Raw genomic sequence first — 57016 nt, 5'->3', positions numbered from 1 at the left:
AATAGCCACACAGAAAACAAGGGCGAATATTCATGTTCACCCCGCACAGGACCACGCTCATGAAATCTGCATTGCGCCACCTTGCCTGGGCGCTTCCGGCCCTGGCCCTGCTGGCCGGCTGCAACGGCGGCGAAAACGCCAAGCCCGAACCCCACGCCATCGCCACCTACGCCCCGGCCACCTGGAAAGACCTGCCCGCGGTCAGCGACGACGACCTGCTGGCCGGCTTCAACGCCTGGCGCAACGGCTGCGAGAAACTCAAGCGTGATCCGGTGTGGGCCCCTACCTGTGAAGCGGCCGGCACGGCGACGGCCAGCGCCGTGCAGGTGCGCACCTTCCTCGAACAGAACCTGCAGGTGTATGGCCTGCGCTCGGCCGAAAACAACGCCAACGGCCTGATTACCGGCTACTACGAGCCGGTCTACCCGGGCAGCCTGCAACGCACCGATGCGGCCCAGGTGCCGGTGTATGGCGTGCCTGAGGACATGATCGTGGTGGACCTGGCCAGCGTGTACCCCGAGCTCAAGGGCAAGCGCCTGCGCGGGCGCCTCGAAGGCCGCGTGCTCAAGCCCTACGACACCGCCCAGGTCATCAACCGCGACGGCGCCAAGGCGCCGGTTCTGGCCTGGCTGACCGACCCGATGGACCTGCAGTTCCTGCAAATCCAGGGCTCCGGCCGGGTGCAGCTGGACGACGGGCGCCAGTTGCGCTTGGGCTACGCCGACCAGAACGGCCACCCGTACCGGCCGATCGGCCGCTGGCTGGTGGAGCAGGGTCAGCTGAAAAAAGAAGAGGTGACCATGGGCAGCATCCACAGCTGGGCCCAGGCCAACCCGCAACGGGTGCCGGAGCTGCTGGCGAGCAACCCCAGCTACGTGTTCTTCAGTACCCGCCCGGACAGCAACGAAGGCCCGCGCGGCTCGCTCAACGTGCCCCTGACCGCAGGCTACAGCGTGGCCATCGACCGCAAGGTGATCCCGCTGGGCAGCCTGTTGTGGCTGTCCACCACCCGCCCTGACGGCAGCCCGGTGGTACGCCCGGTAGGCGCACAGGACACCGGCGGCGCCATCACCGGCGAAGTGCGCGCGGACCTGTTCTGGGGCACCGGGCCCGAAGCCGGCGAGTTGGCGGGCAACATGAAGCAGCAGGGGCAGATCTGGATGTTGTGGCCCAAGGGTGTAGCGCTGCCCGAGGTGCCGAAGGTGCCCTGATCGGCACTGGATTGTTCGCGGGTGAATCGCAGCGGCGAACCGCCGCTCCCACAGGGATTGTCGATAGTTGTGGGAGCGGGTTCACCCGCGAAGAAAGTCACTCGGTCTCAGACCGACACGACAAAAAACGCCACGATCAAGGCCAACCCGGCGAACCACACGATCGAGCGCAGCGCCGCCCAATCGGCCAGGTAGCAGATGATGTAGAGCAACCGGCTCGTGATGTACATCACGCCCAGCACATCCTGGGTCACCTGCTCGGCGTTGCCGACGATATCCGCCACCAGCACCGCCGCGGCGAACGCCGGGAATGCCTCATAGCCGTTCTGCTGAGCGGCATGGGCCCGTCGCGGCAGGCCGGACAGCGTGTCGAGGAAGGCGCGCGGATCATGGTTGTCACGCAAGCCGAAGCGCCCGCTGCTCACTTTCGCGATCAGCGCGCACAGCGGCGGTAGAACCAGGGCAATCAGGATGCACCACAGGGCTACGGTCATGGACAGGACTCCTTGTTCAAAAATGATCGGTCAGAGCTTCATCACCAGCATGCCCGCCAGCACCAGCCCGCAAGCTAGGAGTCTCGGCCCGCCAAAAGGTTCTTTGAGGTAGCGCATGCCCAGCAGCACCACGAGGATCACGCTGAGCTCGCGCAACGCCGCCGCCTCGGCCACCGACCCCAGGCGCATGGCCCACAGCACCAGGGCATAGCTCAACAGCACGCACACCCCCACCGCTAGGCCCAGGCGCCACTGGGTGCGCCAGAACAGCATGAAGGGTGCACGCCGGGCAACGCCGGCCAGCAACGGAAAAGGCCAGGCGCTGAGCAGGGTCAGCCACACCAGGTAATCCAACGGCTTGCCCCACAGGCGCACAGCCTGGCCGTCGAACCAGGTGTAGCAGCCAATGCACAGGCCGATCAGCGCCACCACCGGCAGCATCGACCAGGGCAACCGGTCGCCGCCGCCGCCCTGCCACAGCAGGCAGGCCATGCCACAGGGGATCAGCAGGATGCCGATGATCTGCTGCTGGCTGAGCGACTCACCGGCGAACGCCAGGGTCAGCCCCAGCACCACCAGCGGCGACAGCCCGCGCATCAGAGGGTAGACCAGGCCCAGGTCACCGACCCGGTAGGCCTTGATCAGCAGCACGCGATACAGCTGCTCGGCCAGCGCCGAAGCCAGCAACCAAGGCCAGATCTCGCCCGGCGGAAAATCGACGAAGGCCACGGCCAGCAGCGCGAACACCAGTGCCACCAGGTCCATGCTGGCGATCACCAGCAGGCGCTCGCCGCTGAATTTGATGAGGGTGTTCCAGGTGGCGTGCAGCAGGGCTGCGATCAGAACGAGGGAGGTTGCCAGCACGCCTTTGCATCCTTGTCTTGGTTTTGTGTCGATCACTATATAGCGACGCGCCTGCACAGGCCTCATCGCCGGCAAACCGGCTCCACACATCTACTGCACGTTAGCTGTAGGAGCGGCCTTGTGTCGCGAAAGGGCCGCAGCGCGGCCCCAGGATTTCAGCGTGAACGCAGGAATCGCCGGGGCTGCTCTGCAGCCCTTTCGCGACACAAGGCCGCTCCTACAGTGGACGTGCAAGCCCGTTTAATCGGAGCCGGCTTGCCGGCGATGAGGCCTGTGCAAGTCACCCAAGACAGCTGCCCCACAGCTAACACCGCAGGGCCATAACAGGAACCATTTCTACGAATCTGGTCATAAGGTGTGTCCCGAGCGCCGTGCCAGATCATCCAAGAACTGCCCGAGCCATTCGGGTAACGACTTGGAAGCCACTGTCACAGGATTCAGGATGCTTGAATTAGTTGCCGCGTTTATCTGCCTCACCACCCTCCTCACCTATGTGAACTACCGCTTCATCGGCCTGCCACCCGCCATCGGCGTGATGGTCACGGCGCTGCTGTTCTCCCTGATGCTCCAGGGCCTGAGCCTGATCGGCTTCCCCGGCCTTGAAGAACGCGTCGAGGGGCTGATGAACCAGATCGACTTCAACGACCTGCTGATGCACTGGATGCTGGCGTTCCTGCTGTTTGCCGGCGCCCTGCACGTCAACCTTGCCGACCTGCGCAGCTACCGCTGGCCGATCGGCCTGCTGGCCACCGTCGGCGTGCTGATCGCCACCGTGGTGATCGGCTACCTGGCGCACTGGGTGTTCGGCCTGTTCGGCTGGAACGTGCCACTGATCTACTGCCTGCTGTTCGGCGCGCTGATCTCGCCGACCGACCCGATCGCCGTACTCGGCGCATTGCGTACCGCCAACGCGTCGAAACCGCTGAAGACCACCATCGTCGGCGAATCGCTGTTCAACGACGGCACCGCGGTGGTGGTGTTCACCGTACTGTTGGGCATCATCCAGCTGGGCGAGACGCCGAGCGTTGCCGACACGGCCCTGCTGTTCGCCCGTGAAGCGATTGGCGGCGTGGTCTTCGGCGGCCTGATCGGCTATGCCACCTACCGCATGATCAAGAGCGTCGAGCAGTACCAGGTCGAGGTGATGCTGACCCTGGCGCTGGTGATCGGCGGCTCGGCGATGTGCTACGAACTGCACGTCTCGGCGCCGATCGCCATGGTGGTGGCCGGCCTGATCATCGGCAACCTGGGGCGCAACCTGGCGATGAACGACATGACCCGCCGTTACATGGACGGGTTCTGGGAATTGATCGACGACATGCTCAACGCCCTGCTGTTCGCCCTGATCGGCCTGGAGCTGTTGCTGCTGCCGTTCAACTGGCTGCACCTGGCGGCGGGCGGCGTGCTGGCGGTGGCGGTGCTGGCCTCGCGCCTGCTGACCGTGGCGCCGGCGATCCTGCTGCTGCGCCGCTGGCGCACGGTGCCGCAGGGCACCATTCGAGTGCTGACCTGGGGTGGTTTGCGCGGGGGCGTTTCGGTGGCGTTGGCGCTGTCGTTGCCAATGGGTGAAGAGCGCGACCTGCTGCTGTCGATCACCTACATCGTGGTGCTGTCGTCGATCCTGATCCAAGGCCTGACGGTCGGCAAGGTGGTGAAGGGCGTGAGCCAGCAAGCCTGATACATCGTGTTGGCCTCTTAGCGGGTAAACCCGCTCCCACAGGTGTCGTGAGAGCCTGTGGGAGCGGGTTTACCCGCGAAGAGGCCAACGCAGACCTTACTCTACGGCGCTGTCCGGGAACTGGTCCTGGATGTACTTGATCTCGGTGCGCCCGTGCGGTGCCGGCTGGCCATCTTCACCCAGGTTGACGAAGACCATCTTGTCCACGGTCAGGATCGCCTTGCGGCTGATCTTGTTGCGCACTTCGCACTTGAGGGTGATGGAGGTGCGGCCAAACTCGGTGGCGGTGATGCCCAGTTCGATGATGTCGCCCTGGCGCGAGGCGCTGACAAAGTTGATTTCGGAAATGTACTTGGTCACCACGCGCTGGTTACCCAGCTGGACGATGGCGTAGATCGCCGCTTCCTCGTCGATCCAGCGCAGCAGGCTGCCGCCGAACAGCGTGCCGTTGGGATTGAGGTCTTCGGGTTTTACCCATTTGCGGGTGTGAAAGTTCATCGTGACTCCTGACCTGCCAGTTAGACGTGCGGTAATGATGGCAGACCGGCGAGTCACGCTCCATTTACCATCGACTATCGTCGCGATTAATCGACAGAAAGTCTTGGGTGTGTCACACACGCACGGCTATAATCGCTGCCGATCAAAATGGCCCCCCGCAGCGGTGGCCATCCCGCCACCCGACCGAGGGGCGCTGCAGCAGGTTCGTCCTGTCAGGCTCGGTTGGGGCGTTGTCCGCCAAGCGGACGCTCAACGCACAACGGCGCCCATTCGCACACTACGAATGGAGGCTCTTCATGAGCGCTGTAAACACGCCTGCCGGCTTTGCCGATTTCAAAGTCGCCGACATCTCCCTGGCTGCCTGGGGCCGTCGCGAAACCATCATCGCCGAGTCGGAAATGCCTGCTCTGATGGGCCTGCGTCGCAAGTACCTGGCCGAGCAACCGCTCAAGGGTGCGAAAATCCTGGGCTGCATCCACATGACCATCCAGACCGCCGTGCTGATCGAAACCCTGGTTGCCCTGGGTGCCGAAGTGCGCTGGTCGTCCTGCAACATCTTCTCGACTCAAGACCAGGCCGCCGCTTCGATCGCTGCCGCCGGTATCCCGGTATTCGCCTGGAAAGGTGAAACCGAGGAAGAGTACGAGTGGTGCCTGGAGCAGACCATCCTGAAAGATGGCCAGCCATGGGACGCCAACATGATCCTCGACGACGGCGGCGACCTGACCGAACTGCTGCACAAGAAATACCCAGCCGTTCTGGACCGCGTCCACGGCGTGACCGAAGAAACCACCACCGGCGTTCACCGCCTGCTGGACATGCTGGCCAAGGGCGAGCTGAAAGTCCCGGCGATCAACGTCAACGACTCGGTCACCAAGAGCAAGAACGACAACAAGTACGGCTGCCGTCACAGCCTGAACGACGCCATCAAGCGTGGTACCGACCACCTGCTGTCGGGCAAGCAAGCCCTGGTGATCGGTTACGGTGACGTGGGCAAGGGCTCGGCCCAGTCCCTGCGTCAGGAAGGCATGATCGTCAAGGTCTCCGAAGTCGACCCGATCTGCGCCATGCAGGCCTGCATGGACGGTTTCGAGCTGGTCTCGCCGTTCATCGACGGTATCAACAACGGTACCGAAGCCAGCATCGACAAGGCCCTGCTGGGCAAGATCGACCTGATCGTCACCACCACCGGTAACGTCAACGTCTGCGATGCCAACATGCTCAAGGCCCTGAAGAAGCGCGCCGTGGTGTGCAACATCGGCCACTTCGACAACGAAATCGACACCGCCTTCATGCGCAAGAACTGGGCGTGGGAAGAGGTCAAGCCGCAGGTGCACAAGATCCACCGCACCGGCGCTGGCGACTTCGACCCGCAGAACGACGACTACCTGATCCTGCTGGCCGAAGGCCGCCTGGTGAACCTGGGTAACGCCACCGGTCACCCAAGCCGCATCATGGACGGTTCGTTCGCCAACCAGGTACTGGCCCAGATCTTCCTGTTCGAGCAGAAGTACGCCGACCTGTCGGCCGAGAAGAAAGCCGAGCGCCTGACCGTCGAAGTACTACCGAAGAAACTCGACGAAGAAGTGGCCCTGGAAATGGTCCGCGGCTTCGGCGGCGTGGTCACTAAACTGACCAAGCAGCAAGCCGACTACATCGGTGTGACCGTCGAAGGTCCGTTCAAGCCGCACGCCTACCGCTACTAAGCGGCAAGCTTGAAGCTGCAAGCGACAAGCAAAGGCAGACCGTGCCGTTGCCGCTTGCAGCTTTCGCATCAAAGATCTTGAACGACGCCCAAGCCAGATCGGCCATCACCGGTCTGGCTTTTACTTGCAGCCTGCCGCTTGAAGCTTGCTGCTTGAGGAACGAGTGATGTCACAAGAACGCCGCTACAGTTTCGAGTTCTTCCCCACCAAGACCGATGCTGGCCACGAAAAGCTGATGGGCGTCGCCCGCCAGTTGGCCAGCTACAACCCGGACTTCTTCTCCTGCACCTACGGTGCCGGGGGCTCCACCCGCGACCGCACGCTCAACACCGTGCTGCAGCTGGAAAGCGAAGTGAAGGTGCCCGCCGCCCCGCACCTGTCGTGCGTGGGTGACAGCAAGGACGACCTGCGTTCGTTGCTGGCCGAATACCAGGCCGCAGGCATCAAGCGCATCGTTGCCCTGCGTGGCGACTTGCCTTCGGGCATGGGCATGGCCAGCGGCGAGCTGCGTTACGCCAGCGACCTGGTCGAGTTCATCCGCCAGGAAACCGGCGATCATTTCCACCTGGAAGTGGCCGCGTACCCGGAGATGCACCCACAGGCGCGCAACTTCGAGAACGATCTGGCCAATTTCGTGCACAAGGTCAAGGCCGGTGCCGACAGCGCCATCACCCAGTACTTCTTCAACGCCGACAGCTACTTCTACTTTGTCGAGCGCGTACAGAAGCTGGGCGTGGACATCCCGGTGGTGCCCGGCATCATGCCGATCACCAACTACAGCAAGCTGGCGCGCTTCTCCGAAGCCTGCGGCGCCGAGATCCCGCGCTGGATCCGCAAGCAGCTGGAAGCCTATGCCGACGACACCGCCAGCATCCAGGCCTTCGGTGAAGAAGTGATCACCCGCATGTGCGAACAACTGCTGCAAGGCGGCGCACCGGGCCTGCACTTCTACACCCTGAACCAGGCCGAACCGAGCCTGGCGATATGGAACAACCTGAAGCTGCCGCGCTGAAAATCGTCGCCATGAAGAAGGCTTTGGCTTAGGCTAAAGCCTTCTTCACTTTTGCCTCGCGATAGGTTAACGGCCCGTATGCAGCACCCAGTCTCCGCCAATCCTCAGCTCGTCTACCTGGCATTCGGCCCGGCCACCTATCACCAGGAAGCCTGTTTCAGCATCGTCAGCGCCCTCGCGCACCTGCGCAGCACGCCCGGCGAAGCCATCGACATCCAGGTCTACACCGACAACCTCGAACCCTATCGCCAACTGCCGGTAACCGCCCACCTGCTGGACGAAGCCACCCGCAAGGCCTGGAACCAGCCCCACGGCTATCACTTTCGCAGCAAGCACGTACTGATCCGCCAGATCCTCGAACAGCACCCGCTGGCGGTACTCATCGACACCGATACCTTCTTCCGCGCCTCGCCCATGCAGCTGTTCCGCCGCGTCGTGCCCGGCACGCTGTTGTGCAACGCCATCGGCGGGCGTTTTGGCGACAACCCGCACTGCGTGCTGCACCAGGCCCTGGCAGGCATCCTCGCGGAGCGCGGCCTGGCCGATGAGCAGATGCCACTGCTCAACTCCGGCGTGATCGGCCTGAACGCCTGCGACGCGGCGCTGCTCGACCAGTCCATCGCCATGATGGACGAGTTCCACCCGCTCGCCCCGAAAGCCTACACCCTCGAGGAATTCTGCCTGGCGGTGGCGGCCTATCGCACGCTCAAGGTCAGCGAGTGTACCGACGTCATCCATCACTACTGGAGCCGCAAGGCCCAGTTCCGCGCCAAGATCCAGGCCTGGCTGCGCAAGCACGGTGAAGCCATGCTGAGCGAAGCGGCTCTGGCCGACGTGCCACTGGTCAACGACCAACTGCCACGGCCACCCTCCCTACACCGCTTGGGCTACAAGGCGTTGACCTACATACTCCCCGGCCAGCATCGGCAGTTCGCCCGCGAACTGCTGTACGGCTGCTATCCGTATGCCAACGAATTCGACCGCGCCTGCGCCTCGGCCTGGTGGGACAAGGCCCTGGAAAACCTCAGCCAGCGTCATGGCCGGCCCGACCCGGAGCAACTGCTGCGCTGCCTGCGCCATCCAGGCCTGCGCCTGTCACTGGGCAGCCGACGCAGCGAAGTCGAATCCCACCTGCTGAATCAGCACCAAGGCTGATCGGCATGCCGGGCACGCCATCGCGGACTAGCCAGCCTTGACCCTGCCCCGCGCCCTGCTCAGCCTGTTACGCCCCTTGAGCCTGTTGCTGCTTGCCTGCCTGAGCCCACTGGCCCACAGCGAACGCCTGCGCATCGTCAGCGACGACTGGGCGCCCTACCTCTATCAGGAGAACGGCCAGCCCAGGGGCATCGACTATGAAGTGACCAACGAAGTGTTCAAGCGCCTGGGGGTCGATGTGCAATGGGAGTTCATGCCCTGGAAGCGCTGCCTGGCGATGATCCAGCAAGGCCTGGCCGACGGCGTGATGGACATCTTCCGGGTCGACTCGCGCCAGGCCTACATGGTTTACCCGGACGAACCGATGTCCGACGTCGAGTTCGTCCTGTACCAGGCCCGTACCCGCCGCCATGCCGTGCAGGCACTCGAAGACCTCGCAGGCCTGACCGTGGGCACCTCACCGGGTTACGCCTATAGCGATGCTTTCAACGAGTCCACGCTGTTTCGCCGCGAATCGGCGCCCAGCCACGAAGCCAACTTCGGCAAGCTGGCGCTGGGGCGCATCGACCTGCTGATCACCGACCGCAAGGTCGGGCGCTACCTGAGCCGCAGGCTCGGGCTTGACCAGCAGGTCGAAGCGCTGCCACTGGTGATCGCCCGCCAGACCCAATACCTGGGCCTGGCCCGCAAGCCGGGCCGCGAACAACTGGCCCAGGCGTTTTCCGATGAGCTGCGACGCTTCAAGCAGGAGCCCGGCTACGCCGCCATCAATGCGCGCTATATCGGCGAAGACGCTATTCCTTTCGCCGTTGAGCAGCAGGAACGCAGCACACGCTGATTGCTCTGTTATACTCGGGCCTTCCCGCCCGGCTCACGCCCGGACGCTCGGCCTCACTGCAGGCATCTCGAGCAGCGGCGCAGCACACACAGTGCCCACCCGCCACCTCCAGGATGCACAGTAAAGGCCCAGCTGGACCGGACGCGATCGCATCCCTCAGATGCCCGTCGCGCCAGGCAGAACACCCCATAGGGCCTAGCCCCCACGAGAACAGGATTGCCCATGTCCTTTGCTTCCCTCGGTCTCTCCGAGGCACTTGTCCGCGCTATCGAAGCTGCGGGCTATACCCAGCCCACTCCAGTGCAACAGCGGGCCATTCCCGCCGTGTTGCAAGGCCGCGACCTGATGGTTGCCGCCCAGACAGGTACAGGTAAAACCGGCGGCTTCGCGCTCCCTATTCTCGAGCGCCTGTTCCCGGGTGGCCACCCCGACAAATCGCAGCGCCACGGCCCACGCCAGCCGCGCGTGCTGGTGCTGACCCCGACCCGTGAGCTGGCCGCGCAAGTGCATGACAGCTTCAAGGTCTATGCCCGTGACCTGAACTTCATCAGCGCCTGCATCTTCGGCGGCGTCGGCATGAATCCGCAGGTCCAGGCGATGGCCAAGGGCGTCGACGTGCTGGTGGCCTGCCCTGGCCGCCTGCTCGACCTGGCCGGCCAGGGCAGCGTCGACCTGTCCCACGTCGAGATCCTGGTGCTGGACGAAGCAGACCGCATGCTCGACATGGGCTTCATCCACGATGTGAAGAAAGTGCTGGCGCGCCTGCCGGCCAAGCGCCAGAACCTGCTGTTCTCGGCCACCTTCTCCAAAGACATCACCGACCTGGCCGACAAGCTGCTGCACAACCCCGAGCGCATCGAAGTCACGCCGCCGAACACCACCGTCGAGCGTATCGAGCAGCGCGTCTACCGCCTGCCCGCCAGCCACAAGCGCGCGCTGCTGGCACACCTGATCACCCTCGGTGCCTGGGAGCAGGTGCTGGTGTTCACCCGCACCAAGCACGGCGCCAACCGCCTGGCCGAGTACCTTGAAAAGCACGGCCTGACCGCCGCCGCGATCCACGGCAACAAGAGCCAGAACGCGCGCACCAAGGCGCTGGCCGACTTCAAGGCCAACACCGTGCGCGTGCTGGTGGCCACCGATATCGCCGCCCGCGGCCTGGACATCGACCAGTTGCCCCACGTAGTCAACTTCGAGCTGCCCAACGTCGAGGAAGACTACGTTCACCGCATTGGCCGTACGGGTCGTGCCGGCCGTTCCGGCGAAGCCATTTCGATGGTCGCCCCGGATGAAGAGAAGCTGCTCAAGAGCATCGAGCGCGTCACCAAGCAGAAGATCCCGGATGGCGACTGGATGGGCTTCGATGCTTCGCAAGTCGAGGCAGAGAAACCAGAGGTGCGCGAGCGCCAGCCAAACGCCGGGCGCGGTGGCCGCAACCAGCAGGCTCGTGGCGATGCCAAGAAAGAAGGCAGCGGCGGGCGCAAGGACAAAGGCAAGGATCAAGGCAAGAGCAAGCCGGCAGCCGAGAAGTCGGCAGACAAGGACAAGGCCGACGACAAGCCGCAGCAGGGCCGCCAGCGTAAACCTCGCGATGGCAAACCTCGCCAGCAGCAAGGCGGCCAAGGCCAGAAAGCTGCGCAACCGATGCCGGCCAACCGTGATCCCGAAGAGTTCCTGGACGACGACATCGACAACTTCGGTAACCGTGCCGACTACGTCAGCCCCTACCAGAACGCCAAGAACCAGGGCCGCAACCGTCGCCCGGGTGGTACTGGCGGTCAGGGCCAAGGTCAGCGTAGCGGTGCCGGCGGTCAGGCTCAGGGGCAAAGTCGCGGCAATGGCCAGCAGCGCCAGGGCCAGGGGCAGAACCAGGGCTCGGGCGAAAAACGCGCCCGTAACGGTGGCGGCAGCAATGGCGGCGCCCGTCGCGACAACAACGGTGGCCGTAACCGCCGTGACGATTCGGCCCGCCAAGAACCGGCCGTGCGCAATCCGCGCGATTCGCAGCCGGCACCGGTGATCATCCGCAAGGAATCCAAGCTTGATCGTTACCCAACGCCCGAGCAGCTGGACGACCTGCCAAGCCGCCCACGCGGCGAGCGCCCGGCGCTGCTGACCCGCAAGGGTTAACAAGCGATCGCGGGGCAAGCCCGCTCCTACAAAGCCAGGCTGGCTGTTGTGGGAGCGGGCTTGCCCCGCGATGAGGCCAAAAATGAAAACGCCGCCCAATGGGCGGCGTTTTCGTTACCGAGGCAAATTACTTCTGCTTCACGCCTTCGACACTGATGTCCAGGTCGAGGGTCTGGGAAGTCGGTCCCGGGCCCTTGATGCCGAAGTCATTCAGGTTGAGGGTGGTGGTGGCGTTGAAGCCCGCACGCTCGCCGCCCCACGGGTCCTTGCCCTCACCGTTGAAGGTGGCCTTGAAGGTCACCGGCTTGGTCACGCCGTGCATGGTCAGGTCGCCGGTCACGTCGGCGGTCTTTTCACCGGTGGACTTGACGCTGGTGGAAACGAACTTGGCTTCTGGGTACTTCTTCACATCCAGGAAGTCTTTGCTGGCGATGTGCTTGTCACGCTCGGCGTGGTTGGACCACAGGCTGGCGGTTTTCAGATCGACGTTGATCTTGCTGGCCTCGGGCTTGGCGCTGTCCCAGGTGAAGTTACCGTCGAAGTCCTTGAAGGTGCCGTGGATGAAGCTGTAGCCCAGGTGGCTGATTTTCCAGTCGACGAACGCGTGCTGGCCTTCCTTGTCGATCTTGTATTCAGCGGCCATGGCCTGGCCGGCGGAGAACAGAGCGGTACCGAGCGCCAGAGCGGCAAAAGTCTTTTTCAACATCCTTACTTCCTTCCTTTGCAATTGAGGTTGAGAGTCAAGCTTTGCGGCCCAGCATACGAGTCAGGGTCGCGTCACGGTCGATGAAATGGTGCTTGAGTGCCGCCAGTGCGTGGAGCACGGCAAAGATCACCAGGCCCCAGGCCAGCCACAAATGGATGACCCCTGCAGTATCGGCCTGGTCAGGCAGGTCGCTGATCAATGCCGGCACCTCGAACAGTTCGAACACCGGGATGCCGACGCCGTCGGCAGTGGAGATCAGGTAACCGGCGATCATCACCGCGAACAGCCCCAGGTACAGCGCCAGGTGCCCAAGTTTGGCGGCGAGGCGTGTCACCTTGCCGTGGTTGGCCGGTGCCGGCGGCGGTGGGCTGACGAAACGCCAGATCACACGCAGCAGCATCACTGCCAGCAGCACCAGGCCAATGCTCTTGTGCAGGTCCGGCCCGGACTTGCGCCACGGGTCGTAGTAATCCAGACCGACCATCCACAGCCCCAGGCCGAACAACCCGAAGACCGCCAGCGCCACACCCCAGTGCAGGATGATGCTGACCAGGCCATAGCGAGAAGATGAGTTGCGCAGTTGCATGTTGGCGTATTTCCCCGTGAAAGCTGTGCACAAGACTAGCGGGTAACGTATCGAATAAAAGCGGAAAAACTTGCTTCGGATGATCGAGAAATCCGATAACAATTTTGTAAGCTTGCCATTAAGGAAACGTTAACGATAGCCGTTCCTACAGGTACTGCACTGTATGTCCTGCGCGAACTTCCTGTAGGAGCGGCCTTGTGCCGCGAAAGGGCCGCAAAGCGGCCCCAGCATTACCACATGGATTGCAGGGGGCTGCTGCGCAGCCCTTTCGCGGCACAAGGCCGCTCCTACAGTGCACGTGCAAACCCGTTAAGTGGGGCTAGTCAGCCTTGGCCTGGCTGTTCACCACGGCCTTTTTCGCGGGCTCGCTCTTGGCCGTGGCTTTCTTCACTGGCGCAGGCTTGGCAGCAGGTTTGTGCGCCTGCTTGGCTGCCGGCTTCTGCGCAGCAGGCTTGGCCGGCGCAGCTTTGGCAGGGACGGCCTTGACCGGCTCTTCCTTGGCCACCACGGCAGGGGCTGCCGGAGCCTGCGCTGGGGCCGGGGCCGGCGCCACCTCTTCCACCTTGGCGACCGGCGCGGCCTTGACCTCTGGCTTGTCGCCACCGCCGAACAGACGCGAGAAGAACCCTGGCTTGTCTTGCTTGGCCTCTTCAACCTTCACCGGCTCTGGCTTGGCAGGCGCCTTCTCGGCCTTGTCGGACGAGCCGCCGAACAGGTTGGAGAAGAACCCGCCCTTGTCCTTGGCCGCCGCTGCCGCCACGGTACCTGCCGCTGCGGTGGCCGCGACCGCTTTGACCGGGTCGAACGACTTGCCCGCCGCCAGGTCCTGCACTTGGCCGGCGGCGCGCTGGCCACTGCGCAGGGCGCCTTCAAGGGTGCCCGGGTACAGCGCGTCGGTGTGCTCGCCGGCAAAAGTGATGCGTTGCACCGGGCGCTCCCACAGGCGCCAGTACTTGCTGATCTGGCCGGGGCCGAAGGCCAGGTAGGCGCCACCCATGCCAGCGTCGGTGCTGTAGCGGCGCACCTCGTAGCCGGTGAAGGCACCACGGGCCTGCGGATAGAACGCATGCAGGCGGATCAGCACCTGATCGACCATCTGCTTGTCGCCGAACGCCTGCAGCAGGCGGGCATTGTCACCGGACAGGTTGATCACCACGTTGGCGCCACCCTTGAGCGCCGGCTCGATCCACAGCATGCCCAGGCCGGTGTTGCTGAAGATTTCACCCGACATGCGCGCGCGGCTTTCCCAGACCGGGCTCTTGAACTTGAGCATCAGCTGGTCGCGCCAGCCGTAATTGGTGCCCTTGAGCGCGGCCAGGTGCTGGTTGTCCAGGCCTGGGGTCATCTGGATCTTGGCCAGCGCACGCAGCGGCACGGCCATGACCAGGTAATCGGCCTGGTAGCCGACCGAGCCGACCTTGACCGTCACGCCGTCCTTGTCCTGCACGATGGCAGTGACCGGCGAGCTGGTCTTGATGGTCTTGAGCTGCTTGACGAAGGCCTGGGCCAGCACCGGGCTGCCACCGGGCAGGCGCGCGGCGCGCAGGTCGCGGTCGCTGACATTGCGGTACACACGGCTCTGCTGGGCGAAATACAGCAAGGACAGGCGCGACGGTTCGTCGTAGCGGGTGCGGATCTGCTGGTTCACCAGCTGACGCGCGGTCGCTGGCAGTTGCAGCTTGTCGAGCCAGGTAGAGACGTTGATCTGGTCGAGGGCGAACAGGGTGCTGTTGGCCGCCGGGTTCAGTGGGTCTTCGATCGAGCGTGCCAGGTCGTCCAGGGTCTTCTCATAGCGCTTGAGCGCCTCGGCCGTGGCCGGCTGCTTGGTGGCCAGGTCGGTGGCGCTGAAATACTCGCCGTCGATCAGGTAGCCAGGGGTACGGACAAACTCCGGCGCGGGCAAGGTACCGACCTTGAAGCGCTCCAGGTACTGGTTGAGCACCGGCTGGGTCTTGTTGTTGCCGATCCACTCGCTGGTGGCCAGGCCCGAACGCCCGCCCATGCCCGCCTTGGCCTCCAGCAGGGTGACCTGCCAGCCCTTGCTCTGCAGCTCATAGGCGGCCGTCAGGCCCGCCAGGCCGCCACCGACGACGATTGCCGTCTTGTCCTTGGCCAGCGCGCCAGCGCTGGACACACCAATCAATACCAACGCGCACAGGCGCACCCAAGCAGCAGCCATGTCGGCGAACTCCGGTTCAGAAATCACTGAGAAAAAAGGGGAGGAATACCCCAGGGAAAGTAGCGCTAAGAATACGTCAGGTCCGCACACCCTGCCAGTTGGTCGCAGCAAGTGCTTTTAGCGGCTGGAATTTTTGTCTGAAGCCGCCCCGTAGCAATGCATCCGGCGGTTGTCCCGCCTGCCCGCTTTGCTTAGGCTTACGCGGTCAAGCCACGCCGCCAAGCCAGGAGAAGTGCCCATGGGCCTCAACGATCAGTGGATGCAACGCGACCTCAAGGTCCTGTGGCACCCCTGCACCCAGATGAAAGACCACGAGCAGCTGCCGCTGATCCCGATCAAGCGCGGCGAAGGCGTATGGCTCGAGGACTTCGAGGGCAAGCGCTACCTGGACGCGGTCAGCTCCTGGTGGGTCAACGTGTTCGGCCACGCCAACCCACGCATCAACCAGCGCATCAAGGACCAGGTCGACCAGCTCGAACACGTGATCCTGGCCGGCTTCAGCCATCAGCCGGTGATCGAGCTGTCCGAGCGCCTGGTGGCCATGACCCCGGCTGGCCTGGACCGGGTGTTCTACGCCGACAACGGCTCGTCGTGCATCGAAGTGGCGCTGAAGATGAGCTTCCACTACTGGCAGAACACCGGCAAACCTGCGAAAAAGCGCTTCGTTACCCTGACCAACAGCTACCACGGCGAGACCATCGCCGCGATGTCGGTGGGTGACGTGCCGCTGTTCACCGAAACCTACAAGGCGCTGCTGCTGGACACCATCAAGGTGCCCAGCCCGGACTGCTACCTGCGCCCCGAGGGCATGGGCTGGGAAGAACACTCGCGCAACATGTTCGCCGCCATGGAGCAGACCCTGGCCGAGCACCACGCGACCATCGCCGCCGTGATCGTCGAGCCGCTGATCCAGGGCGCTGGCGGCATGCGCATGTACCACCCGGTCTACCTCAAGCTGCTGCGCGAAGCCTGCGACCGCTACGACGTGCACCTGATCCACGACGAGATCGCCGTGGGCTTTGGCCGCACCGGCACGATGTTCGCCTGCCAACAGGCCGGCATCCGCCCGGACTTCCTGTGCCTGTCCAAGGCGCTGACCGGCGGCTACCTGCCGCTGGCCGCCTGCCTGACCACCGACAAGGTCTACCAGGCCTTCTATGACGACTACCCGACCCTGCGCGCGTTCCTCCACTCGCACAGCTACACCGGCAACCCGCTGGCCTGTGCCGCCGCCCTGGCGACCCTGGACATCTTCGAGCAGGACAACGTGATCGAGGCCAACAAGGCCCTGTCGGCACGCATGGCCAGTGCCACCGCGCACCTGGCCGACCATGCCCACGTCGCCGAGATCCGCCAGACCGGCATGGCCCTGGCCATCGAGATGGTTCAGGACAAGGCCAGCAAGGCCGCCTACCCCTGGCAGGAGCGTCGCGGCCTGAAGGTGTTCGAGCATGCCCTGACCCGTGGCGCGCTGTTGCGCCCGCTGGGCAGCGTGGTGTATTTCCTGCCGCCTTACGTGATCACCCCGGAGCAGATCGACTTCCTCGCCGAAGTGGCCAGCGAAGGTATCGACATTGCCACCCGCGACAGCGTCAGTGTGGCGGTACCGGCCAACTTCCACCCCGACTTCCGCGATCCGGGCTAACCAGCAGCATCGCCGCATACCCTGTGGGAGCGGGTTTACCCGCGAATACGATGGTGGCCGCGCCGCCGAATTCGCGGGTAAACCCGCTCCCACAGGGTCTATGACAACCTTTTCCCGAGCTGAACCATGAGACTCTCCCGCTTCTTCATCGACGCCCCCCTGGCCCTCGGCGAGCACGACCTGCCCGAAGCCCAGGCCCACTACATCGGCCGCGTGCTGCGCATGGCTGCCGGCGACGCCGTGCAGTTGTTCGACGGCAGCGGCCAGGAATACCTTGGCCAACTGCTCGAGGTCGGCAAGAAAAGCGTGCGCGTCAGCCTCGACCAGGCCCTCCCCGGCCAGGCCGAATCGCCACTGCACATCCACCTCGGCCAGGGCCTGTCCCGGGGCGAGCGCATGGACTGGGCCATCCAGAAAGCCACCGAACTGGGCGCCAACGAAATCACCCCGATCGTCAGCGAACGCTGCGAAGTACGCCTGAAGGACGAGCGCGCCGACAAACGCCTGGCCCACTGGCGCCAGGTGGCCATCAGCGCCTGCGAGCAGTGCGGCCGCTCGACCCTGCCGGTGATCCACCCGCCGCTCACCCTGGCCGAATGGCTCAAGGCCTGCGAGGCCGACCTCAAGCTGGTGCTGCACCCGGTGGCCGAGCCGTTGACCAGCCACCCCAAGCCCGCACGCCTGGCCTTCCTGATCGGCCCCGAAGGCGGCCTGAGCGATGCCGAAGTCGAGCAGGCCAAGGCCGCCGGCTACCAAGCCGCCCGCCTCGGCCCGCGGGTGCTGCGCACCGAGACCGCGCCAGTGGTGGCGCTGTCGGTGGCGCAACAGCTGTGGGGCGACTTCTAACTCACGTAGAAGAACACCGCGACGAAGTGCATCAGGCTGCCGGCGATGACGAACAGGTGCCAGATGCCGTGCCAGTGCCGGAACCGGCTGTCGAAGGCGAAGAACAGGATGCCGACGGTGTAGAACACACCGCCGGCCGCCAGCCAGGTGAAGCCGGCGGTACCCAGGCTGTACAGCAACGGCTTGACCGCCACCAGCACGATCCAGCCCATCACCGCGTAGATGACGATCGACAGGATGCGCGCCTCCGAGCGCGGCTTGATCTCCTGCAGCATGCCGATCAGCGCCAACCCCCAGACCACCCCGAACAGGCTCCAGCCCCAGGGCCCGCGCAGGCTGACCAGGCAGAACGGTGTGTAGCTGCCGGCGATCAGCAGGTAGATCGACAGATGGTCGAGCTTGCGCATGACCTGCTTCGCCCTGCCGCGGGTGCTGTGATAGAGGGTGGAGATGCTGTAGAGCAGCAGCAGCGTGAAGCCGTAGATGGAGAAGCTGACGATCTTCCAGGGATCGCCCTGCAGGCCCGCGACGACGATCAGCCACACCGCGCCGATGCAGGCCAATACCGCGCCGACCAGGTGGGTCCAGGCATTGAAACGTTCACCGTAATACATGCAAGCACAGACCTCCGAGGGCCAGCAGGGTTCCTGACGGCCTCATCGCGGGGCAAGCCAACTCCCACGGTTTGCTCTCGAGCGTGGGAGCGGGCTTGCCCCGCGATAGGGCCGGGACTGCCTACATCCTAACCAAGGCCAGGTTGCAGTTGCGCGTCACGCACCATCCGTTCCAGCGCCGCCAGATCCGGCACCCGTGCCACCTGCTCGCCCACCTGCACCGCCGCCAGCTCCAGCGCGGCCAGCGGCACATCCACGTAATTGAGCTGGCTGTCGAGCTTGCACGAACGCGGAATGCCCTGCAGCAGCAGCGCCAGGTAACGCAGCCCGGTATCGCCCAGGGCATTGAGCACGACGATCCGCGCCCGCTCACCGCACGGGGTGTGCCCACCGCAGGCGGCCTCGAAACCGACCAGCGGCAAGCGCTGCTGGCGCCAGTCGACCCAGCCCAGGTGCCAGCCGGGCTCGCCCGGCTCACAGGCGATGGCGCGGTGGCCGATCAATTCGGCCCCCGCCACGTTCGGCAGCACCAGGGCACGGTCGCCCAGGGGCAGCAACAGCCCGGTCAGGCTGCTGCGCTGCCCGGCGATATGGTCAAGCATGGTGCTGGCTCCAGTAGGCGATGCTCTGCAACAGGACCGACTCCTGGTACGGCTTGCCAAGGTACTCGTTGACGCCGATGGCCATGGCCCGCTCACGGTGCTTCTGCCCCGTGCGCGAGGTAATCATGATGATCGGCAGTTGCTTGAGGCGCTCGTCACGGCGGATGCGCGTAGCCACTTCGAAGCCGTCCATGCGCGGCATCTCGATATCCAGCAACAGCACATCCGGGCGGTGCTCTTCGAGCAGGGCCATGGCATCGACACCGTCCTTGGCGGTCAGCACGCTCATGCCGTGGCGCTCCAGCAGGCGGCTGGTGACCTTGCGCACGGTCACCGAGTCATCCACCACCATCACCAGCAACGCCCGGCGGGGTGCAGGCCCGGTCAGCGCGCGCTGGCCGTCGCCGGCACCCGGCAGGCGCGCCAGGCGCCGTTGCTGGCCGCGCAACTGGCCCAGCAGATCGAGAATCAGCACCACCCGGCCATCGCCGAGCAGCGTCGCACCCGACAGCCCCGGCACGGCCGCGAACTGCGGCCCGAGGCTCTTGACCACGATTTCGCGGCTGGGCGACAGGCTGTCGACCTGGATGGCGAACGACTGCTCCTGGGAATGGGTGAGCAGCACCGGCAGCGGCACACTCTGGCCCAGCAGCCCGGGCTGGCCACCGCCCTGCACCAGCTCGCCGAGATAGCGCAGGGCGTAGTCGTGGCCGGCGTAGGTGTAGCGCGGCGGGTCGAGGCGGTAGCAGGCCTCGAGCTCTGCGGCCGGCACCCGCACGATCCCTTCGATGGTATTGAGCGGGATGGCGTACTGCTCGTCGCCCAGGTGCACCATCAGCGCCCGGTTCACCGACACGGTGAACGGCAGGCGGATGAGAAAACGCGCGCCCTTGCCCGGGCTGGACTCGATGCTCATCGAACCGCCCAGCTGCTTGACCTCTTCATGGACCACGTCCATGCCCAGGCCGCGCCCGGAAATCTGGGTGATCTTTTCGGCCGTGGAGAACCCGGGGCGCAGGATGAATTGCAGGATCTCGTGGTCGCTCAAGCGCGCCTGGGGGTCGAGCAGGCCGCGCTTGATCGCCTTGTTGCGCACCGCTTCCAGCGGCACCCCGGCGCCGTCGTCGCTCATTTCGATGACGATGTCGGCGCCTTCATGCAGCAGGTTGAGGTGGATGGTGCCCTGCTCCGGCTTGCCGGCGGCCAGGCGTGCCTCGCGGCCTTCCAGGCCGTGGTCGACGGCGTTGCGCAGCATGTGCTCCAGCGGCGCCACCATGCGCTCCAGCACACTGCGGTCGAGCTCGCCCTCGGCGTTGCCGACCACCAGCTCGACCTGCTTGCCCAGCTCGCTGGCCACCTGCCGCACCACCCGCTGCAAGCGCGGTACCAGGCGTTCGAACGGCACCATCAGGGTGGCGGTCAGGCCTTCCTGCAACTGGCTGTTGACCCGCGCCTGCTGCTGCAGAAGGCTGTGGGTTTCCTGCGAGCGCTGCAGCAGGGTCTCTTTCAGGTCGAGCAGGTCCGACGCCGATTCGAACAGGGCCCGCGACAGCTGCTGCAGCTGCGAGTGGCGGTCCATTTCCAGCGGGTCGAAATCGTCGTAGGCGTCGCCCTCGAACTGCTGGCGACTGGAGATCCGCCCCTGGGTTTCGATGTCCAGGCGCAGCAGCTGGTCGCGCATGCGCTCCAGCGTGGTCTCCATTTCGTTGAGGGCGAACTGCGCATCGTTGACCTGCTGTTCGATGCGCCCGCGGATCACCGTGTGCTCGCCGGCCAGGTTGCCCAGGTCGTCGAGCAGCTCGGCATCGACCTTGATCATGTCCCCGGCCCGCTCCGGCGCGGCGGCCGGCAGCTCGGCGGGCGTGGCCTCGACCTGCGGCGCTGCGGCGGCACTGTCGGTCAGCGCGGCGCTGGAGAAGTTGCGGATGTAGTCGATCAGCGCCGTGGCGGCATGCAGCGGCTGGCCCAGGCGCACGGCATCGAGCATGTGGGCCAGGCGGTCGTGGCAGTTCTGCAGCAGGCTGAACAAGGCCGGCGTCGGCGGCAGCCTGCCTGCGGCCAGCAACTCGTAAAGGAATTCCAGTTCGTGGGCCAGGTCGCCAATGGCGGCGATCTCGACCATCCGCGCGCCGCCCTTGAGGGTGTGCAGGTCACGCAGCAGGTTCTCCACCTCGACCGTGCTACGCGGGTCGGCCTGCCAGCGATCCAGGGCATCGGCGGCGCTCTCGACGATGTCGGAGCTCTCTTCGAGGAAGACTTCCAGCAGCTCCTTGTCGCCTGCGGCCTGGGCCTGCTCTTCGGGCGTGCCGGGCAGCTCGGCCGGGCTGGGCGGCGGCGCGGTCTGGCGAAACTCGCGCAGCTCGCCCAGCAGCGTCACTGCCGAGACCGGAGCCTCGCCCTGGCGCAGGCTGTGCAGCATCTCGGCCAGCGCCGCATGGCTGCGCCGCAGCAAGTCGAAAAGCGCTGCGCTGGCCCCCAGGCGACGGTCCACCAGCCCTTCGTAAAGCAGCGCCAACTCCTGGGCGAGCACTTCCACCGCGCCGATCGCGGCCATCTGCGCCCCGCCCTTGAGGGTCAGTGCATCATGCTGCAGCGAAGACAGCACCGTGACGTTGCCCGGCTCGCCTTGCCACTGCTGCAGGGCCTGGTTGGCGCTGTCGAGGATGTCCCCGGCCTCCTCCAGGAACAGCTCGACCAAGGCTGGCGCCGGCAGCGGCGTCACCCCCTCGGCGCCGACCACGCCCATCACCGACGGGTCGAGCGCATCGTCGAGCAACCCGCGCAAGGCCGCCAGGCACTCGGGGCGCGCATTCAGGTCCTGCCCGGCGGCGATCTCGTCGAGCATATCGAGCAGCACTTCATGAGCCTGGCCGGCGACTTCGAAGAACCTCGGCGTGGCCGCCAGGCTGCCCTCTTCCACCGCGCCATACAGGTCGAGCAAGCCTTCGCAGATTTCATCCACCTGCCACAGCTCGGCCTGGTGAGCCGCATGGCTGAGGCTGGTCATGGCATCCAGCAAAGGGTCCAGCGCCTGGCGCAGCGCCGGCTGTTGCTGCCAGTGCGCCAGTTGCGCCTCGGCGTCGAGCAAGGTGTCCATGCCTGCGGCCAGGAAAGCGGCGATCAACTGTGGGTCGCGACGGCTGCGCCGCACCTGGTGGGGGTCGCTGTGCAACTGCGCCAGGCGTGCATCGACGGTTTGACCGACCTGTTCGATCAGCGCGGCGGCACCGGTGATCGGCGCCAGCGGCGTGCTGCCCAGTTGTGCCAGGCCCAGGTGGAACAGGGCCCGGGCCGCTTCCAGCAGTTCGATTTCCACCAGCAGCAGGGGCAGTTCGTGGCCCTTGTACTCACGCACCAGGCGGTCGAGCGCGGTGGCAAGCTCGGCCACCGGCATCACCCCGGCCATGGCCGCGCTGCCCTTGAGCGTGTGCAGTGCGCGCTGCAGGCCGTCGCTGACCGGCGTGCCTTCGGCGTTGGCCGTGTGCAGGAAGGCATCGAGGCCGGCCAGATGGCCCTGGGCTTCGTTGCGGAAGATCTCCAGCAGCTGCGGGTCGAGCCCGTCGATGCTGGCGCCGGGCGCCGCGTCGTTGAGCGCCAGCGCATGCAGGTGGGCGGCCAGTTGTTCGATCTCGGCGCTGGCCGGCAACTGGCTGGCGGCGAAATCGGCCAGCAAGTCGGGCAGGCGCACGAACACCTGCTGCAGCGCGACCAGCCCCTCGGCGCTGAGCGCGATACGCCCCTCCAGCACCCGGTTGAGCAGGTGCTCGGCGCCCCATGCCAGCTCCGCCACGGCCTCGGCATGGACCATGCGCCCACTGCCCTTGAGGGTATGCAAGGCACGGCGCACTTCGATCAATGCATCGCGCAGGTTGTTGTCGGCGCGCCAGCGTAGCCAGTGACGTTCGATTTCCGGCAACAGCTCGCCGGCTTCTTCGAGGAATACGTCGCGCAGCTCGTCATCGATGCCATCCACGGCCCGGCCGCTGCTGGCCGACGGCTCCAGCGCCTGGCACTGCACACCCAGTGCAGCCAGGCTGGCGCGGGCCATCTCGATGAAGGGTTGCGCATCGGCCAACGGGTCGGCCACGCGCCATTGCAGGTATGCCTCGGCGGCGCACAGCGCGTCGGCCAGGTGCGCCAGCTCGTCGGGCAGTGGCTCGTCCTCCAGGTGCACCAGCCAGCCCTGCACATAACCGGCGGCGCCGGCGAACACCTCGGCGGCGGCCGGCAGCATCAGCATCGCCAGGGCGCCGCGCACCTGCTGCAACAGCCCCGGCAGGGCTTGCAGGCGTTGGCGCGACCAGTCCGACTCAAGGCAGTCGCCAATCAGGTCCTTGGCCTGCTGCAAGACGTTGAGCGACTCGTGGAGTACCAACTGGCGGATCTCGGCCAGGTCCGAGCCGGGCAGGCTGCCGGGCTGGCTTTCTTCCAGCGGGCCGACCATGCCGTTGAGCGTCGCTTCCACATACAGCAGCGCCCCGGCCACATCCATCAGCACCGCTTCATTCACGCTGTCGTCCTGCTCCACCAGGGCCTGCAACGCCAGCACCTGGTCGATGATCACCCGCCGTGGCTGCTGGAAGCCCAGCACCGCCAGGGTATCGGCGACGTGGCGCAGCGGTGCGAGCAAGGCTTGCAGCGGCGCCCGTGGCGGCCGCTCGTCACTGACCAGGGGGTCGAGCTGGTCCTTGATGCGCATCAGGTCGTCGCACAGGGCCGAGACCACCGAACGCAGGGCATCGCGCCCGGCGCCGGCCTGCATGTGCTCGCGCCAGTTGCCCAGCGACAGGTCGAGGTTGGCCAGGTCTTCGGCACCGGCCAGGCGCGTGCCGAGCTCACCCAGCAGGCTGCCCTGGGCCAGTGCCTCGGCGCCTCGGCAGGCCCGCAGCTGGTTGAGCAGCGGCATCACCACCAGCGGCAGGTCGTGGCGCGCCCCGCGCAGCCGGTCGAGGTACGGCGGCAGTTGCTCCAGGCCCCGGAACAGTGCGCCCAGGCATTCGCCGCGGGGGCTGACCTGGCCCTCGGCCATGGCCCGCCCAAGCAGCTCCAGCTCTTCGGCCAGGCGCGTGGCGCCGGGCAATTCGAGCATGCGCAGGCAACCGTGCACCTGGTGCAGGTTGTCGACGAAGAAGATCAGGTTCGACAGGTCGTCCGGCGCCCCGGTGAAATGTTCCAGGGCCTGGCGCGCCTGGCCCAGGCAATCGAGGATGGGCGCCTTGGTCCAGGCCAGGGCGACCGTGTCGTGCCGTTCGCTGCTCGCCACCACCGACGTCATGGACTGCTCCATCAGCGGCGCTCGGCCGCGGCCGGCAGGGTGAAGCCCGACACCGAGCGGCGCATTTCACTGGCCATGCGTGCCAGGTGGCGGATGCTGTCAGCGGTGGCGCCGGAACCGGCGGAGGTCTGCGCGGTGATCTGCTGGATCACCGCCATGGTGTGGGAGATCTGCCCGGCGGACGAGGTTTGCAGCTGGGCGGCGTCGGAGATGCTGTGGATAAGTTCGGCCAGGGTCTGCGATACCCCTTCGATCTCGGCCAGCGCCACCCCGGCGTCCTGCGCCAGGCGTGCGCCGCGCACCACTTCGGCGGTGGTCTGCTCCATGGAAATCACCGCCTCGTTGGTGTCGGCCTGGATGGTGCGCACCAGCGCCTCGATCTGCCGGGTGGCCGACGACGAACGTTCGGCCAGGCGTTGCACTTCGTCGGCGACCACGGCAAAGCCGCGCCCGGCCTCGCCGGCCAGCGAGGCCTGGATCGCCGCGTTGAGGGCGAGGATGTTGGTCTGGTCGGCAATGTCGTCGATCAGGCTGACGATGTCGCCGATTTCCTGGGACGACTCACCCAGGCGCTTGATCCGCTTGGCGGTGTCCTGGATCTGCTCACGGATGTTGTCCATGCCGTTGATGGTGTTGTGCACCACCTCGTTGCCCTTGTTGGCGATGGCGACCGAACGCTCGGCCACCTTGGCCGACTCGTAGGCGTGGGCCGATACCCGGTCGATCGACTCGACCATGTCGCCCACCGCCTCGGAGGCCTCGCTGATCTGCGCGGCCTGGTGCTCGGAGGCCTTGGCCAACTGGCGCGCGGTGTTCTGGGTGTCCTGCACGGCGGCGGCGACCTGCTCGGCGCTGTGGTTGATGGTGGCGACCAGGTCGCGCAGCTGGTCGACCGAGTAGTTGATCGAGTCGGCGATGGCGCCGGTGAAGTCTTCGGTGACCGCCACCGTGACGGTGAGGTCGCCGTCGGCCAGCTCTTCGATTTCGTCGAGCAGGCGCATGATCGCCTGCTGGTTGCGTTCGTTCTTCTCGGCGGTTTCGCGCAGCTGGCGGTGGGTGGCGCGCACCATCACCAGGCCGATGAGGATGATCGAGGCCAGCGCCAGCAGGCCCAGCACGTAGCCGCCGACGGTGTCGAGGGTGCGCCCGCTGGCCAGGTTTTCGAAGCCGTTGGCCAGGTGCGAGGCCTCGTCGAGCAGGGTTTGCGAGAGGCTGAAGATGTTGCCGGCGGCTTCGCGCACACGGAACAGCTCGGGCGATGTTTCGAGAATTTCGTCCACCGAGCCGGCAACGAACTGGAACAGCTCGGCAATTTCAGCCAGGCGCGCGCGGGCATCGGCGTCTTCGACCCGGGTCACCTGGATCGCCGGGTTGCCGGCGAGCATGCCTTCGAGCACCTGGCCGAAACGGCTGGCGTCGCGGCCGAAGGTGTCGGCGGCCTGCACCGAGCTGTCGTCGCCGGCCAGCACGGTGTTGACCGAGCCGAGAATGCGCTCGGCCAGCAACAGCTGGCGCTGGGCCACCGCCACCTGGCTGGCCGGGGCACCGCTTTGCAGCAGGATCTCCACCACCTTTTCGTACTCGACCTGCAACTGCGGCACGGTCTCGGCCAGGGTGGCCGCCACCTGGTGCAGCGACAGCACGGTCTGTTCGCTGGCCAGGATGGTGTCGGTGTTCTTGCGCAGGTTTTCCCAGTCCTGGCGCACCGCGTCCATTTCGTCGCGCACGGTGGCCGGGGCGGCGGGCAGGCCGGTGGCCTTGTCGCCCTCGCGCAGGTAGCTCCAGCGCCGCTCGAAATCGTTGCGCGCATCACTGAGCAGGCGGAACGCCAGGGCCTTGCCGGCTGCCGCCTCGGTGGCGTTCTTGGCGATGCGCTGGGACAGCACGCGCAGTTCGCCGGCATGCCCGATGTACTGCTTGTCGTGGTTGGCCTGGGTGTTGAGGTAGGCGAAGTTGGCGAACAGCAGCACGATCGACAGGATCAGCACCACGAACAGCACGGTGATCTGCGCGCTGCTGCGCGGGCGCTGGGCCACGGCGGCGGGGGAAACGGAGGGGCCAGGCTTGTTCACGTCGAAAGTCCTCTACAACGCCACATCGAGAAAGCCCGGCGCCTGGGCCAGGGCGAACGGGCTGAAGATCGCCCAGTTGCGCTCACGGGGGAAATGCCCCTGCACGAAGGGTGCGGCGGCGCGAATCAAAGGCTGCGGCGGCGACAGTTCGAGGCTGCTCAGGGCGAAGTGCTGCAGGCCCACCACCTCGTCCACCAGCAGCCCGGCGAACAGCTCTTCGTGGTCCAGCACCAGCACCCGCCGCTGCTTGCCCGCCGCCGCAGGGCCTAAGCCGAAGAACGCGCTCAGGTCCATCACCGGCAACAGCCGCCCACGCAGGTTGGCCACCCCGCATACCCAGGGCTGTACCCCCGGCACCCGGCTGCTGCGCGGCTCACGCAGCACTTCGGCAATTTCACCCATGGGCGCGACGAACCATTGCCCGGCAATGCGAAAGCCGATGCCGCTCCACTGCTGCAGGCGGGTGTCCTGGAGCGGCTGGTCGGCCACCAGCAGGCGGCAACGCCGATCGATGTCCAGCAGCAGCTCGAAGGCGGTCAGTGCCGCGCCCTGAGGGCGAGTGGTCAAGCGCCGAGCACCTCGACCAGCTTGGCGATCAACGCGTCCTCTTCCACAGGCTTGGTCAGGAAGTCGCGGGCGCCCTGGCGCGTGGCCCAGATGCGGTCGGTTTCCTGGTCCTTGGTGGTGACCACGATCACCGGGATGGCGCTGGTTTCCGGGTCTTTGCTCAGCTGGCGGGTGGCCTGGAAACCGTTCATGCCGGGCATGACGATGTCCATCAGCACCGCATCGGGCTTCTCCTGGCGGGCCAGGGCCACGCCGTCGGCGCCGTTGCTGGCCTTGAGCACCTGGTGGCCGTGTTTTTCCAGCCACTCGGTCAAGCGGTACATCTCGGTCGGCGAATCGTCGACAATCAGAACTCGGGCCATGCTGTTTCCCCATGAGGAACGTGAGACGCCGCCTTCAACTGGGCGGCGTCAGGGTGCGATTGGGTCCTGCGCGGCGAAACCGGGCACATGGGCGCGGATTGCGTCGAGCAGTTCTTCCTTGCTGAAAGGTTTGGTCAGGAACTGGTCGGAGCCGACCACCCGGCCGCGGGCCTTGTCGAACAGGCCGTCGCGGGAAGAAAGCAGGATCACCGGGGTGTCCTTGTAGGCGCTGTTGTGCTTGATCAGTGCGCAGGTCTGGTAGCCGTCCAGGCGTGGCATGAGCACATCGACGAAGATGATCCGCGGCTTGTGGTCGATGATCTTGGCGAGGGCGTCGAAACCATCGCTGGCGGTGATCACCTCGCAGCCCGCCTCGCCGAGCAACATCTGGGCAGTGCGGCGGATCGTGCGCGAATCGTCGATCACCATCACCTTCAGGGGTTGTTCCATAAATTGCGCCACATTGAATGAGCGGTAAGCTGCACGCTTCAAACGACAAGAAAAAGCAGATCGCTGCGCAGCGCCTCTGTCTTGTAGCTTATAGCTTGCGGCCTGAAGCTGGATCGAGCCTTTTTAGCACACTCCGCAGGGCCATTCCATCTGCCCGCCCCCTTGACCGGGCGCGCGCCCGGCGCCACCCTGAGCCACTTTTTCGTGCCATCGCGGCCACTCGCCGCCAAGAGGAATTACCCCATGAGCGTTCGCCTCGGGATTGTCATGGACCCTATCGCGTCCATCTCCTATAAAAAGGACAGCTCGCTGGCCATGCTGCTGGCCGCCCAGGAGCGTGGCTGGAGCCTGTTCTACATGGAACAGCGCGACCTGTATCAGGGCGAAGGCAAAGCCCGCGCGCGGATGCGCCCGCTGAAGGTGTTTGCCGACCCGGCGCGCTGGTTCGAGCTGGGCGACGAGCAGGACAGCCTGCTCAGCGAGCTGGACGTGATCCTGATGCGCAAGGACCCGCCGTTCGACATGGAGTTCGTCTACAGCACCTACCTGCTGGAGCAGGCCGAGGCCGACGGCGTGCTGGTGGTCAACCGCCCGCAGAGCCTGCGCGACTGCAACGAGAAGCTGTTCGCCACGCTGTTCCCGCAGTGCACGCCGCCGACCCTGGTCAGCCGCCGTCCGGACATCATCCGTGAGTTCGCCGCCAAGCACGGCGACGTGATCCTCAAGCCGCTGGACGGCATGGGCGGCACCTCGATCTTCCGCCACCGGGTCGGCGACCCGAACCTGTCGGTGATCCTCGAAACCCTGACCGCCCTGGGCGCCCAGCAGATCATGGCCCAGGCCTACCTGCCGGCGATCAAGGACGGCGACAAGCGCATCCTGATGATCGACGGCGAGCCGGTGGACTACTGCCTGGCGCGCATCCCGGCCAGCGGCGAGACCCGCGGCAACCTGGCCGCCGGTGGCCGTGGCGAAGCCCGCCCGCTGAGCGACCGCGATCGCTGGATCGCCGCCCAGGTTGGCCCAACCCTGCGCGAGAAGGGCCTGCTGTTCGTCGGCCTGGACGTGATCGGCGAACATCTCACCGAGATCAACGTCACCAGCCCGACCTGCATCCGCGAGATCGACGCCGCGTTCAACACCAATATCGGCGGCAAGCTGATGGATGCCATTGATCGCAAGCTGCAAGCGCGCTGACCGAGGACAGGTGGCAACACCGCCCAGTGGGGTATGATGCGCAGCCGCAAGCTTCAAGCTGCAAGCCGCAAGTAAAAGCAGGCCTGCACTCAGCCGCCTCTGCTTGAAGCTTGCAGCTTGTGACTCGAAGCTGCCTTTGGATACCCGATGACGCTCCCCGCCGACATCCCCGCTGACCTGCTGCCACCCCGCGTTCGCCCGGTGGACCGGCTCGGCTTTACCCTGTTCCTGGCCGCGCTGGTGCACCTGGCGCTGATCCTGGGGGTTGGCTTCACGGTGATCAAACCCGCTGAAATCCGCCACACCATGGACATCACCCTGGCCACCTTCAAGAGCGAGAAGGCGCCCGAGAAGGCCGATTTCCAGGCCCAGGAAAACCAGCAGGGCAGCGGCACCCTGGACAAGAAAGCGGTACCCAAGACCACCGAGGTGGCGCCGTTCCAGGACAGCAAGATCAACAAGATCACCCCGCCGCCGGCCGCGAGAGTAGAGTCGCCGCCCGCGCCATCGAAGTCCGCGGTCGCCACCCAGGCACCGAAACCGCAGAAGGTCGAGCCCAAGCCGAAGGAAAGCAAACCGCAGCCCAAGGCCGAGGCGAAAGTGCCGGACTTCGACAGCTCGCAGTTGTCCAGCCAGATCGCCAGCCTTGAGGCCGAGCTGTCCAACGAACAGCAGCTGTACGCCAAACGCCCGCGCATCCATCGCCTGAATGCGGCCTCGACCATGCGCGACAAGGGCGCCTGGTACAAGGAAGAGTGGCGCAAGAAGGTCGAGCGCATCGGCAACCTCAACTACCCCGACGAGGCACGGCGCCAGCAGTTGTACGGCAGCCTGCGGCTGATGGTGTCGATCAACCGCGATGGCTCGCTGTATGAAGTGCTGGTGCTGGAATCGTCTGGCCAGCCAGTGCTGGACCAGGCGGCCCAGCGCATCGTGCGGCTGGCCGCGCCGTTCGCGCCGTTTACCGGGGACATGGCGGAGTTTGACCGGTTGGAGATCATCCGCACCTGGCGGTTTGCCCGCGGGGATCGACTTTCGAGCAATTGATCGGCCAGCAAATTGGCCCCCTGTGGGAGCGGGTTTACCCGCGAACACCGGCGAAGCCGGTGCCATGCACCGCGCTGCCTGCTTCGCGGGTAAACCCGCTCCCACAGGGCTGGGTGATCTCCCACAGGTACTGCGCACCTTGCCAGCCCCGCCACCTGGCGCCACACTAGCGCTCATGAAAACTTTCGCCCCCAGCTACCTCAAGCACCAGTTCCTGATCGCCATGCCGCACATGGCCGACCCGAACTTTGCCCACACCCTTACCTACATCGTCGAGCACAACGCCAACGGCGCCATGGGGCTGGTGGTAAACCGCCCGCAGGAGCTGAACCTGGGCGACATTCTCGAACAGTTGCGCCCCGACGAAACGCCCCCGGCCAGCACGCTGCAGGTGCCCATCTACCTGGGCGGCCCGGTGCAGACCGACCGTGGTTTCGTGCTGCACAGCGATGAGTGCAGCTTCCAGGCCACCGTGGCCCTGGAAGGCCTGTCGCTGACCACCTCCCAGGACGTACTGCTGGCCATCGCCGCCGGCGTGGGCCCGAAAAAGAGCCTGATCACCCTCGGCTATGCCGGCTGGGAAGCTGGCCAGCTGGAAGCGGAGCTGGCCGACAACGCCTGGCTCAACTGCCCGTTCGACCCCGCGATCCTGTTCGGCATGGACAACGAACAGCGCCTCGGCGCGGCCGCTGCCAGCCTCGGCATCAACCTGAGCCTGCTCACCAGCCAGGCGGGGCACGCCTGATGGCCGAACTGCGCCTGCTGCTGGGCTTCGACTACGGCAGCAAACAGATCGGCGTGGCCGTCGGCCAGGTGATCACCGGCCAGGCCCGCGAACTCTGCGTCCTCAAGGCACAGAACGGCGTGCCGGACTGGAACCAGGTCGAAAAACTGATCAAGGAATGGAAACCCGATGCCATCGTCGTCGGCCTGCCGCTGAACATGGACGGCACCCCCAGCGAGATGAGCGAGCGCGCCGAGAAATTCGCCCGGCGCCTCAACGGCCGTTTCAACCTGCCGGTGCACACCCACGACGAACGCCTGACCACCTTCGAAGCCAAGGGCGAGCAGATGGCCCGTGGCGGCCGTCACGGCAGCTACCGCGACAACCCGGTCGACGCCATCGCCGCCGCCCTGCTGCTGCAAGGCTGGCTGGAGGCCAACGTTTAATTCCGCTTTGCCGCCGGAGCTACCCGGCGCCCGCCTTCCGAGGAGCACGCAATGAGCCTACCCAATCCCGCCGACCTGATCCGGCAGATGGCCGTCGACCTTCGCGCCCACCTGGCCCGCCGCGCCATCGCCGAGCCACGCTTCATCGGCATCCGCACCGGCGGCGTATGGGTGGCCCAGGCGCTGCAGCAGGAATTGGCCGACGAGAGCCCACTGGGCACCCTGGATGTCTCGTTCTACCGCGACGACTTCAGCCAGAACGGCCTGCACCCGCAAGTGCGCCCTTCGGATCTGCCGTTCGAGATCGAAGGCCAGCACCTGGTGCTGGTGGATGACGTGCTGATGAGCGGCCGCACCATCCGCGCCGCCCTCAACGAACTGTTCGACTATGGCCGCCCGGCCAGCGTGACGCTGGTGTGCCTGCTGGACCTGGATGCCGGCGAACTGCCGATCCGCCCCAATGTGCTCGGTGCCACCCTGTCACTGGCCGCCCATGAACGGGTAAAATTGACCGGACCCGCACCGCTCGTCCTCGAGCGCCAGGACCTCGCTTCCGCTTCCGCCCTTTAAGAGTCCCCCGCGATGACGCCATTCGACGCCAAGCGCCCGCTGCAGCTCAATGACCAGGGCCAGCTGCGCCACTTCCTCTCGCTCGACGGTTTGCCCCGCGAACTGCTCACCGAGATCCTCGACACCGCCGACTCGTTCCTCGAAGTCGGCGCCCGGGCCGTGAAGAAAGTCCCGCTGCTGCGCGGCAAGACCGTGTGCAACGTGTTCTTCGAGAACTCCACCCGTACCCGCACCACCTTCGAACTGGCCGCCCAGCGCCTGTCGGCCGACGTGATCAGCCTGAACGTGTCGACCTCCTCGACCAGCAAGGGCGAGACCCTGTTCGACACCCTGCGCAACCTCGAAGCCATGGCTGCCGACATGTTCGTCGTGCGCCACTCCGACTCCGGCGCCGCCCACTTCATCGCCGAGCATGTGTGCCCGGACGTGGCGGTGATCAATGGCGGCGACGGCCGTCACGCCCACCCGACCCAGGGCATGCTCGACATGCTGACCATCCGTCGGCACAAGGGCAGCTTCGAGAACCTGTCGGTGGCCATCGTCGGCGACATCCTGCACTCGCGCGTAGCCCGCTCGGACATGCTCGCGCTCAAGGCGCTGGGCTGCCCGGACATCCGCGTGATCGGCCCGAAAACCCTGATCCCGATCGGCATCGAGCAGTACGGGGTGAAGGTCTACACCGACCTCGCCGAAGGCCTCAAGGACGTTGACGTGGTGATCATGCTGCGCCTGCAGCGTGAGCGCATGGCCGGCGGCCTGCTGCCCAGCGAGGGCGAGTTCTACCGCCTGTTCGGCCTGACCACCGCACGCCTGGCCGGCGCCAAGCCCGACGCCATCGTCATGCACCCCGGCCCGATCAATCGGGGCGTGGAGATCGAGTCGGCGGTGGCCGACGGCAAGCACTCGGTGATCCTCAACCAGGTCACCTACGGCATCGCCGTGCGCATGGCCGTGCTGTCCATGGCCATGAGCGGGCAGAACGCGCAACGTCAAATCGAGCAGGAGAACGCCCAGTGACCCTCAGCATTATCGGCGCTCGGGTAATCGACCCTGCCAGCGGCCTGGACACCATCACCGACCTGCACCTCGAAGGCGGTCGCATTGCCGCCATCGACGCAGCCCCGGCAGGCTTCAGCGCCAGCCGCACGATCCAGGCCGACGGCCTGGTCGCAGCGCCTGGCCTGGTCGACCTCGGCGTCTCGCTGCGCGAGCCGGGCTACAGCCGCAAGGGCACCATCGCCAGTGAAACCCGCGCAGCGGTCGCCGGCGGCGTCACCAGCCTGTGCTGCCCGCCGCAGACCAAGCCGGTGCTGGACACCTCGGCGGTGGCCGAACTGATCCTCGACCGCGCCCGCGAAGCGGCCAACAGCAAGGTGTACCCGATCGGCGCCCTGACCAAAGGCCTGGAAGGCGAGCAACTGGCCGAGCTGGTGGCCCTGCGCGACACCGGTTGCGTGGCCTTCGGCAACGGCCTGAAAGAGATCCCCAACAACCGCACCCTGGCCCGCGCCCTGGAATACGCGGCGACCTTCGACCTGACCGTGGTGTTCCACTCCCAGGACCGCGACCTGTCCCAGGGCGGCCTGGCCCACGAAGGGCCGATGGCCAGCTTCCTCGGCCTGCCCGGCATCCCCGAGAGCGCCGAGACCGTGGCCCTGGCCCGCAACCTGCTGCTGGTCGAGCAGAGCGGCGTGCGCGCGCACTTCAGCCAGATCACCAGTGCCCGTGGCGCACGGCTGATCGCCCAGGCCCAGCAACTGGGGCTGCCGGTCACCGCCGACGTGGCGCTGTACCAGTTGATCCTCACCGACGAAGCGCTGCGCGACTTCTCCAGCCTGTACCACGTGCAGCCGCCGCTACGCAGCGCCGCCGACCGTGACGGCCTGCGTGAGGCGGTGAAGTCGGGCGTGATCCAGGCGATCTCCAGCCACCACCAGCCCCACGAGCGCGATGCCAAGCTGGCGCCGTTCGGTGCCACCGAGCCGGGCATCAGCAGCGTCGAGCTGTTGCTGCCGCTGGCCATGACCCTGGTCGAGGACGGCCTGCTCGACCTGCCGACGCTGATGGCGCGGCTAAGCAGCGGCCCGGCGGCGGCCATGCGCCTGCCGGCGGGTGAGCTGAAAGTGGGCGGCGCGGCCGACCTGGTGCTGTTCGATCCGCAAGCCTCCACCGTTGCCGGTGAGCAGTGGTTCTCACGCGGCGCGAACTGCCCGTTCATCGGCCACTGCCTGCCGGGCGCGGTGCGTTATACCTTGGTCGATGGGCATATCTGCCACGAGGCCTGACAGACCGCACCGCCCATTTCGCGGGTAAACCCGCTCCCACAGGGTGTCGAGCCACTGTGGGAGCGGGTTTACCCGCGAATGCAGCAACAGCGATGAGCCTGTTCGACGCCGACCACTCATCCCTCAAGGTTGAAATCCTTCCCCCCACCCCCATATGTCTCTGCATCAGGCATTTTCGCCCCGCTGCGTGGAGACTCTCCCTTGACTACCATCGTTTCTGTCCGCCGTAACGGCAAAGTCGTCATGGGCGGCGACGGCCAGGTTTCCCTCGGCAACACCGTGATGAAAGGCAACGCCAAGAAAGTCCGTCGCCTGTACAACGGCCAGGTCATCGCGGGCTTCGCCGGTGCCACCGCCGACGCCTTCACCCTGTTCGAGCGCTTCGAAGCCCAGCTGCAGAAACACTCCGGCCACCTGGTGCGCGCTGCCGTCGAGCTGGCCAAGGAATGGCGTACCGACCGTTCCCTGAGCCGCCTCGAAGCGATGCTGGCGGTAGCCAACAAGGACGCCTCCTTGATCATCACCGGCAACGGCGACGTGGTCGAACCCGAAGACGGCCTGATCGCCATGGGCTCCGGCGGCGGTTACGCCCAGGCCGCAGCCCGCGCCCTGCTGAACAAGACCGACCTGTCGGCCCGGGAAATCACCGAGGCCGCCCTGAACATCGCCGGCGACATCTGCGTGTTCACCAACCACAACCTGACCATCGAGGAGCAGGACCTGGCCGAGTGATCAGTTGTTTTGGCGTCCCGCCCACAGCGGGACTTTTCCACACTGATGACTGCGCCTTAGGACCCTATTGATCATGTCCATGACCCCCCGCGAAATCGTTCACGAACTGAACCGCCACATCATCGGCCAGGACGACGCCAAGCGCGCCGTCGCCATTGCCCTGCGCAACCGCTGGCGGCGCATGCAGCTGCCTGCCGAGCTGCGTGCCGAAGTCACCCCGAAGAACATCCTGATGATCGGCCCCACCGGCGTGGGCAAGACCGAAATCGCCCGTCGCCTGGCCAAGCTGGCCAACGCGCCGTTCATCAAGGTCGAAGCGACCAAGTTCACCGAAGTCGGCTACGTCGGCCGTGACGTCGAGTCGATCATCCGCGACCTGGCCGATGCCGCGCTGAAGATGCTCCGCGAGCAAGAGATCGTCCGTGTGCGCCACCGCGCCGAAGACGCCGCCGAAGACCGCATCCTCGACGCCCTGCTGCCGCAGGCGCGCACCAGCAGCTTCGCCGAAGAGGCCGCACCGTCGAGCAGCGATTCCAACACCCGCCAGCTGTTCCGCAAGCGCCTGCGTGAAGGCCAGCTGGACGACAAGGAAATCGAGATCGAAGTGGCCGACGCGGTCGGTGTCGAGATCGCCGCGCCGCCCGGCATGGAAGAGATGACCAACCAGCTGCAGAGCCTGTTCGCCAACATGGGCAAGGGCAAGCGCAAGGCGCGCAAGCTGAAGGTCAAGGACGCGCTGAAGATGGTCCGCGACGAAGAAGCCGGCCGCCTGGTCAATGACGAAGAGCTCAAGGCCAAGGCCCTGGAAGCGGTCGAGCAGCACGGCATCGTGTTCATCGACGAAATCGACAAGGTGGCCAAGCGTGGCAACGTCGGCGGCGCCGATGTGTCCCGCGAAGGCGTGCAGCGCGACCTGCTGCCGCTGATCGAAGGCTGCACCGTCAACACCAAGCTGGGCATGGTCAAGACCGACCACATCCTGTTCATCGCCTCCGGTGCGTTCCACCTGAGCAAGCCGAGCGACCTGGTGCCCGAGCTGCAGGGTCGCCTGCCGATCCGCGTCGAGCTCAAGGCCCTGACCCCGGAAGACTTCGAGCGCATCCTCAAAGAGCCGCACGCCTCGCTGACCGAGCAGTATGCAGCGCTGTTGAAGACCGAAGGCCTGAACATCGAGTTCGCCGACGAGGGCCTCAAGCGCCTGGCCGAGATCGCCTTCCAGGTCAACGAGAAAACCGAGAACATCGGTGCCCGCCGCCTGCACACCCTGCTCGAGCGTTTGCTCGAAGAGGTGTCGTTCAGTGCCGGTGACCTGGCCAGCGCCCATGACGAGACGCCGATCCACATCGACGCCGCGTATGTGAACAGCCACCTGGGTGAGCTGGCGCAGAACGAAGACCTGTCGCGCTACATCCTGTAAGCGGCAAGCTGTAGGCTGCAAGCGACAAGCTGATTTGCGTCGCTTGCAGCATCACCTCTCTCCTGTTTATCCGCGATGGCTTGAATATCGCCTCTTGAAGCTTGAAGCTTGCAGCTTGAAGCTCAAGAGAGAAGCCCATGGCCCGCCTGCCCACCGCCATCAACCTGCACAAAGCCTCGAAAACCCTCACCCTCACCTACGCCCCCGGCGAGGTCTACCACCTGCCTGCCGAGTTCCTGCGGGTGCACTCCCCTTCCGCCGAGGTCCAGGGCCACGGCAATCCCATCCTGCAATTTGGCAAGATCAACGTAGGCCTCAGCGGCCTGGAGCCTGCCGGCCAATACGCACTGAAACTGACCTTCGACGACGGCCATGACTCAGGGTTGTTCACCTGGGAATACCTCGAACAACTGTGTCTGCGCCAGGAACAACTGTGGGCCGAGTATCTGGATGAACTGCACAAGGCCGGCAAATCCCGCGACCCCGCCGAGTCGGTCGTCAAGCTGATGCTCTAGCGCGGGGCCTCCAGGTTTTAGAGCGCATTTTCTAATCTCATCTGCTTGAATGCGTGGATGGCGGCCAAAGACTGGCTGTCTTGCGCATTACATGAAAGTCGGGTAACCAATGGAGCTGGCAAGTTCCCTGCATCGCCTTCTCGGCAGGCAGGGCCAGGCCGGTATGTAGAGGTCGCGAGCGAAAGCAGGTTGTCTTCACACGCAGAAACCCCCGCAGCTCATCATCGACACGCATCCGGTCGCAGCACCGCTGTTCCTTATCACTGGTCACCCGAGTAGCAGTACCGGGCTGTCACAGCACACCGGTACTCGTCTCAGGACAACGGAGCGTCGTAGATGAGTAACAAGAACAACGATGAGTTGCAGCGGCAGGCCTCGGAGAACACCCTGGGGCTGAACCCGGTCATCGGCATTCGCCGTAAGGATTTGCTCACGTCGGCGCGCACGGTATTGCGCCAGGCGGTTCGCCAGCCGCTGCACAGTGCCAAGCACGTAGCGCATTTCGGCCTGGAACTGAAGAACGTGCTGCTGGGCAAATCCAGCCTGCAGCCCGGTGGCGACGACCGTCGCTTCCAGGACCCGGCCTGGAGCAACAACCCACTGTACCGTCGCTACCTGCAGACGTACCTGGCCTGGCGCAAGGAGCTCAACGACTGGATCGGCGAAAGCGACCTGTCGCCCCAGGACATCACCCGTGGCCAGTTCGTCATCAACCTGATGACCGAAGCCATGGCACCGACCAACACCCTCTCCAACCCGGCGGCGATCAAGCGCTTCTTCGAAACCGGCGGCAAGAGCCTGCTCGACGGGCTGTCCAACCTCGCCAAGGACATGGTCAACAACGGCGGCATGCCCAGCCAGGTGAACATGGAAGCCTTCGAGGTGGGCAAGAACCTGGGCACCAGCGAAGGCGCGGTGGTGTACCGCAACGACGTGCTCGAACTGATCCAGTACAAACCCATCACCGAGCAGGTGCACAGCCGCCCGCTGCTGGTGGTGCCGCCGCAGATCAACAAGTTCTACGTGTTCGACCTGAGCCCGGAAAAGAGCCTGGCGCGCTTCTGCCTGCGCTCGCAGCAGCAGACCTTCATCATCAGCTGGCGCAACCCGACCAAGGCCCAGCGCGAGTGGGGCCTGTCCACCTACATCGACGCCCTCAAGGAGGCGGTCGACGCGGTGCTGGCGATCACCGGCAGCAAGGACCTGAACATGCTCGGCGCCTGCTCCGGGGGCATCACCTGCACCGCGCTGGTGGGCCACTATGCGGCCCTGGGCGAGAAAAAGGTCAACGCCCTGACCCTGCTGGTCAGCGTGCTCGACACCACGATCGACACCGAGGTGGCGCTGTTCGTCGACGAGCAGACGCTGGAGGCCGCCAAGCGCCACTCCTATCAGTCCGGGGTGCTCGAGGGCAGCGACATGGCCAAGGTGTTCGCCTGGATGCGCCCCAACGACCTGATCTGGAACTACTGGGTCAACAACTACTTGCTGGGCAATTCACCGCCCGTGTTCGACATCCTGTTCTGGAACAACGACACCACGCGCCTGCCGGCCGCCTTCCACGGCGACCTGATCGAAATGTTCAAGAACAACCCGCTGATCCGCGCCAATGCCCTGGAGGTGTGCGGCACCGCCATCGACCTGAAGCAGGTCGACTGCGACATCTTCAGCGTCGCCGGTACCGCCGACCACATCACCCCGTGGCAGTCGTGCTACCGCTCGGCGCACCTGTTCGGCGGCAAGATCGAGTTCGTGCTGTCCAACAGCGGCCATATCCAGAGCATCCTCAACCCGCCGGGCAACCCCAAGGCGCGCTTCATGACCGGTGAAGACCGCCCGGACGACCCGCTGGCCTGGCAGGAGAACGCGGTCAAGCACGCCGACTCCTGGTGGCTGCACTGGCAGACGTGGCTGGGCGATCGCGCCGGGGAACTGAAGAAGGCGCCAACCCGGCTGGGCAACCGCACCTATGCCGCAGGCGAGGCCGCACCGGGAACCTACGTGCACGAGCGTTGAGCCCAACCGCCGTGATGTGCCGGCAGGCGCATCGCGGCGCTACCTTCACCCCAGAGTCACGCGTATGCCGCAACCCTACATCTTCCGCACCGTCGAGCTGGACGATCAGTCCATCCGCACCGCGGTGCGCCCGGGCAAGCCGCACCTGACGCCGCTGCTGATCTTCAACGGCATCGGCGCCAACCTCGAACTGGTGTTCCCGTTCATCGAGGCGCTGGACCCGGACCTGGAAGTGATCGCCTTCGACGTGCCCGGGGTCGGCGGCTCGTCGACGCCGCGTCACCCGTACCGCTTCCCCGGCCTGGCCAAGTTGACCGCGCGCATGCTCGACTACCTCGACTACGGCCAGGTCAATGCCATCGGTGTGTCCTGGGGCGGGGCGCTTGCCCAGCAGTTCGCCCACGACTACCCCGAACGCTGCAAGAAGCTGGTGTTGGCCGCCACCGCCGCCGGTGCGGTGATGGTGCCGGGCAAGCCCAAGGTGCTGTGGCTGATGGCCAGCCCCCGGCGTTACATCCAGCCCTCCCACGTGATCCGCATCGCCCCCATGATCTATGGCGGTGCCTTTCGCCGCGACCCGGACCTGGCGCTGCACCACGCCTCGAAAGTGCGCTCCGGCGGCAAGATGGGCTACTACTGGCAGCTGTTCGCCGGGCTAGGCTGGACCAGCATCCACTGGCTGCACAAGATCCAACAACCCACCCTGGTGCTGGCCGGCGACGACGACCCGCTGATCCCCCTGGTCAACATGCGCCTGCTGGCCTGGCGGATTCCCAATGCCCAGCTACACATAATCGACGATGGCCACCTGTTCCTGATCACCCGGGCCGAGGCCGTCGCCCCGATCATCATGAAATTCCTCCAGCAAGAGCGCCAGCGCGCGGTCATGCACCCCCGGCCCGCCTCGGGCGGCTGATGCAGACGCGCTGGCGTCTGTGGGAGCGGCTTTAGCCGCGAAGCAAGCGACACGGTGAATGGCACCGGCTACGCCGGTGTTCGCGGCTAAAGCCGCTCCCACAGGTCTCTGGTGGGTCAGGCAGTGATGCGCAGCACCACCAGAGCGGCCCGATTGCTATAACGATGGAGTGTTGGCATGAAAGACAAACCGGCAACAGGGACGATACCGGTCCCGGCCACCAGCATGAACGTGCAGAACGCGATCACTGGCCTGCGCGGCCGCGACCTGCTTTCGACGCTGCGCCATGTCGGCCGCCATGGCCTGCGCCACCCGTTGCACACGGCAAAACACCTGCTGGAGCTGGGCGGCACCCTGGGCCGGGTGATGCTCGGCGACACACCGTTCCAGCCGCACGCACGCGACAGCCGCTTCAGTGACCCCACCTGGAGCCAGAACCCGTTCTACCGGCGCAGCCTGCAGGCCTACCTGGCCTGGCAGAAACAGACCCGCCTGTGGGTCGAGGAAAGCTCGCTGTCCCACGATGATCGCGTGCGCGCGCAGTTCCTGTTCAACCTGATCAACGACGCCATCGCCCCGAGCAACTCGCTGCTCAACCCGCTGGCGGTCAAGGAGTTGCTCAACACCGGCGGCCAGAGCCTGCTGCGTGGCGTTGGCCACTTGCTCGACGACCTGCGCCACAACGACGGGCTGCCACGCCAGGTGGACGAGCGCGCCTTCGAGGTCGGCGGCAACCTCGCCGCCACGCCTGGCGCGGTGGTGTTTCGCAATGAGCTGCTGGAGCTGATCCAGTACAAGCCGATGAGCGAAAAGCAGTACGCCCGGCCAGTGCTGGTGGTGCCGCCGCAGATCAACAAGTTCTACATTTTCGACCTCAGCCCGACCAACAGCTTCGTCCAGTACATGCTCAAGAACGGTCTGCAGGTGTTCATGATCAGCTGGCGCAACCCCGACCCGCGCCATCGCGAGTGGGGCCTGTCGAGCTACGTGCAGGCCCTGGAAGAGGCGCTCAACGCCTGCCGCAGCGTCAGCGGCAGCCGCGACCCGAACCTGATGGGCGCCTGCGCCGGCGGCCTGACCATGGCCGCGCTGCAGGGCCACCTGCAAGCCAAGAACCAACTGCGCAAGGTGCGCAGCGCCACCTACCTGGTGAGCCTGCTCGACAGCCAGTTCGACAGCCCCGCCAGCCTGTTCGCCGACGAACAGACCATCGAGGCGGCCAAGCGCCGCTCGTATCAGCGCGGCGTGCTCGACGGCGGCGAAGTGGCACGGATCTTCGCCTGGATGCGGCCCAACGATCTGATCTGGAACTACTGGGTCAACAACTACCTGATGGGCAAGACCCCGCCGGCTTTCGACATCCTCTACTGGAACGCCGACAACACCCGACTGCCCGCCGCCCTGCACGGCGACCTGCTGGACTTCTTCAAGCACAACCCGTTGCCCCACCCCGACGGGCTGGAGGTGTGCGGCACGCCCATCGACCTCAAACAGGTCGACCTGGACAGCTTCACCGTGGCGGGTAGCAACGACCACATCACCCCCTGGGACGCGGTGTACCGCTCGGCCCTGCTGCTGGGTGGCGAGCGACGCTTCGTGCTATCGCACAGCGGGCATATCCAGAGCATCATCAACCCGCCCGGCAACCCCAAGGCCTACTACCTGGAAAACCCCAAGCTGTCCGGTGACCCGCGCGCCTGGTTCTACGATGCCGAGCGCCGCGACGGCAGTTGGTGGCCGCAGTGGCTGGAGTGGATCAGCCAGCGCTCCGGTACGCTCAAGGCACCGCGCACCGAGCTGGGCAACGCCACCTACCCACCGCTGGCCCCCGCGCCAGGCACCTACGTACTGGCACGCTGACTGAATGAAGACCCGCGACCGCATCCTCGAATGCGCCCTGCTGCTGTTCAACCGCCAGGGCGAACCCAATGTCTCGACCCTGGAGATCGCCAACGAACTGGGGATCAGCCCGGGCAACCTGTACTACCACTTCCACGGCAAGGAGCCGTTGGTGATCGGCCTGTTCGAGCGCTTCGAAGAACAGCTGATGCCGCTGCTCGACCCACCGCTGGACGTGCGCCTGGACGCCGAGGACTACTGGCTGTTCCTGCACCTGATCGTCGAGCGCATGGCCCAGTACCGCTTCCTGTTCCAGGACCTGTCCAACCTCACCGGGCGCCTGCCCAAGCTGGCGCGCGGCATGCGCAGCCTGATCAACGCGCTCAAGCGCACCCTCGCCGCGCTGCTGGCCAGCCTCAAGAGCCAGGGCCTGGTGACCAGCGAAACGCAAGCCTTGGGGCAATTGGTGGAACAGATCGCCCTGACCCTGATCTGTTCGCTGGATTACCAGCGGGTACTGGGGCGTGAAGGCGATGTGGGGGTGGTGGTGTATCAGGTGATGATGCTGGTGGCGCCGCACTTGCAGGCGCCGGCGCGCACGGCGGCGGAGCAGCTGGCGATGAGGTATCTGGAGGGGTGAAATGATCGCGGGGCAAGCCCGCTCCCACACGGATACCGTGGGAGCGGGCTTGCCCCGCGATGAAGGCGACGCGGTATCAGGCCTGGGCGGCCACGTTCACCGGTGCCGACGGGGTGGCGCTGGCCGGGGCCGCGCTCGGCGCCGGGGCGGCGGTGGCGGCAGGTGCCGCGGCTACCGGCTTGGCTGCCGCAGGTTTGGCCGCAGGTGCTTTCTTGACTGCTGGCTTCTTCGCCGCTGCCGGTTTGGCCGCAGGCTTGGCAGCAGCCGGCTTGGCTGCAGTGGTTTTAGCCGCAGGCTTGGCAGCAGGTTTCGCCGCAGCGGTCTTGGCGGCCGGCTTGGCAGCTGCCTTGGCCAGTGGCTTGGCAGCCGTCTTGCTGGCGGCGGCCTTGGATACCGGCGTGACCGAAGCGCCGGTCAGCTTCTCGATCTGCTTGGTCAGCGTGTCGACCTGCTGGTGCAGTGCCTTGATCTCGTTGCGGCTAGGTACGCCCAGGCGCGAGATGGCGCTGTTCAGGCGCTTGTCGAAGGCCTCTTCGAGTTCGCTCCACTTGCCCAGCGCGCGTTCCTTGACATCCGATACCCGCGAGGTGGTGGCGGACTTGGCCGAGTCGGCTGCCGAGTCGACGCTTTTCTTCGCCTGCTTCTCGGCTTTCTCGCCATCCTTCACCAGCGAATCGAACAGCTTCGGACCGTCCTGGTCGACCTTGGAATAGATACCCAGGCCAGCCAACCAGATCTTGCGGGAGTACTTCTCGATTCCGCCGATCCAGGAGCTGCCTTCTTTTTCGGTGTTCTTCTTGCCAGCCATCCTGCTCTCCTTATGGTTTGTGCGCGACGCGCTCGAGCAGCTCGTGCAGCTGTTCAAGCTTGATGGACAACGCCTCAACGTCATGTTTAGACGGAATGCCGAGGCGATTCAAGGCGCGGCCGACGCGCTCGTCGAAGGCTTTCTCGATTTTGTCCAGCTGGACCTCGACCTTGCCCCGAACGCGGGTCACTTCCTGGCCAGCTTCGTCGAGCTGGTGGTTGGCCGCATCGAGTTCTTTATGGATGCGTTTCTTGCCGCGCTTCTCGACGCCTTCACCGGCCTTGACCAGTTCCTTGAAGTAGTCGGAGCCTTCCTGGCCGACACGGGCGTATGCACCGATGCCAGCCAGCCAGATCTTGCGCGCGTAGCCGCGCACTTCGCCCAGGGTGCCCTGGGCGTCGTCCTGCTTGAGATTCACTTTGGCCATGCTCTGTACCTCATGCTCATTTGGGGAGGGAGGATGAGCCCAGGGTGGTAGGGCTTGAGCGTGAAGGTAGGCGGAATAATTAGAATCCTCACCCTAAGGTGGGCTGTATTGCCGCTTCAAGGCTGCAGGGTGTAGGAGAGGCCTTGTGTCGCGAAAGGGCTGCATCGCAGCCCCAACGATATGTGCAACACCACCAGATCCATGGGGCCGCTTTGCGGCCCTTTCGCGACACAAGGCCGCTCCTACAGGGGGTTGGGGCGTTACAGACGAATCAGGCCAGGGCTTTGTCCAGCGCCCGCTCGATCTCGCCCTTGATGGTGCCGCCCATCATCGACAGCATCATGCCCAGCTTGAGCTCGACGCGGATGCTGTCGTCAAAGATGTGCACGCTGCCATTGGCGCCGCTGCGGGTCACGTCTACCCGGTCGCCGTTCCAGCTGGCCTTGAGGTCGTATTCGCGGCTGAGCTTGTCCACCAGCGCTTCGGCCTTGGCGCGGGCGGCTTCGCGGCCGAGGGAGTGTTTGCGTTCGACGCTGATCTGGGTCATGCGGGTGTTCCTGCTGATGTAGACATAATCGCCATTATGCCCGCCACCCCGCCACGGCACACCCCGCGAAGACAAATCCGCCCGATGCCCCTAGAATGGCGGTAATTTTTTTCTGGTGAAGCGAAATGACCGACCAGCGCAAAGGCGACCACGCCGAACCCACCACCCACTTCGGCTACCAGGACGTGCCCGAGAGCCAGAAGGCGAAGAAAGTCGCCGAGGTCTTCCACTCCGTCGCCGCCAAGTACGACCTGATGAACGACGTGCTGTCCGGCGGCATGCACCGCCTGTGGAAGCGCTTCACCATCGAGCTGTCCGGTGTGCGCAGCGGCAACCGGGTGCTGGACATCGCCGGTGGTACCGGCGACCTGGCCGCCAAGTTCTCGCGCCTGGTCGGCCCGACCGGCCAGGTGGTACTGGCCGACATCAACGACTCGATGCTCAAGGTCGGCCGTGACCGCCTGCTCGACCGTGGCGTGGCCGGCAACATCGAGTTCGTCCAGGCCGACGCCGAGAAGCTGCCGTTCCCGGACAACCACTTCGACTGCGTGACCATCGCCTTCGGCCTGCGCAACGTGACGCACAAGGACGAAGCCATTCGCTCGATGCTGCGCGTGCTCAAGCCCGGTGGCCGGCTGTTGATCCTGGAGTTCTCCAAGCCCACCAACAAGCTGATGTCCAAGGCCTACGACGCCTACTCGTTCGCCTTCATGCCACTGGCCGGCAAGCTGATCACCAACGACTCCGAGAGCTACCGTTACCTCGCCGAGTCGATCCGCATGCACCCCGACCAGGAAACGCTCAAGAGCATGATGGTCGAAGCCGGCTTCGACCGCGTCACCTACCACAACATGACCAGCGGCATCGTCGCCGTGCACCGGGGGATCAAACCCTGATGCTCCTGGCCGGCCTTCTCGCCAGCGTCGAACACGGCCTCAACCGGGTCCTGCGCATGGACAGCACGGCACTGCCGCGGCTGGCCGCGCTGGAGGGCCAGGTCATCGAGATCGACTGCGTGCAGCCGGCCCTCAAGCTGTTCGTGCTGCCCGATGAAGAAGGCCTGATGCTGGCCGCCCACTGGGAGGGCGAGGTCGATTGCACCCTGCGCGCCCCGGCCGGGCGCCTGGCCCAGTTGGCCCTGAGCAAGGACAAGAGCGCCGTGCTGCACAGCCCGCAGGTCGAACTGCACGGTGACAGCGCCGTGCTGCTCGACCTGGTCGCGGTGCTGCAGGACCTGGAACTGGACTGGGAGCACGAGCTGCAACGCTGGCTCGGCCCGGTACCCACCGCGCTGCTCGCCGGCCACGTGCGCCTGCGCGCGCGCTGGACCAGGCAGGGCCTGGCCCGTTTCAGCCAGAACCTTTCCGAGTACCTGGCCGAAGAGTCCCGCACCCTGGTCGGCAAACGCGAAGCCGAAGCGGCGTTCAGCGAACTCGATGCGCTCAAAGTCGACATCGAACGTCTCGAGGCGCGCCTGCGCCGCCTCGCCCACACTCTTGATACCAGCGATAACGCATGAAGCTGCTCGCCGTCCGCCGTCTGTTGCGCATCCAGCGCGTCGTGATCCGCTACCGCCTCGATGACCTGCTGTTCGAACAGCCCCTGCTGCCCTGGTGGCTGGCCAGCCTGCGCCTGCTGATGCCCTGGCGCTGGCTGCCGCGCAAACCCCTCGAACTCAGCCGTGGTGCGCGCATGCGCCTGGCACTGCAGGACCTGGGGCCGATCTTCATCAAGTTCGGCCAGCTGCTGTCCACCCGCCGCGACCTGCTGCCCACCGACATCGCCGACGAGCTGATGCTGCTGCAGGACCGGGTGCCGCCGTTCGACCCGCAGCACGCCGTGGCGCTGATCGAAGAGCAGCTGGGGGCCAAGGTTGGCGAGGTGTTCAGCCGCTTCGACGTCGAGCCGCTGGCCTCCGCTTCGGTAGCCCAGGTGCATGCCGCACGCCTGAAAAGCGGCGAAGAAGTGGTGGTCAAGGTGGTGCGCCCGGGCCTCAAGCCGGTGATCGCCCAGGACCTGGCCTGGCTGTTCCTGATCGCCAAGGCCGCCGAGCGCGCCTCGGCCGATGCCCGCCGCCTGCACCCGGTCGAGATCGTCGGCGACTACGAAAAGACCATCTACGACGAGCTCGACCTGCTGCGCGAGGCGGCCAACGCCAGCCAGCTGCGGCGCAACTTCGAAGGTTCGGAGCTGATGTACGTGCCCCAGGTGTACTGGGACTTCTGCCGGCCCAAGGTGCTGGTCATGGAGCGCATCTACGGTGTACCGGTCACCGACATGGCCACCCTGGCCGACCAGCGCACCGACATGAAGCTGCTGGCCGAGCGCGGTGTCGAGGTGTTCTTCACCCAGGTGTTCCGCGACAGCTTCTTCCACGCCGACATGCACCCGGGCAACATCTTCGTCAGCACGGTCAAGCCGTGGAGCCCGCAGTACATCGCCATCGACTGCGGCATCGTCGGCAGCCTCACCGCCGAGGACCAGGACTACCTGGCGCGCAACCTGATCGCCTTCTTCAAGCGCGACTACCGCCGCGTGGCCCAACTGCACATCGACTCGGGCTGGGTACCGGCGCAGACCAAGGTCAACGAGTTCGAAGCGGCGATCCGCACCGTGTGCGAGCCGATCTTCGAAAAGCCGCTCAAGGACATCTCCTTCGGCCAGGTGCTGATGCGCCTGTTCCAGACCGCCCGGCGCTTCAACATGGAAGTCCAGCCGCAATTGGTGCTGCTGCAGAAGACCCTGCTCAACATCGAAGGCCTGGGCCGCCAGCTGTACCCCGACCTGGACCTGTGGAGCACCGCCAAGCCGTTCCTCGAACGCTGGATGCGCGAGCGCATGAGCCCCAAGGCGGTGTTCGGCAACCTTTACAGCCAGGCCGAGCAACTGCCGCACCTGGCCGACATGACCCGCGACCTGCTCGAACGCCTGTCGCAGCCGCACCTGCACGACCCGCAACTGCCCGAGCGCCGTCGCCAGGGCGATAACTGGGCGCTGCGCCTGCTCGGTGCCGGCCTGCTGGCCGGCGGCGCCACCCTCGCCGCCGGCGCCGTGAGCCTGAGCGCCCCGGCGGCGTGGCCGGCCTGGTTGATGCTGGCCGCAGGCTTGTACCTGATCGTGCGCCGATAGCCAGCCGCGCGGCTGGCTGGCACACTAGCGCACAGGGGCCCGGTACGGGAGCGGGCCCGGTTTGGAGTCGACGATGAAAGACTGGCTGGACGAGATCAAGTGGAACAGCGATGGCCTGGTACCGGCCATCGCCCAGGACCACAAGACCGGGCGCGTGCTGATGATGGCCTGGATGAACCGTGAATCCCTCGTGCTGACCGCCGCCGAAAACCGCGCCATCTACTGGTCGCGCTCGCGGGGCAAGCTGTGGCGCAAGGGCGAAGAGTCGGGCCATGTGCAGAAACTGCACGAAATGCGCCTGGACTGCGACGCCGACGTGATCATCCTGATGGTCGAGCAGTTGGGCCATATCGCCTGTCATACCGGCCGCGAAAGTTGCTTCTACCGCGTCTTCGAAGACGGCCAGTGGAAAATCGTCGATCCGGTCCTGAAGGACCCGGACGCCATCTACAGCGCAGGACACTGAACATGAGCGACACGCTGAACCGCCTCGCCGAAGTGCTGGAAGAACGCAAGCACGCCGCCCCCGACAGCAGCTATGTGGCCAGCCTCTATCACAAGGGCCTGAACAAGATCCTCGAGAAACTCGGCGAAGAATCGATCGAGACCATCATCGCCGCCAAGGATGCCGCCGCCAGCAAGGATTACAGCGATGTAATCTATGAGACCGCCGACCTGTGGTTTCATAGCCTGGTCATGCTCAGCGCGCTGGGCCAGCACCCGCAGGCGGTGCTCGATGAGCTGGAGCGCCGGTTCGGCCTGTCCGGCCACGATGAGAAGGCGGCGCGACAGCCGTCTTCCTGAATGATTGCCTGGGGGCGCTTTGCGCCCCTTTCGCGGCACAAGGCCGCTCCTACAGGGGCCTGCGTCGCTTGAACGATTCGCTATCCCCTGTAGGAGCGGCCTTGTGCCGCGAAAGGGCTGCAAAGCAGCCCCCAGGGCCCGAAAGACAGACACACATTTTCAGGAGTTTGAGATGGGCATTTTCGACTGGAAACACTGGATCGTCCTGCTGGTCGTCGTCGTGCTGGTGTTCGGCACCAAGAAGCTGAAGAACTTCGGCAGCGACCTGGGCGAATCGATCAAGGGCTTTCGCAAGGCCATGAACGAGGAAGAAAGCAAGCCGGCCGAGCAGACCCCGCCACCCGCCCAGCCCGTGCCACCGGTACAGAACACCGCGCAGCAGGCCCAGGGCCACACCATCGAGGGCCAGGCGCAGCCGGTCCAAGAGCCGCAGCGGAAAGACTGACCCATGTTCGGCATCAGTTTCAGTGAGCTGCTGCTCGTCGGCCTGGTCGCCCTGCTGGTGCTCGGCCCCGAGCGCCTGCCGGGCGCCGCGCGCACCGCAGGCCTGTGGATAGGCCGGCTCAAGCGCAGCTTCAATGCGATCAAGATGGAGGTCGAGCGCGAAATCGGCGCCGACGACATCCGCCGCCAGCTGCACAACGAGCACATCCTGCAGATGGAACAGGAAGCCAAGCGCATCCTCAATCCAATGGCGCCGCCTGCCGCCCAACCCGGCACTGATGCACCCGCAACCCCAGCAGCACCCGCCGCCGACGCAGCACCGACGCCACCTGCCGCTGCACCGCAACCCTCCGAGCCGCCACCACCGCCGCGAGCCCCATGAGCGATAACCCGGAAACCGACCAGCCGATGCCGCTGGTTTCGCACCTGACCGAGCTGCGCACCCGCCTGCTGCGTTGCGTCGCCGCCATCTTCCTGATCTTCGCCGGGCTGTTCTCCTTCGCCCAGCAGATCTATACCCTGGTGTCGGCGCCGCTGCGCGCGCACTTGCCGGCCAATGCGACGATGATCGCCACCGACGTGGCCTCGCCGTTCCTCACGCCGTTCAAGCTGACCATGATCGTTTCGCTGTTCCTGGCGATCCCATTCATCCTCCAGCAGATCTGGGGTTTCATCGCGCCAGGGCTGTACCGCCACGAAAAGCGCATCGCCATCCCGCTGCTGGTGTCGAGCATCTTCCTGTTCTACGCCGGCATGGCCTTCGCCTACTTCCTGGTGTTCCCGCTGATCTTCGGCTTCTTCGCCAGCGCCACCCCCGAGGGCGTGTCGATGATGACCGACATCGCCAGTTACCTCGACTTCGTCATGACCTTGTTCTTCGCCTTCGGCGTGGCCTTCGAGATCCCGGTGGCCGTGGTGCTGCTGGTGTGGATCGGCGTGGTCGACGTGCAGTACCTGAAGAAGATCCGCCCGTACGTGATCATCGGCTGCTTCGTGGTCGGCATGGTACTGACGCCGCCGGACATCTTCTCCCAGACCCTGCTGGCCGTGCCCATGTGGCTGCTGTTCGAGATCGGCGTGCTGTGCGGCAGCCTGATCCGCAAGCGCAGCCACGAGCGCGACGAACACAACGAAGACCACAACGACCAACCGCCTGCGACCCAACCGTGAACCTGTTGCTTCTCGAAGAGGCCGACTTCGTGTCGGCCGACCGCGTCATCCTCGCCGACCGCCGTTTCACCCACATGCAGGAGATCCACCGCGTGGCGGTGGGCGACAGCCTGCGCGTCGGGCGTATCAACGGTTTGATGGGCAAGGCCGAGGTGGTCCGCCTCGAAGGCCATGAAGCCGAGCTTCAGGTGGCCTTCCACCAGCCGCCACCCGCCAAGCTGCCGCTCACCCTGGTGCTGGCTGTGCCCCGGCCGAAAATGCTCCGCCGGCTGTTCCAGACCATCGCCACCCTGGGTGTTGAGCGGCTGATCCTGGTCAACAGCTACAAGGTCGAGAAAAGTTTCTGGCAGACGCCGTTCCTCAACCCCGAAACGATCCGGGAAAACCTCATCCTGGGCCTGGAACAGGCCCGCGATACGGTCTTGCCGGAAGTCATCATCGAAAAACGCTTCAAACCATTCGTCGAGGACCGCCTGCCCGCCATAGCTGCCGGTACCCTCGGCCTGGTCGGCCACCCCGGCCCTTACCCGGCCTGCCCGCGCGCCGTGGAAGGCCCGGTAACCCTGGCGATCGGCCCCGAAGGCGGCTGGATCCCGTACGAAGTCGACCTGCTGCACCAGGCAGGCCTGGCGCCGGTGCAGCTGGGTGATCGCATCCTACGGGTCGAGACAGCTGTCACTGCCCTGCTTTCGCGAATTTTCTGACAAGCGGGTCAGCTTTCGCCCATCAAGTTTCCCCGACGCACGCCGATGGCCTTTGCAACAGAACAATAATCCGCACTGCCACGCGCCGGGGAGTCGTCTATGTACCGTTGGTTTGCCCAGTCACTGGGGAATGTAAGCGTCAATCGCAAATTGGGGATCGGCTTCGGCTTGGTACTGCTGTTCACCCTGGGCATCACCTTCACCGGGTGGATGGGGATCGACAGCGTGACCAGCCGGGGCGACAAGCTCGGTAATATCTCGGTTATCCACCAGTACACCCAGGACCTGCGCATCGCTCGCCAGCACTATGAGCGCAACCGCGACGAGGCCTCGGTGGCCGAGCTGGAAAAAGCCCTGGCCAACCTCGAACGCCAGGTACAGCTGATGCTGGGCCAGATCGAGCTCCCCGCCGACCGCCAGCGCCTGGATCAGCAACAAGGCGCCGTGCGCGAATACCAACAGGCCTTCGCCGAGCTCAAGCAGGCCGGCCAGCGCCGCGAAGCCAGCCGTGGCCTGCTGGGCGACAGCGCCGACAAGGCTGCCGCATTGATCGGCAAGGTTCAGCAGCGCCTGCTGCAGGCCGGCGATATCCAGCAATACCAGCAAACCGTGGAAACCAGCGCCTTGCTGCAGCAGGCGCGCTTCCAGGTGCGCGGCTACACCTACAGCGGCAAGGCCGAGTTCCAGCAGACCGCCCTCACCGCCATCGACCAGGCCATGGCCGTGCTCAAGGCCCTGCCGGCCAAGCTCCCCGCCGAATACGCCGCCAGCCTTGACGATGCCGCCGAGGCCCTGGCCGCCTACCGTGACGCAGTGAACCAGTTCGGCAGTGCCCAGTCCGCCAGCGAACAAACCCTGCAGCGCATGGCCGCCCAAGGCCAGCTGCTGCTCAGCACCAGCCAGGAAATGACCCTGTCGCAGACCAAGGTCCGCGACCAGGGCACCCAGCAAGCCAAGACCCTGCTCGCCGGCGCCACCGCCCTGGCGCTGCTGCTGGGCGTGCTGGCCGCCCTGGCCATCACCCGGCAGATCATCGTGCCCCTGCGCCAGACCCTGACCGCCGCCGAGCGCGTGGCCAACGGCGACCTCAGCCAGGACCTGCAGGCCGACCGCCGCGACGAGCTGGGCCAGCTGCAGGCCAGCATGCAGCGCATGACCCAGGGCCTGCGCCAGCTGATCAGCGGCATCGGCGACGGCGTCACGCAGATCGCCAGCGCCGCCGAGGAGCTGTCGGCGGTGACCGAACAGACCAGCGCCGGGGTGAACAACCAGAAGGTCGAGACCGACCAGGTGGCCACCGCCATGAACGAGATGGCTGCCACCGTGCAGGAAGTGGCGCGCAATGCCGAACAGGCCTCGGAGGCGGCACTGATGGCCGACCAGCAGGCCCGCGAAGGCGACAAGGTGGTGACCGAGGCGATTACCCAGATCGAACGCCTGGCCCACGAAGTGGTGAACTCCAGCGAAGCGATGAACCAGCTCAAGGCTGAAAGCGACAAGATCGGCAGCGTGCTCGACGTGATCAAGTCGGTTGCGCAACAGACCAACCTGCTGGCGCTCAACGCCGCCATCGAAGCCGCCCGGGCCGGCGAAGCCGGGCGCGGTTTCGCCGTGGTCGCCGACGAAGTGCGCAGCCTGGCCCAGCGCACCCAGCAGTCGACCGAAGAGATCGAAGAGCTGATCGCCGGCCTGCAAAATGGCACCCAGCGCGTAGCCAGCGTGATGGACAGCAGCCGCAGCCTCACCGACAGCAGCGTCGAGCTGACCCGCCGCGCCGGCGGCTCGCTGGAAACCATCACCCGCACCGTCTCGTCGATCCAGGCGATGAACCAGCAGATCGCCACGGCTGCCGAGCAGCAGAGTGCGGTGGCCGAGGAGATCAACCGCAGCGTGATGAACGTACGCGATATCTCCGACCAGACCTCCGCCGCCAGTGAAGAGACCGCCAGCTCCAGTGTCGAATTGGCGCGCCTGGGCACCCACCTGCAGGGTCTGGTCGCCAAGTTCAGGCTGTAACGCCCGGCGTGGCCGGGCCCCTCAGGGCTACCCGGTCACGACTTCTCCTATGCGTCGAAGGGAATCCTCCTACGCAATTCGCAGGTACAGTCTTACGCCTCCCCGGCCGATGAGCAGGATGTACACGCCCCGCGTCACGCAGGGCGCCCTCATCGCCGGAGACTCACCATGCTCGGACCGCTCAACCGCATGCTCGGCCACCTCAGCGTGCGCCTCAAGCTGGCCATGGGCTTTGCCCTGGTCCTGTTGCTCACCCTGCTGACCACCCTGACCGGCTGGCAGGCCCTGGGTGATGCCATCGACCGCTCGGAAAAGCTCAGCCAGATCGCCCAGCTCAACGAGCTCAGCAAGGACTTGCGCGCCGAGCGCATTACCTTCCGCGTGCTCAGCGACGATCAGAGCCGCACCCAGCTTGCACAGACCATCAAGCAGCTCGAGGCCTTGATAGAAACCATGCGCCCACGCTACCTGTCCCCGGAGAACGTGCGCCTGATCGCCGAGAAGCGCGACTTGGTTGAGCGCTACCGGGCTGACTTCGAAAAGCTGCAGCAGGCCGTGGCGATACGCCAGCAGCACCACGCAGCCCTGCAGCAGCAGGAGTCCGAACAGGACCAGCACATCAGCGCCCTGCAAGGTGAGCTGGTCAAGCGCTTGAGCCAGTTCGACCAACCAGCCGCCCAGGGCCAGGCACTCACCCTGATCGATACGCTCAACCGCCATGTGGAAATGGCCAACCAGCGCGCCGCCATCCCGGCCTACTACAGCGACCCGCTGCAAGCCTTCGAGGAAGTCGGCCAACCCGCCATGGATGCCGCGCAAGCCACGCTCGGGCAACTCGATCAGCTGATAAAGCGCCTGGGCCTGGATGAACGCCTGAGCGCCCCCGTTGCCGCCGGTCTGGCCCGCTACCGCGAGCAACTACGCCAGTACGCGCGCTCAGCGATCGCCGTGGAGTTGCTGCAGAACGAGATGGAGCAGCTGGGCGACCAGATCACCACCAGCAGCCGCGAGCTCAGTGACAACCAGATCGCCCTGCGCGACGAGCAGGCGCTGGCCTCACGCAGCCTGATGACCAGCGTCGCCCTGCTGGCCCTGTTGATCGGCGGCTTGGCGGCCTGGCTGATCAGCCAGCAGATCACCGTGCCGCTGAAACAGACCTTGCTTCAGGCCGAACGTATCGCCAAAGGCGACTTGAGCCAGATAGACGACGTCACCCGCAGCGACGACCTTGGGCAACTGCAGGGCAGCATGCGCACCATGACCCTGAGCCTGCGTGAGCTGCTGGGCGGTATCGACCATGGCGTCACCCGCTTGTCGCAAGCGGTGGACGAGCTGGCAACGGTCAGCGAGCAAACCCAGCACCGGGTCGGCCAGCAGAAGGAAGAGACCGACCAGGTGGCCACGGCGATGAACCAGATGAGCGCCACCGTGCAGGAAGTGGCACAGAACGCCGAACAGGCGTCGCAGGCCGCAACCACCGCCGACCACCAGGCGCAGCTGGGCGATCAGGTGGTGGCCCAGGCCATCGAGCGCATCGAGCAGCTCGCCGGGCAGATGGAACACTGCCAGCAGGCCATGGCCCATCTGGCAGAAGAAAGCCAGCGCATCGGCTCGATCCTCGACGTGATTAAGTCGGTGTCCGAGCAGACCAACCTGCTGGCGCTCAACGCGGCCATCGAAGCCGCGCGGGCCGGCGAGGCCGGGCGTGGCTTTGCCGTGGTCGCCGACGAGGTGCGTGGCCTGGCCCAGCGCACCCAGCAGTCGACCGAAGAGATAGAGCAACTTATCGGCAACCTGCACAGCGGCACCGAGCAGGTCATGGGGCTGCTCGACGACAGCAAGCGCCTCACCGGACAGAGCGTCGAGCTCAGCCGCAAGGCCGGTGAAGCACTTGGGCAGATCACCGCGACCGTCTCGACCATCCAGGGCATGAACCAGCAGATCGCCACGGCCAGCGAAGAGCAGAGCGTGGTGGCCGAGCAGATCAACCGCAGTGTGATGAACGTGCGCGATGTGTCGGACCAAACCAGCACGGCCAGCGAGCAGACGGCGGCGTCCAGCGTGGAGTTGGGGCAGTTGGGGCGGGAATTGCGGGGGATGGTGGGGCGGTTCAGCCTTTGAAGCAGCTGCAAGCTACAAGCTACAAGCTGCAAGAAAAAGCACTACGCGTTGCCTGAGCATTCGCGGTTCGGCTTCTTCTTGTCGCTTGCGGCTTGCGGCTCGCAACTGCTTCAGAGCACCTGGCGCAGGAAGGCTTGCGCCCTCGGATCTTTCGGAGCGTCGAAGAACTGGCTTGGCGGCGAATCCTCCAGCAGCTTGCCGTGATCGAAGAACAGCACACGGTCGGCCACTTCACGGGCGAAGCCCATTTCGTGGGTTACGCAGACCATGGTCATGCCCTCTTGGGCGAGGGTCTTCATCACGTCCAGCACCTCGCCGACCATTTCCGGGTCAAGCGCCGAGGTCGGCTCGTCGAACAGCATCACCTTGGGCTCCATCGCCAGGGCGCGGGCAATCGCCACCCGCTGCTGCTGGCCGCCGGACAGGCGCGACGGGAACTCGTTGGCCTTCTGCGCAATGCCGACCTTCTCCAGCAGCGCCCGGGCCTTGGCTTCACGCTCGGCCTTGCCGCGCTTGCGCACCACCTTCTGTGCCAGGCACAGGTTCTCCAGCACGGTCATGTGCGGGAACAGGTTGAAGTGCTGGAACACCATGCCGACTTCGCGGCGGTAGGCGTTGATGTCGGTCTTCGGGTCGGCCAGTTGCAGGCCGTCGATGGCGACATGGCCCTGGTCGAAGTGTTCCAGGCCGTTGAGGCAGCGCAGGAAGGTCGACTTGCCCGAGCCGGACGGGCCGAGCACCACCACCACTTCGCCCTTGGCGACCTGGGTGGTGACGTTGTCCACCGCGCGCACCACCTGGCCACGGGTGTCGAAGACTTTCAGCAGGTCACGGACTTCAATCACTTTGCGCAAGCCTCCGCTCGAGCCGGCTGGCGATGTGCGACAGCGGCAGGTTGATCAGCAGGTACAGGCCTGCCACGCAGAACCAGATCTCGAAGGTCGAGAACGAAGTGGTGATGGCTTCGCGGCCGCTCTTGGTCAGCTCGGTGATGGCGATCACCGACACCAGCGAGGTGTCCTTGACCAGACTGATGAACTGCCCGGCCAGCGGCGGCAGCACGCGCTTGAACGCCTGCGGCAGGATCACGTGGCGCATCGACTGGGCGCCGTTGAGGCCCAGCGAGCGTGCCGCCTCGTTCTGGCCCTTGGCGATCGACTGCACGCCGGCACGGACGATCTCGGCCACGTAGGCGCCGGTGAACAATGCCAGCGCCGCCACCCCGGCGAACTCGCGGCTCAGGTTGAGCACGGTGCCGATGAAGAAGTAGAAGATGAAGATCTGCACCAGCAACGGCGTGCCACGCACCAGTTCGACGTAGACCGTGGACAGGTCACGCAGGGTCGGGTTGCTCGACAGCCGGCACAGCCCGGCAAACAGGCCGATCACCAGGCCCAGGGCGCCGGAAACCACCGACAGCCAGAGCGTGGTCCACAGGCCCCAGGCCAGGGGCCCCGCGGCCCAATGGCGGGTGACACCGATGGCATCGCCTTCGGCGACGTCGTCGCCACGGGCCAGCAGCATGCTGTCCTTGGCCACTTCGATCACCTGGGTGTCGCCGCTTTCATCCTTCAGGGTGACCCGGGCGTTGTCGCCGGACACCACGATTTCCTCGACCGTGCCTGGGTTGGCGGCACGCTGGGTTTCCTCGGCCTTGTAGGCGAAGTATTGCGGAACGCGGTTCCAGCGCCACTCATAGGAAATCATCGAGGTGGCCAGGTACAGGCTGAACGCCAGGCCCACCAGGACCAGCGCGGTCAGCCCATGCCAGGGCCACTGTGCTTTCTTGTGTTTGATCACGTGGGGTACTTCCGTAAATGCGAAACGCGCAAGGTGGGCTTCTGTGATGGCCAGTGAGGTTGCGTAGGCTTCTTCGCGGGTAAAGCCGCTCCCACAGGGTTTGGCGATGCCTGTGGGAGCGGGTTTACCCGCGAAGAGGCCGTCGAATACAGCCGCTATCCTCGACCAACCACCCTCAGCGCCACCTGCGCGTCGGGGTCAAAGCCTGGGCTTGTGGCCTGGGCCTTATTCCATTTCCTTCAGCCAGTCCTTGTTCTTGAACCACTTGTCGTGGATACGATCGTAGGTCCCGTCATGCTTGATCTGGTGCAGGAAGTTGTTGATGAAGTTAATGCTGTCGTAGTCGCCTTTCTTCAGGCCGAAGGCCAGCGGCTCGTAGGTGAAGGGCTCTTCGAGGAACAGCAGCTTGCCGGCGCCGGCCTTCTCCACTGCCACCACGTTGTACGGCGCGTCGTAGACGAAGGCGTCAGCCTTGCCGTTGACCACGTCCATCACCGCTTCCTGCTCGTTGTCGTAGCCGTGGTACTTGGCTTTGCCGATCAGCTTCTTGGAAACCATCTCGCCGGTGGTACCGAGCTTGGAGGTGATGCGGTACTTCTCGTTGTTCAGGTCTTTGTACGACTTGATCTCACCCGCCAGTTCCTTGCGGATCAGCAGGGTCTGGCCGACCACGATGAAGGGTTCGCTGAAGTTCAGGCGCAGGTTGCGCTCTTGAGTGAGGGTCATGCCGCTGCCGATGAAGTCGAACTTGTCGGTGAGCAGGGCCGGGATGATGCCGTCATAGGCGGTGGAGACGGTCTCCAGCTTGACGCCCATGGACTTGGCCATGGCCTTGAGGATGTCGACTTCGAAGCCGATGATCTCGCCGCGCTTGTTGGTCATCTCGAACGGCATGTAGGTCGGGTCCATGCCGACCCGCAGGGTGCCGCGCTTGACCGCGTCGTCGATGGCGCCGGCCTGGGCGGCGGTTACCGCGATGAGGGCGGTGGCACCGACCAGCAATCGCGACAGGTATTTCTTCATCATCACCAAGTCCCCTAGCAAGAAGTACGCAAAATTCTTTTTGTATGCACGGCCTGACAGACCGATGCGTAATGTCGCGTAGGATGCTAACGCATGCGCGGGCTGGGACCTAGCGCTCGGGGGGACTTTGTTGGCCAAAATCGGCCTGAAAAGCATCGCGGGGCAAGCCCGCTCCCACGCGCTAGGCGT

Annotated in this window: 53 protein-coding genes and 1 riboswitch; of the genes, 34 read left to right on the top strand and 19 right to left on the bottom strand. The window is 65.4% G+C overall.

Annotation, left to right across the window (positions count from 1 at the left end; all coding sequences use genetic code 11):
• Positions 1–59 precede the first annotated feature (59 nt).
• The gene (locus tag ABE459_RS14425) at positions 60–1211 is read left to right on the top strand and encodes an MltA domain-containing protein (protein ID WP_323833918.1); all 1152 of its coding nucleotides are present in this window, start codon (positions 60–62) and stop codon (positions 1209–1211) included.
• Between the two features lie 107 nt (positions 1212–1318).
• Here ABE459_RS14425 and ABE459_RS14420 read toward each other — a convergent pair whose 3' ends face one another.
• Positions 1319–1705, bottom strand: coding sequence for an MAPEG family protein (locus tag ABE459_RS14420; protein WP_125860750.1), 387 nt, complete (start codon positions 1703–1705; stop codon positions 1319–1321).
• 30 nt (positions 1706–1735) lie between these two features.
• The gene (locus ABE459_RS14415) at positions 1736–2569 is read right to left on the bottom strand and encodes a DMT family transporter (protein ID WP_323833920.1); all 834 of its coding nucleotides are present in this window, start codon (positions 2567–2569) and stop codon (positions 1736–1738) included.
• A gap of 442 nt (positions 2570–3011) precedes the next feature.
• On the opposite strand from ABE459_RS14415, the gene ABE459_RS14410 reads away from it, so the two are divergent.
• Positions 3012–4247, top strand: a complete 1236-nt coding sequence (locus ABE459_RS14410; RefSeq protein ID WP_323833922.1) for a sodium:proton antiporter — start codon at positions 3012–3014, stop codon at positions 4245–4247.
• 96 nt (positions 4248–4343) lie between these two features.
• On the opposite strand, the gene ABE459_RS14405 is transcribed toward ABE459_RS14410, so the two are convergent.
• Complete coding sequence (locus tag ABE459_RS14405) at positions 4344–4745, bottom strand: hotdog domain-containing protein (RefSeq protein WP_125465821.1); 402 nt, start codon at positions 4743–4745, stop codon at positions 4344–4346.
• A 179-nt stretch (positions 4746–4924) separates the two neighbouring features.
• A riboswitch (S-adenosyl-L-homocysteine riboswitch) is annotated at positions 4925–5020 on the top strand.
• Between the two features lie 21 nt (positions 5021–5041).
• On the opposite strand from ABE459_RS14405, the gene ahcY reads away from it, so the two are divergent.
• The 5 genes from ahcY (at position 5042) to ABE459_RS14380 (ending at position 11586) form a co-directional block, all read left to right on the top strand.
• Entirely contained in the window at positions 5042–6451 is a 1410-nt protein-coding gene (gene ahcY, locus ABE459_RS14400; protein ID WP_323833924.1) for an adenosylhomocysteinase, read from the top strand.
• A 166-nt stretch (positions 6452–6617) separates the two neighbouring features.
• On the top strand, positions 6618–7463 hold the full coding sequence (gene metF / locus ABE459_RS14395; RefSeq protein WP_346648048.1) for a methylenetetrahydrofolate reductase [NAD(P)H]: 846 nt from the start codon (positions 6618–6620) through the stop codon (positions 7461–7463).
• Between the two features lie 78 nt (positions 7464–7541).
• Positions 7542–8618 carry a hypothetical protein gene (locus ABE459_RS14390; RefSeq protein ID WP_323833926.1) on the top strand — a complete coding sequence of 359 codons (1077 nt, stop codon included), beginning with the start codon at positions 7542–7544 and terminating at the stop codon, positions 8616–8618.
• A 55-nt stretch (positions 8619–8673) separates the two neighbouring features.
• Entirely contained in the window at positions 8674–9456 is a 783-nt protein-coding gene (locus tag ABE459_RS14385) for a transporter substrate-binding domain-containing protein (RefSeq protein WP_125466262.1), read from the top strand.
• A gap of 222 nt (positions 9457–9678) precedes the next feature.
• On the top strand, positions 9679–11586 hold the full coding sequence (locus tag ABE459_RS14380; RefSeq protein WP_323833928.1) for a DEAD/DEAH box helicase: 1908 nt from the start codon (positions 9679–9681) through the stop codon (positions 11584–11586).
• 127 nt (positions 11587–11713) lie between these two features.
• Here ABE459_RS14380 and ABE459_RS14375 read toward each other — a convergent pair whose 3' ends face one another.
• The 3 genes from ABE459_RS14375 to ABE459_RS14365 form a co-directional block, all read right to left on the bottom strand.
• On the bottom strand, positions 11714–12292 hold the full coding sequence (locus ABE459_RS14375) for a YceI family protein (protein WP_323830737.1): 579 nt from the start codon (positions 12290–12292) through the stop codon (positions 11714–11716).
• A gap of 34 nt (positions 12293–12326) precedes the next feature.
• The gene (locus ABE459_RS14370; RefSeq protein ID WP_323830738.1) at positions 12327–12878 is read right to left on the bottom strand and encodes a cytochrome b; all 552 of its coding nucleotides are present in this window, start codon (positions 12876–12878) and stop codon (positions 12327–12329) included.
• Positions 12879–13197: 319 nt separating this feature from the next.
• The gene (locus tag ABE459_RS14365) at positions 13198–15057 is read right to left on the bottom strand and encodes an FAD-dependent oxidoreductase (RefSeq protein ID WP_323830739.1); all 1860 of its coding nucleotides are present in this window, start codon (positions 15055–15057) and stop codon (positions 13198–13200) included.
• A 238-nt stretch (positions 15058–15295) separates the two neighbouring features.
• Between ABE459_RS14365 and ABE459_RS14360 the strand changes: the two genes are divergently transcribed.
• Positions 15296–16702, top strand: a complete 1407-nt coding sequence (locus tag ABE459_RS14360; RefSeq protein WP_125465828.1) for an adenosylmethionine--8-amino-7-oxononanoate transaminase — start codon at positions 15296–15298, stop codon at positions 16700–16702.
• Positions 16703–16828: 126 nt separating this feature from the next.
• On the top strand, positions 16829–17548 hold the full coding sequence (locus ABE459_RS14355; protein WP_125465829.1) for a 16S rRNA (uracil(1498)-N(3))-methyltransferase: 720 nt from the start codon (positions 16829–16831) through the stop codon (positions 17546–17548).
• Here the strand turns inward: ABE459_RS14355 and ABE459_RS14350 are convergent.
• The 7 genes from ABE459_RS14350 to pilG form a co-directional block, all read right to left on the bottom strand.
• Positions 17545–18162, bottom strand: coding sequence for a hemolysin III family protein (locus ABE459_RS14350; RefSeq protein WP_125465830.1), 618 nt, complete (start codon positions 18160–18162; stop codon positions 17545–17547). The genes ABE459_RS14355 and ABE459_RS14350 overlap by 4 nt on opposite strands.
• A 128-nt stretch (positions 18163–18290) precedes the next feature.
• Positions 18291–18764 (bottom strand): chemotaxis protein CheW, encoded by a 474-nt coding sequence (locus tag ABE459_RS14345; RefSeq protein WP_346648047.1) that lies wholly within the window; start codon positions 18762–18764, stop codon positions 18291–18293.
• A complete protein-coding gene (locus tag ABE459_RS14340) occupies positions 18757–24039 on the bottom strand; it encodes an Hpt domain-containing protein (protein WP_323830740.1) in 5283 nt (1760 codons plus the stop codon). Before ABE459_RS14340 ends, ABE459_RS14345 begins: the two co-directional genes overlap by 8 nt.
• Positions 24040–24050: 11 nt before the next feature.
• Entirely contained in the window at positions 24051–26111 is a 2061-nt protein-coding gene (locus tag ABE459_RS14335; RefSeq protein WP_125465833.1) for a methyl-accepting chemotaxis protein, read from the bottom strand.
• 12 nt (positions 26112–26123) lie between these two features.
• Positions 26124–26678, bottom strand: coding sequence for a chemotaxis protein CheW (locus ABE459_RS14330; RefSeq protein ID WP_125465834.1), 555 nt, complete (start codon positions 26676–26678; stop codon positions 26124–26126).
• A complete protein-coding gene (gene pilH, locus ABE459_RS14325; RefSeq protein WP_110994150.1) occupies positions 26675–27040 on the bottom strand; it encodes a twitching motility response regulator PilH in 366 nt (121 codons plus the stop codon). The genes ABE459_RS14330 and pilH overlap by 4 nt, the downstream gene beginning before the upstream one ends.
• A 48-nt stretch (positions 27041–27088) precedes the next feature.
• Positions 27089–27490, bottom strand: coding sequence for a twitching motility response regulator PilG (gene pilG, locus ABE459_RS14320; protein WP_110994149.1), 402 nt, complete (start codon positions 27488–27490; stop codon positions 27089–27091).
• 243 nt (positions 27491–27733) lie between these two features.
• Between pilG and gshB the strand changes: the two genes are divergently transcribed.
• The 14 genes from gshB to ABE459_RS14250 all read left to right on the top strand — a co-directional run bounded on the left by gshB (position 27734) and on the right by ABE459_RS14250 (position 41834).
• Positions 27734–28687, top strand: a complete 954-nt coding sequence (gene gshB, locus ABE459_RS14315; RefSeq protein WP_125465835.1) for a glutathione synthase — start codon at positions 27734–27736, stop codon at positions 28685–28687.
• A 147-nt stretch (positions 28688–28834) separates the two neighbouring features.
• Positions 28835–29734: an energy transducer TonB gene (locus ABE459_RS14310; RefSeq protein ID WP_323830741.1), complete on the top strand. Its 900-nt coding sequence runs from the start codon at positions 28835–28837 to the stop codon at positions 29732–29734.
• Positions 29735–29909: 175 nt separating this feature from the next.
• Entirely contained in the window at positions 29910–30479 is a 570-nt protein-coding gene (locus ABE459_RS14305; protein WP_125465837.1) for a YqgE/AlgH family protein, read from the top strand.
• On the top strand, positions 30479–30904 hold the full coding sequence (gene ruvX, locus ABE459_RS14300; RefSeq protein ID WP_110994144.1) for a Holliday junction resolvase RuvX: 426 nt from the start codon (positions 30479–30481) through the stop codon (positions 30902–30904). Before ABE459_RS14305 ends, ruvX begins: the two co-directional genes overlap by 1 nt.
• Before the next feature lie 51 nt (positions 30905–30955).
• On the top strand, positions 30956–31474 hold the full coding sequence (gene pyrR / locus ABE459_RS14295; RefSeq protein WP_323830742.1) for a bifunctional pyr operon transcriptional regulator/uracil phosphoribosyltransferase PyrR: 519 nt from the start codon (positions 30956–30958) through the stop codon (positions 31472–31474).
• Positions 31475–31486: 12 nt separating this feature from the next.
• Positions 31487–32491 (top strand): aspartate carbamoyltransferase catalytic subunit, encoded by a 1005-nt coding sequence (locus ABE459_RS14290; RefSeq protein WP_110994142.1) that lies wholly within the window; start codon positions 31487–31489, stop codon positions 32489–32491.
• The gene (locus tag ABE459_RS14285) at positions 32488–33759 is read left to right on the top strand and encodes a dihydroorotase (protein ID WP_323830743.1); all 1272 of its coding nucleotides are present in this window, start codon (positions 32488–32490) and stop codon (positions 33757–33759) included. Before ABE459_RS14290 ends, ABE459_RS14285 begins: the two co-directional genes overlap by 4 nt.
• Positions 33760–33960: 201 nt before the next feature.
• Complete coding sequence (gene hslV / locus ABE459_RS14280; protein WP_011536056.1) at positions 33961–34491, top strand: ATP-dependent protease subunit HslV; 531 nt, start codon at positions 33961–33963, stop codon at positions 34489–34491.
• A 73-nt stretch (positions 34492–34564) separates the two neighbouring features.
• Positions 34565–35908 carry an ATP-dependent protease ATPase subunit HslU gene (hslU, locus tag ABE459_RS14275; RefSeq protein WP_125465840.1) on the top strand — a complete coding sequence of 448 codons (1344 nt, stop codon included), beginning with the start codon at positions 34565–34567 and terminating at the stop codon, positions 35906–35908.
• Between the two features lie 137 nt (positions 35909–36045).
• Positions 36046–36423, top strand: coding sequence for a DUF971 domain-containing protein (locus ABE459_RS14270; protein ID WP_125465841.1), 378 nt, complete (start codon positions 36046–36048; stop codon positions 36421–36423).
• A gap of 336 nt (positions 36424–36759) precedes the next feature.
• A complete protein-coding gene (gene phaC / locus ABE459_RS14265; protein ID WP_323830744.1) occupies positions 36760–38439 on the top strand; it encodes a class II poly(R)-hydroxyalkanoic acid synthase in 1680 nt (559 codons plus the stop codon).
• Between the two features lie 64 nt (positions 38440–38503).
• Positions 38504–39355: a poly(3-hydroxyalkanoate) depolymerase gene (gene phaZ, locus ABE459_RS14260; RefSeq protein ID WP_125465843.1), complete on the top strand. Its 852-nt coding sequence runs from the start codon at positions 38504–38506 to the stop codon at positions 39353–39355.
• Positions 39356–39532: 177 nt separating this feature from the next.
• Positions 39533–41215, top strand: coding sequence for a class II poly(R)-hydroxyalkanoic acid synthase (gene phaC / locus ABE459_RS14255; RefSeq protein ID WP_323830745.1), 1683 nt, complete (start codon positions 39533–39535; stop codon positions 41213–41215).
• A 4-nt stretch (positions 41216–41219) separates the two neighbouring features.
• On the top strand, positions 41220–41834 hold the full coding sequence (locus tag ABE459_RS14250; RefSeq protein ID WP_125465845.1) for a TetR/AcrR family transcriptional regulator: 615 nt from the start codon (positions 41220–41222) through the stop codon (positions 41832–41834).
• Positions 41835–41910: 76 nt separating this feature from the next.
• Here the strand turns inward: ABE459_RS14250 and ABE459_RS14245 are convergent, their stop codons facing one another.
• From ABE459_RS14245 to ABE459_RS14235, 3 genes are all read right to left on the bottom strand, one after another.
• A complete protein-coding gene (locus ABE459_RS14245) occupies positions 41911–42642 on the bottom strand; it encodes a phasin family protein (protein WP_125465846.1) in 732 nt (243 codons plus the stop codon).
• 10 nt (positions 42643–42652) lie between these two features.
• The gene (locus ABE459_RS14240) at positions 42653–43069 is read right to left on the bottom strand and encodes a phasin family protein (RefSeq protein ID WP_125465847.1); all 417 of its coding nucleotides are present in this window, start codon (positions 43067–43069) and stop codon (positions 42653–42655) included.
• A 271-nt stretch (positions 43070–43340) separates the two neighbouring features.
• Positions 43341–43616, bottom strand: coding sequence for a polyhydroxyalkanoic acid system family protein (locus ABE459_RS14235; protein ID WP_110994133.1), 276 nt, complete (start codon positions 43614–43616; stop codon positions 43341–43343).
• Between the two features lie 125 nt (positions 43617–43741).
• Here ABE459_RS14235 and ubiE point away from each other — a divergent pair, with 125 nt between their 5' ends.
• From ubiE to ABE459_RS14180, 11 genes are all read left to right on the top strand, one after another.
• Positions 43742–44512 carry a bifunctional demethylmenaquinone methyltransferase/2-methoxy-6-polyprenyl-1,4-benzoquinol methylase UbiE gene (ubiE, locus tag ABE459_RS14230; protein WP_050707258.1) on the top strand — a complete coding sequence of 257 codons (771 nt, stop codon included), beginning with the start codon at positions 43742–43744 and terminating at the stop codon, positions 44510–44512.
• Positions 44512–45135 carry an SCP2 sterol-binding domain-containing protein gene (locus ABE459_RS14225; protein WP_125465848.1) on the top strand — a complete coding sequence of 208 codons (624 nt, stop codon included), beginning with the start codon at positions 44512–44514 and terminating at the stop codon, positions 45133–45135. Before ubiE ends, ABE459_RS14225 begins: the two co-directional genes overlap by 1 nt.
• Positions 45132–46745: a ubiquinone biosynthesis regulatory protein kinase UbiB gene (gene ubiB / locus ABE459_RS14220; protein WP_110994130.1), complete on the top strand. Its 1614-nt coding sequence runs from the start codon at positions 45132–45134 to the stop codon at positions 46743–46745. The genes ABE459_RS14225 and ubiB overlap by 4 nt, the downstream gene beginning before the upstream one ends.
• Before the next feature lie 73 nt (positions 46746–46818).
• Entirely contained in the window at positions 46819–47211 is a 393-nt protein-coding gene (hisI, locus tag ABE459_RS14215; protein WP_110994129.1) for a phosphoribosyl-AMP cyclohydrolase, read from the top strand.
• Positions 47212–47213: 2 nt separating this feature from the next.
• Entirely contained in the window at positions 47214–47549 is a 336-nt protein-coding gene (locus tag ABE459_RS14210; RefSeq protein ID WP_323830746.1) for a phosphoribosyl-ATP diphosphatase, read from the top strand.
• 172 nt (positions 47550–47721) lie between these two features.
• On the top strand, positions 47722–47994 hold the full coding sequence (locus ABE459_RS14205; RefSeq protein WP_125465849.1) for a twin-arginine translocase TatA/TatE family subunit: 273 nt from the start codon (positions 47722–47724) through the stop codon (positions 47992–47994).
• Between the two features lie 3 nt (positions 47995–47997).
• A complete protein-coding gene (tatB, locus tag ABE459_RS14200) occupies positions 47998–48375 on the top strand; it encodes a Sec-independent protein translocase protein TatB (RefSeq protein ID WP_125465850.1) in 378 nt (125 codons plus the stop codon).
• On the top strand, positions 48372–49163 hold the full coding sequence (tatC, locus tag ABE459_RS14195; protein WP_323830747.1) for a twin-arginine translocase subunit TatC: 792 nt from the start codon (positions 48372–48374) through the stop codon (positions 49161–49163). The genes tatB and tatC overlap by 4 nt, the downstream gene beginning before the upstream one ends.
• Positions 49160–49867 carry a 16S rRNA (uracil(1498)-N(3))-methyltransferase gene (locus tag ABE459_RS14190; RefSeq protein ID WP_323830748.1) on the top strand — a complete coding sequence of 236 codons (708 nt, stop codon included), beginning with the start codon at positions 49160–49162 and terminating at the stop codon, positions 49865–49867. The genes tatC and ABE459_RS14190 overlap by 4 nt, the downstream gene beginning before the upstream one ends.
• 99 nt (positions 49868–49966) lie before the next feature.
• Entirely contained in the window at positions 49967–51883 is a 1917-nt protein-coding gene (locus ABE459_RS14185; protein WP_323830749.1) for a methyl-accepting chemotaxis protein, read from the top strand.
• A 168-nt stretch (positions 51884–52051) separates the two neighbouring features.
• The gene (locus ABE459_RS14180) at positions 52052–54004 is read left to right on the top strand and encodes a methyl-accepting chemotaxis protein (protein WP_323830750.1); all 1953 of its coding nucleotides are present in this window, start codon (positions 52052–52054) and stop codon (positions 54002–54004) included.
• A gap of 110 nt (positions 54005–54114) precedes the next feature.
• Here ABE459_RS14180 and ABE459_RS14175 read toward each other — a convergent pair whose 3' ends face one another.
• From ABE459_RS14175 to ABE459_RS14165, 3 genes are all read right to left on the bottom strand, one after another.
• Entirely contained in the window at positions 54115–54849 is a 735-nt protein-coding gene (locus tag ABE459_RS14175) for an amino acid ABC transporter ATP-binding protein (protein ID WP_125466263.1), read from the bottom strand.
• The gene (locus ABE459_RS14170; RefSeq protein WP_110994121.1) at positions 54842–55804 is read right to left on the bottom strand and encodes an amino acid ABC transporter permease; all 963 of its coding nucleotides are present in this window, start codon (positions 55802–55804) and stop codon (positions 54842–54844) included. The genes ABE459_RS14175 and ABE459_RS14170 overlap by 8 nt, the downstream gene beginning before the upstream one ends.
• A 225-nt stretch (positions 55805–56029) precedes the next feature.
• Positions 56030–56827, bottom strand: a complete 798-nt coding sequence (locus tag ABE459_RS14165) for a transporter substrate-binding domain-containing protein (RefSeq protein WP_167409836.1) — start codon at positions 56825–56827, stop codon at positions 56030–56032.
• Positions 56828–57016: the final 189 nt, after the last annotated feature.

Origin of the sequence: Pseudomonas sp. TWI923, assembly GCF_039673365.1 — a bacterium.
In the GTDB taxonomy this organism is placed as follows: Bacteria; Pseudomonadota; Gammaproteobacteria; order Pseudomonadales; family Pseudomonadaceae; genus Aquipseudomonas; species Aquipseudomonas sichuanensis.
The sequence above is the reverse complement of the archived record's forward strand: the minus strand, read 5'-3'. Positions and strand labels throughout refer to the sequence as shown.

Excerpts from the sequence above, each read along its gene's own strand:
- ABE459_RS14210 (WP_323830746.1), top strand. The coding sequence starts at position 47,214 with ATGAGCGACACGCTGAACCGCCTCGCCGAAGTGCTGGAAGAACGCAAG.
- ABE459_RS14425 (WP_323833918.1), top strand. The coding sequence starts at position 60 with ATGAAATCTGCATTGCGCCACCTTGCCTGGGCGCTTCCGGCCCTGGCC.
- pilG (WP_110994149.1), bottom strand. The coding sequence starts at position 27,490 with ATGGAACAACCCCTGAAGGTGATGGTGATCGACGATTCGCGCACGATC.
- ABE459_RS14410 (WP_323833922.1), top strand. The coding sequence starts at position 3,012 with ATGCTTGAATTAGTTGCCGCGTTTATCTGCCTCACCACCCTCCTCACC.
- ABE459_RS14235 (WP_110994133.1), bottom strand. The coding sequence starts at position 43,616 with ATGACCCAGATCAGCGTCGAACGCAAACACTCCCTCGGCCGCGAAGCC.
- ABE459_RS14380 (WP_323833928.1), top strand. The coding sequence starts at position 9,679 with ATGTCCTTTGCTTCCCTCGGTCTCTCCGAGGCACTTGTCCGCGCTATC.
- ABE459_RS14180 (WP_323830750.1), top strand. The coding sequence starts at position 52,052 with ATGCTCGGACCGCTCAACCGCATGCTCGGCCACCTCAGCGTGCGCCTC.
- ABE459_RS14290 (WP_110994142.1), top strand. The coding sequence starts at position 31,487 with ATGACGCCATTCGACGCCAAGCGCCCGCTGCAGCTCAATGACCAGGGC.
- ABE459_RS14165 (WP_167409836.1), bottom strand. The coding sequence starts at position 56,827 with ATGAAGAAATACCTGTCGCGATTGCTGGTCGGTGCCACCGCCCTCATC.
- ABE459_RS14305 (WP_125465837.1), top strand. The coding sequence starts at position 29,910 with ATGAAAACTTTCGCCCCCAGCTACCTCAAGCACCAGTTCCTGATCGCC.
- ubiE (WP_050707258.1), top strand. The coding sequence starts at position 43,742 with ATGACCGACCAGCGCAAAGGCGACCACGCCGAACCCACCACCCACTTC.
- metF (WP_346648048.1), top strand. The coding sequence starts at position 6,618 with ATGTCACAAGAACGCCGCTACAGTTTCGAGTTCTTCCCCACCAAGACC.
- phaZ (WP_125465843.1), top strand. The coding sequence starts at position 38,504 with ATGCCGCAACCCTACATCTTCCGCACCGTCGAGCTGGACGATCAGTCC.
- ABE459_RS14340 (WP_323830740.1), bottom strand. The coding sequence starts at position 24,039 with ATGACGTCGGTGGTGGCGAGCAGCGAACGGCACGACACGGTCGCCCTG.
- ABE459_RS14240 (WP_125465847.1), bottom strand. The coding sequence starts at position 43,069 with ATGGCCAAAGTGAATCTCAAGCAGGACGACGCCCAGGGCACCCTGGGC.
- ABE459_RS14360 (WP_125465828.1), top strand. The coding sequence starts at position 15,296 with ATGGGCCTCAACGATCAGTGGATGCAACGCGACCTCAAGGTCCTGTGG.
- ABE459_RS14375 (WP_323830737.1), bottom strand. The coding sequence starts at position 12,292 with ATGTTGAAAAAGACTTTTGCCGCTCTGGCGCTCGGTACCGCTCTGTTC.
- ABE459_RS14345 (WP_346648047.1), bottom strand. The coding sequence starts at position 18,764 with ATGCTTGACCATATCGCCGGGCAGCGCAGCAGCCTGACCGGGCTGTTG.
- ABE459_RS14185 (WP_323830749.1), top strand. The coding sequence starts at position 49,967 with ATGTACCGTTGGTTTGCCCAGTCACTGGGGAATGTAAGCGTCAATCGC.
- gshB (WP_125465835.1), top strand. The coding sequence starts at position 27,734 with ATGAGCGTTCGCCTCGGGATTGTCATGGACCCTATCGCGTCCATCTCC.
- ABE459_RS14245 (WP_125465846.1), bottom strand. The coding sequence starts at position 42,642 with ATGGCTGGCAAGAAGAACACCGAAAAAGAAGGCAGCTCCTGGATCGGC.
- ruvX (WP_110994144.1), top strand. The coding sequence starts at position 30,479 with ATGGCCGAACTGCGCCTGCTGCTGGGCTTCGACTACGGCAGCAAACAG.
- tatC (WP_323830747.1), top strand. The coding sequence starts at position 48,372 with ATGAGCGATAACCCGGAAACCGACCAGCCGATGCCGCTGGTTTCGCAC.
- ABE459_RS14365 (WP_323830739.1), bottom strand. The coding sequence starts at position 15,057 with ATGGCTGCTGCTTGGGTGCGCCTGTGCGCGTTGGTATTGATTGGTGTG.
- hisI (WP_110994129.1), top strand. The coding sequence starts at position 46,819 with ATGAAAGACTGGCTGGACGAGATCAAGTGGAACAGCGATGGCCTGGTA.
- ABE459_RS14355 (WP_125465829.1), top strand. The coding sequence starts at position 16,829 with ATGAGACTCTCCCGCTTCTTCATCGACGCCCCCCTGGCCCTCGGCGAG.
- ABE459_RS14225 (WP_125465848.1), top strand. The coding sequence starts at position 44,512 with ATGCTCCTGGCCGGCCTTCTCGCCAGCGTCGAACACGGCCTCAACCGG.
- phaC (WP_323830745.1), top strand. The coding sequence starts at position 39,533 with ATGAAAGACAAACCGGCAACAGGGACGATACCGGTCCCGGCCACCAGC.
- tatB (WP_125465850.1), top strand. The coding sequence starts at position 47,998 with ATGTTCGGCATCAGTTTCAGTGAGCTGCTGCTCGTCGGCCTGGTCGCC.
- pilH (WP_110994150.1), bottom strand. The coding sequence starts at position 27,040 with ATGGCCCGAGTTCTGATTGTCGACGATTCGCCGACCGAGATGTACCGC.
- ABE459_RS14205 (WP_125465849.1), top strand. The coding sequence starts at position 47,722 with ATGGGCATTTTCGACTGGAAACACTGGATCGTCCTGCTGGTCGTCGTC.
- pyrR (WP_323830742.1), top strand. The coding sequence starts at position 30,956 with ATGAGCCTACCCAATCCCGCCGACCTGATCCGGCAGATGGCCGTCGAC.
- ABE459_RS14390 (WP_323833926.1), top strand. The coding sequence starts at position 7,542 with ATGCAGCACCCAGTCTCCGCCAATCCTCAGCTCGTCTACCTGGCATTC.
- ubiB (WP_110994130.1), top strand. The coding sequence starts at position 45,132 with ATGAAGCTGCTCGCCGTCCGCCGTCTGTTGCGCATCCAGCGCGTCGTG.
- phaC (WP_323830744.1), top strand. The coding sequence starts at position 36,760 with ATGAGTAACAAGAACAACGATGAGTTGCAGCGGCAGGCCTCGGAGAAC.
- ABE459_RS14405 (WP_125465821.1), bottom strand. The coding sequence starts at position 4,745 with ATGAACTTTCACACCCGCAAATGGGTAAAACCCGAAGACCTCAATCCC.
- ABE459_RS14250 (WP_125465845.1), top strand. The coding sequence starts at position 41,220 with ATGAAGACCCGCGACCGCATCCTCGAATGCGCCCTGCTGCTGTTCAAC.
- hslU (WP_125465840.1), top strand. The coding sequence starts at position 34,565 with ATGTCCATGACCCCCCGCGAAATCGTTCACGAACTGAACCGCCACATC.
- ABE459_RS14310 (WP_323830741.1), top strand. The coding sequence starts at position 28,835 with ATGACGCTCCCCGCCGACATCCCCGCTGACCTGCTGCCACCCCGCGTT.
- ahcY (WP_323833924.1), top strand. The coding sequence starts at position 5,042 with ATGAGCGCTGTAAACACGCCTGCCGGCTTTGCCGATTTCAAAGTCGCC.
- ABE459_RS14420 (WP_125860750.1), bottom strand. The coding sequence starts at position 1,705 with ATGACCGTAGCCCTGTGGTGCATCCTGATTGCCCTGGTTCTACCGCCG.
- ABE459_RS14370 (WP_323830738.1), bottom strand. The coding sequence starts at position 12,878 with ATGCAACTGCGCAACTCATCTTCTCGCTATGGCCTGGTCAGCATCATC.
- ABE459_RS14350 (WP_125465830.1), bottom strand. The coding sequence starts at position 18,162 with ATGTATTACGGTGAACGTTTCAATGCCTGGACCCACCTGGTCGGCGCG.
- ABE459_RS14270 (WP_125465841.1), top strand. The coding sequence starts at position 36,046 with ATGGCCCGCCTGCCCACCGCCATCAACCTGCACAAAGCCTCGAAAACC.